Source organism: Streptomyces sp. CNT360 (assembly GCF_000424785.1).
This window is the reverse complement of the sequence record NZ_AUKO01000004.1, coordinates 461,372-517,280: the sequence shown is the minus strand read 5'-3', so window position 1 is coordinate 517,280 and position 55,909 is coordinate 461,372. Positions and strand designations below refer to the sequence as shown.

56 protein-coding genes (2 of these 56 cut by a window edge) are annotated in these 55,909 nt (G+C 72.8%); 37 read left to right on the top strand and 19 right to left on the bottom strand.

Going from position 1 to position 55,909, the window contains the following annotated elements; genetic code table 11:
- The 10 genes from H297_RS0112525 to H297_RS0112480 all read left to right on the top strand — a co-directional run.
- Window positions 1-206, top strand: partial view of a GvpL/GvpF family gas vesicle protein gene (locus H297_RS0112525; RefSeq protein ID WP_027737328.1) — the 3' portion only. The gene continues 568 nt to the left of window position 1, outside the view; the window shows 206 of its 774 coding nt (coding positions 569-774); its start codon lies beyond the left edge, outside the window; it ends in the stop codon at window positions 204-206.
- A gap of 11 nt (window positions 207-217) precedes the next feature.
- Window positions 218-454, top strand: a complete 237-nt coding sequence (locus tag H297_RS0112520) for a gas vesicle protein GvpG (protein WP_027737327.1) — start codon at window positions 218-220, stop codon at window positions 452-454.
- Window positions 451-1,266 carry a hypothetical protein gene (locus tag H297_RS0112515; RefSeq protein ID WP_051351772.1) on the top strand — a complete coding sequence of 272 codons (816 nt, stop codon included), beginning with the start codon at window positions 451-453 and terminating at the stop codon, window positions 1,264-1,266. The genes H297_RS0112520 and H297_RS0112515 overlap by 4 nt, the downstream gene beginning before the upstream one ends.
- Window positions 1,238-2,497 carry an SRPBCC family protein gene (locus tag H297_RS0112510; protein ID WP_486589489.1) on the top strand — a complete coding sequence of 420 codons (1,260 nt, stop codon included), beginning with the start codon at window positions 1,238-1,240 and terminating at the stop codon, window positions 2,495-2,497. Before H297_RS0112515 ends, H297_RS0112510 begins: the two co-directional genes overlap by 29 nt.
- Window positions 2,498-2,505: 8 nt before the next feature.
- Window positions 2,506-2,877 (top strand): gas vesicle protein, encoded by a 372-nt coding sequence (locus tag H297_RS0112505; RefSeq protein ID WP_027737324.1) that lies wholly within the window; start codon window positions 2,506-2,508, stop codon window positions 2,875-2,877.
- Window positions 2,867-3,670, top strand: coding sequence for a GvpL/GvpF family gas vesicle protein (locus H297_RS0112500; protein ID WP_027737323.1), 804 nt, complete (start codon window positions 2,867-2,869; stop codon window positions 3,668-3,670). Before H297_RS0112505 ends, H297_RS0112500 begins: the two co-directional genes overlap by 11 nt.
- Before the next feature lie 46 nt (window positions 3,671-3,716).
- Entirely contained in the window at window positions 3,717-3,902 is a 186-nt protein-coding gene (locus tag H297_RS0112495; RefSeq protein ID WP_027737322.1) for a gas vesicle protein, read from the top strand.
- On the top strand, window positions 3,899-4,177 hold the full coding sequence (locus H297_RS0112490) for a gas vesicle protein K (protein WP_027737321.1): 279 nt from the start codon (window positions 3,899-3,901) through the stop codon (window positions 4,175-4,177). Before H297_RS0112495 ends, H297_RS0112490 begins: the two co-directional genes overlap by 4 nt.
- Before the next feature lie 19 nt (window positions 4,178-4,196).
- On the top strand, window positions 4,197-4,910 hold the full coding sequence (locus H297_RS0112485; protein WP_027737320.1) for an MgtC/SapB family protein: 714 nt from the start codon (window positions 4,197-4,199) through the stop codon (window positions 4,908-4,910).
- An 87-nt stretch (window positions 4,911-4,997) separates the two neighbouring features.
- Complete coding sequence (locus H297_RS0112480) at window positions 4,998-5,372, top strand: DUF6479 family protein (RefSeq protein WP_027737319.1); 375 nt, start codon at window positions 4,998-5,000, stop codon at window positions 5,370-5,372.
- A 102-nt stretch (window positions 5,373-5,474) separates the two neighbouring features.
- On the opposite strand, the gene H297_RS0112475 is transcribed toward H297_RS0112480, so the two are convergent.
- From H297_RS0112475 to H297_RS0112460, 4 genes are all read right to left on the bottom strand, one after another.
- Window positions 5,475-6,323 carry a carbohydrate ABC transporter permease gene (locus tag H297_RS0112475; protein ID WP_106959604.1) on the bottom strand — a complete coding sequence of 283 codons (849 nt, stop codon included), beginning with the start codon at window positions 6,321-6,323 and terminating at the stop codon, window positions 5,475-5,477.
- A gap of 20 nt (window positions 6,324-6,343) precedes the next feature.
- A complete protein-coding gene (locus H297_RS0112470) occupies window positions 6,344-7,297 on the bottom strand; it encodes a carbohydrate ABC transporter permease (protein ID WP_027737317.1) in 954 nt (317 codons plus the stop codon).
- Complete coding sequence (locus H297_RS36030) at window positions 7,297-8,601, bottom strand: extracellular solute-binding protein (protein WP_051351770.1); 1,305 nt, start codon at window positions 8,599-8,601, stop codon at window positions 7,297-7,299. Before H297_RS36030 ends, H297_RS0112470 begins: the two co-directional genes overlap by 1 nt.
- A 209-nt stretch (window positions 8,602-8,810) precedes the next feature.
- A complete protein-coding gene (locus H297_RS0112460; protein WP_027737316.1) occupies window positions 8,811-9,365 on the bottom strand; it encodes a TetR family transcriptional regulator in 555 nt (184 codons plus the stop codon).
- 110 nt (window positions 9,366-9,475) lie between these two features.
- Here H297_RS0112460 and H297_RS36025 point away from each other — a divergent pair, with 110 nt between their 5' ends.
- Window positions 9,476-11,050: an MFS transporter gene (locus tag H297_RS36025; protein ID WP_051351769.1), complete on the top strand. Its 1,575-nt coding sequence runs from the start codon at window positions 9,476-9,478 to the stop codon at window positions 11,048-11,050.
- Between the two features lie 30 nt (window positions 11,051-11,080).
- Here the strand turns inward: H297_RS36025 and H297_RS0112450 are convergent, their stop codons facing one another.
- Window positions 11,081-12,802, bottom strand: a complete 1,722-nt coding sequence (locus tag H297_RS0112450; protein ID WP_027737315.1) for an MFS transporter — start codon at window positions 12,800-12,802, stop codon at window positions 11,081-11,083.
- Between the two features lie 53 nt (window positions 12,803-12,855).
- Entirely contained in the window at window positions 12,856-13,326 is a 471-nt protein-coding gene (locus tag H297_RS0112445; RefSeq protein ID WP_037793791.1) for a MarR family transcriptional regulator, read from the bottom strand.
- Between the two features lie 261 nt (window positions 13,327-13,587).
- Between H297_RS0112445 and H297_RS0112440 the strand changes: the two genes are divergently transcribed.
- A complete protein-coding gene (locus H297_RS0112440; RefSeq protein WP_064744812.1) occupies window positions 13,588-14,706 on the top strand; it encodes a M23 family metallopeptidase in 1,119 nt (372 codons plus the stop codon).
- Window positions 14,707-14,808: 102 nt separating this feature from the next.
- Here H297_RS0112440 and H297_RS0112435 read toward each other — a convergent pair whose 3' ends face one another.
- Both H297_RS0112435 and aac(3) read right to left on the bottom strand, forming a co-directional pair.
- The gene (locus H297_RS0112435) at window positions 14,809-15,474 is read right to left on the bottom strand and encodes a hypothetical protein (protein WP_027737312.1); all 666 of its coding nucleotides are present in this window, start codon (window positions 15,472-15,474) and stop codon (window positions 14,809-14,811) included.
- A 111-nt stretch (window positions 15,475-15,585) separates the two neighbouring features.
- A complete protein-coding gene (aac(3), locus tag H297_RS36020) occupies window positions 15,586-16,410 on the bottom strand; it encodes an aminoglycoside 3-N-acetyltransferase (protein ID WP_486589488.1) in 825 nt (274 codons plus the stop codon).
- Window positions 16,411-16,680: 270 nt separating this feature from the next.
- Between aac(3) and H297_RS0112425 the strand changes: the two genes are divergently transcribed.
- On the top strand, window positions 16,681-19,320 hold the full coding sequence (locus H297_RS0112425) for a glycoside hydrolase family 2 (RefSeq protein WP_027737311.1): 2,640 nt from the start codon (window positions 16,681-16,683) through the stop codon (window positions 19,318-19,320).
- A gap of 79 nt (window positions 19,321-19,399) precedes the next feature.
- Window positions 19,400-21,838, top strand: coding sequence for a beta-L-arabinofuranosidase domain-containing protein (locus H297_RS0112420; RefSeq protein WP_027737310.1), 2,439 nt, complete (start codon window positions 19,400-19,402; stop codon window positions 21,836-21,838).
- A 76-nt stretch (window positions 21,839-21,914) separates the two neighbouring features.
- Here H297_RS0112420 and H297_RS0112415 read toward each other — a convergent pair whose 3' ends face one another.
- From H297_RS0112415 to H297_RS43705, 7 genes are all read right to left on the bottom strand, one after another.
- On the bottom strand, window positions 21,915-23,180 hold the full coding sequence (locus tag H297_RS0112415; protein ID WP_199787182.1) for a glycosyltransferase: 1,266 nt from the start codon (window positions 23,178-23,180) through the stop codon (window positions 21,915-21,917).
- An 82-nt stretch (window positions 23,181-23,262) separates the two neighbouring features.
- A complete protein-coding gene (locus H297_RS0112410; RefSeq protein ID WP_027737308.1) occupies window positions 23,263-24,045 on the bottom strand; it encodes an SDR family oxidoreductase in 783 nt (260 codons plus the stop codon).
- Window positions 24,042-25,610: a SulP family inorganic anion transporter gene (locus H297_RS36015; protein WP_078513938.1), complete on the bottom strand. Its 1,569-nt coding sequence runs from the start codon at window positions 25,608-25,610 to the stop codon at window positions 24,042-24,044. The genes H297_RS0112410 and H297_RS36015 overlap by 4 nt, the downstream gene beginning before the upstream one ends.
- Before the next feature lie 11 nt (window positions 25,611-25,621).
- Window positions 25,622-26,236, bottom strand: coding sequence for a carbonic anhydrase (locus tag H297_RS0112400; protein WP_027737307.1), 615 nt, complete (start codon window positions 26,234-26,236; stop codon window positions 25,622-25,624).
- Between the two features lie 152 nt (window positions 26,237-26,388).
- Window positions 26,389-26,766, bottom strand: a complete 378-nt coding sequence (locus H297_RS0112395; protein ID WP_027737306.1) for a hypothetical protein — start codon at window positions 26,764-26,766, stop codon at window positions 26,389-26,391.
- Window positions 26,767-26,998: 232 nt separating this feature from the next.
- Window positions 26,999-27,622: a carbohydrate ABC transporter permease gene (locus tag H297_RS36010; protein WP_486589487.1), complete on the bottom strand. Its 624-nt coding sequence runs from the start codon at window positions 27,620-27,622 to the stop codon at window positions 26,999-27,001.
- Window positions 27,623-27,701: 79 nt separating this feature from the next.
- Complete coding sequence (locus H297_RS43705; protein ID WP_199787191.1) at window positions 27,702-28,202, bottom strand: hypothetical protein; 501 nt, start codon at window positions 28,200-28,202, stop codon at window positions 27,702-27,704.
- Between the two features lie 147 nt (window positions 28,203-28,349).
- Between H297_RS43705 and H297_RS0112385 the strand changes: the two genes are divergently transcribed.
- The 18 genes from H297_RS0112385 (at window position 28,350) to mmsB (ending at window position 48,124) form a co-directional block, all read left to right on the top strand.
- Window positions 28,350-28,706 carry a PRC-barrel domain-containing protein gene (locus H297_RS0112385; protein ID WP_027737305.1) on the top strand — a complete coding sequence of 119 codons (357 nt, stop codon included), beginning with the start codon at window positions 28,350-28,352 and terminating at the stop codon, window positions 28,704-28,706.
- Window positions 28,707-28,726: 20 nt separating this feature from the next.
- Window positions 28,727-28,897 (top strand): hypothetical protein, encoded by a 171-nt coding sequence (locus tag H297_RS43700; RefSeq protein ID WP_199787181.1) that lies wholly within the window; start codon window positions 28,727-28,729, stop codon window positions 28,895-28,897.
- A 276-nt stretch (window positions 28,898-29,173) separates the two neighbouring features.
- The gene (locus H297_RS0112375; protein ID WP_027737304.1) at window positions 29,174-30,577 is read left to right on the top strand and encodes an extracellular solute-binding protein; all 1,404 of its coding nucleotides are present in this window, start codon (window positions 29,174-29,176) and stop codon (window positions 30,575-30,577) included.
- Window positions 30,552-31,604, top strand: coding sequence for a carbohydrate ABC transporter permease (locus H297_RS36005; RefSeq protein WP_051351768.1), 1,053 nt, complete (start codon window positions 30,552-30,554; stop codon window positions 31,602-31,604). The genes H297_RS0112375 and H297_RS36005 overlap by 26 nt, the downstream gene beginning before the upstream one ends.
- Entirely contained in the window at window positions 31,601-32,461 is an 861-nt protein-coding gene (locus tag H297_RS0112365; RefSeq protein ID WP_051351767.1) for a carbohydrate ABC transporter permease, read from the top strand. The genes H297_RS36005 and H297_RS0112365 overlap by 4 nt, the downstream gene beginning before the upstream one ends.
- Window positions 32,461-33,576: an ABC transporter ATP-binding protein gene (locus tag H297_RS0112360; RefSeq protein ID WP_027737302.1), complete on the top strand. Its 1,116-nt coding sequence runs from the start codon at window positions 32,461-32,463 to the stop codon at window positions 33,574-33,576. Before H297_RS0112365 ends, H297_RS0112360 begins: the two co-directional genes overlap by 1 nt.
- Complete coding sequence (locus H297_RS0112355) at window positions 33,573-34,817, top strand: CehA/McbA family metallohydrolase (RefSeq protein WP_486589486.1); 1,245 nt, start codon at window positions 33,573-33,575, stop codon at window positions 34,815-34,817. The genes H297_RS0112360 and H297_RS0112355 overlap by 4 nt, the downstream gene beginning before the upstream one ends.
- A gap of 68 nt (window positions 34,818-34,885) precedes the next feature.
- Window positions 34,886-36,061 (top strand): Gfo/Idh/MocA family protein, encoded by a 1,176-nt coding sequence (locus H297_RS0112350; protein WP_027737300.1) that lies wholly within the window; start codon window positions 34,886-34,888, stop codon window positions 36,059-36,061.
- A complete protein-coding gene (locus tag H297_RS0112345; protein WP_027737299.1) occupies window positions 36,058-38,814 on the top strand; it encodes a glycoside hydrolase family 38 N-terminal domain-containing protein in 2,757 nt (918 codons plus the stop codon). The genes H297_RS0112350 and H297_RS0112345 overlap by 4 nt, the downstream gene beginning before the upstream one ends.
- Before the next feature lie 227 nt (window positions 38,815-39,041).
- Window positions 39,042-39,767: a VOC family protein gene (locus H297_RS0112340; protein ID WP_486589485.1), complete on the top strand. Its 726-nt coding sequence runs from the start codon at window positions 39,042-39,044 to the stop codon at window positions 39,765-39,767.
- 10 nt (window positions 39,768-39,777) lie between these two features.
- Complete coding sequence (locus H297_RS0112335; RefSeq protein WP_027737297.1) at window positions 39,778-40,173, top strand: DUF2795 domain-containing protein; 396 nt, start codon at window positions 39,778-39,780, stop codon at window positions 40,171-40,173.
- A gap of 140 nt (window positions 40,174-40,313) precedes the next feature.
- The gene (locus tag H297_RS0112330) at window positions 40,314-40,697 is read left to right on the top strand and encodes an FhaA domain-containing protein (protein ID WP_027737296.1); all 384 of its coding nucleotides are present in this window, start codon (window positions 40,314-40,316) and stop codon (window positions 40,695-40,697) included.
- A 238-nt stretch (window positions 40,698-40,935) separates the two neighbouring features.
- Window positions 40,936-42,102: a mandelate racemase/muconate lactonizing enzyme family protein gene (locus H297_RS0112325; protein WP_027737295.1), complete on the top strand. Its 1,167-nt coding sequence runs from the start codon at window positions 40,936-40,938 to the stop codon at window positions 42,100-42,102.
- Window positions 42,099-43,124 (top strand): alcohol dehydrogenase catalytic domain-containing protein, encoded by a 1,026-nt coding sequence (locus H297_RS0112320; RefSeq protein ID WP_037793954.1) that lies wholly within the window; start codon window positions 42,099-42,101, stop codon window positions 43,122-43,124. Before H297_RS0112325 ends, H297_RS0112320 begins: the two co-directional genes overlap by 4 nt.
- 24 nt (window positions 43,125-43,148) lie before the next feature.
- Window positions 43,149-44,162 carry a hypothetical protein gene (locus H297_RS36000; RefSeq protein WP_051351766.1) on the top strand — a complete coding sequence of 338 codons (1,014 nt, stop codon included), beginning with the start codon at window positions 43,149-43,151 and terminating at the stop codon, window positions 44,160-44,162.
- A 4-nt stretch (window positions 44,163-44,166) separates the two neighbouring features.
- Window positions 44,167-45,285: a multiple monosaccharide ABC transporter substrate-binding protein gene (gene chvE / locus H297_RS0112310; protein WP_027737293.1), complete on the top strand. Its 1,119-nt coding sequence runs from the start codon at window positions 44,167-44,169 to the stop codon at window positions 45,283-45,285.
- Window positions 45,282-46,880 (top strand): multiple monosaccharide ABC transporter ATP-binding protein, encoded by a 1,599-nt coding sequence (mmsA, locus tag H297_RS0112305; RefSeq protein ID WP_027737292.1) that lies wholly within the window; start codon window positions 45,282-45,284, stop codon window positions 46,878-46,880. The genes chvE and mmsA overlap by 4 nt, the downstream gene beginning before the upstream one ends.
- 8 nt (window positions 46,881-46,888) lie before the next feature.
- Complete coding sequence (gene mmsB / locus H297_RS0112300) at window positions 46,889-48,124, top strand: multiple monosaccharide ABC transporter permease (protein WP_027737291.1); 1,236 nt, start codon at window positions 46,889-46,891, stop codon at window positions 48,122-48,124.
- A gap of 30 nt (window positions 48,125-48,154) precedes the next feature.
- Here the strand turns inward: mmsB and H297_RS0112295 are convergent, their stop codons facing one another.
- Together H297_RS0112295 and H297_RS0112290 are read right to left on the bottom strand one after the other, a co-directional pair.
- Window positions 48,155-49,000 (bottom strand): SMP-30/gluconolactonase/LRE family protein, encoded by an 846-nt coding sequence (locus H297_RS0112295; RefSeq protein ID WP_027737290.1) that lies wholly within the window; start codon window positions 48,998-49,000, stop codon window positions 48,155-48,157.
- A complete protein-coding gene (locus H297_RS0112290) occupies window positions 49,000-49,770 on the bottom strand; it encodes an IclR family transcriptional regulator (RefSeq protein WP_027737289.1) in 771 nt (256 codons plus the stop codon). The genes H297_RS0112295 and H297_RS0112290 overlap by 1 nt, the downstream gene beginning before the upstream one ends.
- Before the next feature lie 175 nt (window positions 49,771-49,945).
- Here H297_RS0112290 and H297_RS0112285 point away from each other — a divergent pair, with 175 nt between their 5' ends.
- The gene (locus H297_RS0112285) at window positions 49,946-50,170 is read left to right on the top strand and encodes a DUF6480 family protein (protein WP_027737288.1); all 225 of its coding nucleotides are present in this window, start codon (window positions 49,946-49,948) and stop codon (window positions 50,168-50,170) included.
- 83 nt (window positions 50,171-50,253) lie between these two features.
- Here H297_RS0112285 and H297_RS0112280 read toward each other — a convergent pair whose 3' ends face one another.
- Window positions 50,254-50,934, bottom strand: coding sequence for a VOC family protein (locus tag H297_RS0112280; RefSeq protein ID WP_486589484.1), 681 nt, complete (start codon window positions 50,932-50,934; stop codon window positions 50,254-50,256).
- 345 nt (window positions 50,935-51,279) lie between these two features.
- Between H297_RS0112280 and H297_RS0112275 the strand changes: the two genes are divergently transcribed.
- The 3 genes from H297_RS0112275 (at window position 51,280) to H297_RS0112265 (ending at window position 53,901) form a co-directional block, all read left to right on the top strand.
- Complete coding sequence (locus tag H297_RS0112275; protein ID WP_027737286.1) at window positions 51,280-52,263, top strand: SigB/SigF/SigG family RNA polymerase sigma factor; 984 nt, start codon at window positions 51,280-51,282, stop codon at window positions 52,261-52,263.
- 199 nt (window positions 52,264-52,462) lie between these two features.
- Complete coding sequence (locus tag H297_RS35995) at window positions 52,463-53,092, top strand: CbrC family protein (protein ID WP_078513936.1); 630 nt, start codon at window positions 52,463-52,465, stop codon at window positions 53,090-53,092.
- A 116-nt stretch (window positions 53,093-53,208) separates the two neighbouring features.
- Window positions 53,209-53,901, top strand: coding sequence for an HAD family hydrolase (locus H297_RS0112265; RefSeq protein WP_027737285.1), 693 nt, complete (start codon window positions 53,209-53,211; stop codon window positions 53,899-53,901).
- Between the two features lie 141 nt (window positions 53,902-54,042).
- On the opposite strand, the gene H297_RS35990 is transcribed toward H297_RS0112265, so the two are convergent.
- Window positions 54,043-54,774 (bottom strand): FCD domain-containing protein, encoded by a 732-nt coding sequence (locus tag H297_RS35990; protein ID WP_037793786.1) that lies wholly within the window; start codon window positions 54,772-54,774, stop codon window positions 54,043-54,045.
- Between the two features lie 184 nt (window positions 54,775-54,958).
- Between H297_RS35990 and H297_RS0112255 the strand changes: the two genes are divergently transcribed.
- On the top strand, window positions 54,959-55,909 hold the 5' portion of the coding sequence (locus tag H297_RS0112255) for a beta-galactosidase (RefSeq protein ID WP_051351765.1). The gene runs 1,077 nt beyond the window's last position; the window shows 951 of its 2,028 coding nt (coding positions 1-951); the start codon lies at window positions 54,959-54,961; its stop codon lies beyond the right edge, outside the window.

The following is a 55,909-nucleotide window of genomic DNA, read 5'->3' as shown; positions in this document are numbered from 1 at the left end:
GCGGCGGCTGGCTGGCCAACTTCTCCGTCCTGATCGCACGGGAGCAGGCCGAGGAGCTGCTCGCGGCACTGGAGGAGCTCCAGACCGCCGCGCCTCAGCTCGACCTGAAGGTCAACGGCCCCCTGCCGCCCTACAGCTTCGTCGAGAAGACCGACGCCTCGGCCGACCCCGCCGACAGCGCGGGGACCGCGCCCGCGGTCGGCTGACGGAGGCCGTGATGGGCCTGATCAGCGAGTTGCTGCTGCTTCCCGCCGCCCCGCTGCGTGGCACCGCCTGGGTGCTGCGCCAGGTACGCGACGAGGCGGAGCGGCAGTACCGCGACCCCGCCACCGTCCAGCGCGAGCTGCGGGAACTGGAGCGGGCGCTGCTGGCCGGTGAGATCGACGAAGCCGAGTTCGACCGGCGCGAGGACGAGCTTCTCGCGCGTCTGGAGAACAGGAACCCATGGACATGAACAACAGACTGACGATGGCGCTGGCTGTCGCCGGAGGCTACGTCCTCGGGCGCACCAAGAAGGCGAAGTTCGCCTTCGGCGTCGCGACGATGGTGATGGGCAAGCGCCTCAAGCTCAACCCGCAGGCGCTGGCGACCTTCGCCAAGGACCAGCTCGCGAACAATCCGCAGTTCAAGGAGTTGGGCGACCAGCTCCGTACCGATCTGCGGGGCGCGGGCAAGGCGGCCACCGGAGCCCTGGTCAACCGCCAGGTCAACGCGCTGGCCGACCGGCTGCACGAGCGCACCCTCGGTGTGCGCGACCAGCTCGCCGGGGTCGGCGAGGGGGCCGAGGACGTGGGCGGCGCCGCCAAGGACACCGCCCAGGACACCGCGTCCACCGCGAAGAACACCGCAGGGAGGGCCGGTGGCGCCGTGGCCGGAGCCGGGCGCAAGGCCCTGTCCGGCGGCACGGAGGCCGAGGAGGAGACCGGCGGGAACGAGGAGGGCCCCGACGCCGGCAGCTCCGGCGGCGCCCGTACCTCCGGCTCCGGAAGGAAGAGCTCCGCGGGTGCGGCGAAGAACACGTCGGGCACCGCAAAGAGGGCGGGCCGCACCGCCGACCAGGGGTCCGAGACCGGCAGAGCGGCGGCCAAGCGCCCGGCCAAGAAGCAGGGTTCCGGGCGGGCCCCGGCGAAGAAGGCGGCCTCCTCCGCGAACCGCTCCTCGTCCTCCACCGCGAAGCGGACCGGCACCAGGACGACTGCGAAGTCGGCGTCCACGAGCACGAGGGCGAAGAGCAGCGGTGCGAAGGGAGGCCGGAGCCGTGACTGACACCGAGACCAGGGACAACGGCGGCGGCAAGCTGCCCGGCGGGCTGGACACCGAGGCGACGGACCGCCTCAAGTCGGTGGCACGCGACTTCGCCATGGCCGAGGGCGAGAAGCTGCTGAACGGGCTGGGCCGCAAGCTCGGGCAGACCACCAGCAAGCTCAACGACGTGGCCGAGGGCAACAGCCCCGGCCTGGGCAAGCTGGCGCTGGACACCGGCCGCAAGGTCATGGAGGGCAAGGGCCCGCTGCGCACCGCCGTGGAGGTCGGCGGCGGCCACCTCAAGGACAAGGCGGTCGAGGGGGGCAAGGGTCTCTTCGGCGGCGGCAAGCAGCGCAAGGGCAGCGGTGGTCAGAAGCCGGTGGTCATCCTGGAGTACGTGGACGTGGGTGTCCCGATCAGGGACGCCTACGACCAGTGGACGCAGCTTCAGGACTTCAGCTCCTTCGCCAAGGGCGTCAAGGACGTCACCGTCGCCGACGACACCACCTCCGACTGGAAGGCGAAGATCTTCTGGTCCAGCCGGAGTTGGAAGGCGACCACCACCGAGCAGATACCCGACCAGCGGATCGCCTGGACGTCCGAGGGCGCCAAGGGCAGCACCAAGGGCGTGGTGACGTTCCACGAGCTGACCGAGAACCTCACCCGCGTCGTCCTGCTCATCGAGTACTACCCCAAGGGCCTCTTCGAGAAGACCGGCAACATCTGGCGAGCCCAGGGCCGCCGGGCCCGTCTGGACCTCAAGCACTACGTGCGCCACATCTCGATGAAGGGCGAGGCCGACGAGGGCTGGCGCGGCGAGATCCGCGACGGCGAGGTCGTCGTCACCCACGAGGACGCGGTCGCCGAGGAGGAGAACGAGAGCGCCGAGGGCGACGCCTCCGAGGAGACCGGTCAGGACGCCGACGAGGCGGACGGTCAGGCCGAGGACGAGTACGCCGACGGCGAGTACGAGGACGCCGACGCGGAGGAGGAGCCCCGCGACGAGGCGGAGGGCATCGACGACGGGGCCGAGGGCATCGAGGACGACCCCGAGGAGCCCGAAGACTACGAGGACGCCGACGCGGAGGACGCCGGGGAGTACGAGGAGCCGGAGGCGGCCTACGAGGAGGACGACGCACCCGAGGCCGAGGAAGCCGAGGGAGCCGAGGGACTCGACGGGGAGTACGACGGAGAGGACGCCGTGCCCGAGGACGCCGAGGAGGAGTACGCCGCGGCGGGTGAGCGCCGGTGAGTACGCCGATGCCCGGGGCCGGCAGGCTGCCCGACCGGTACGAGGGCGGCAGCAGCGCCAACCTCGCCGACATCCTCGAACGGGTCCTGGACAAGGGCGTGGTGATCGCGGGTGACATCCGCATCAACCTGCTCGACATCGAGCTGCTGACCATCAAGCTCCGGCTGATCGTCGCCTCCGTCGACAAGGCGAAGGAGATGGGCATCGACTGGTGGGAGACGGACCCTGCGCTCAGCTCCCAGGCCCGTCGCGGCGAGCTGTCGCAGGAGAACGCCCGGCTGCGCGAGCGCATCGCGGAGCTGGAGGGCCGCGCTCCCGAGACCCGTCAGGCCCGGCCTGCGGAAGAGGAGAGCAGGGAGGTGGAAGGCCGTGAGCGGTGAGCTGAGGTACGTCTACGCGGTGACCGCGCCCCTTCCGGGGCCGCTCCCGCAAGACCTTCGGGGCGTCGGTGGCGCGGCCCCCTGCCTCGTCGAGCACGGCGGGCTGGTGGCCGTGGTGAGCCCCGTGTCCGAGGACGACTTCGCCGAGGAGCCGTTGCGGGCCCACCTGGAGGACCTGCGCTGGCTGGAGGAGACGGCCCGCGCCCATCAGGGTGTCGTGGACGCCCTGACCACGCTGACCTGCCCCCTCCCGCTGCGCCTGGCGACCGTCTACCACGACGACGACGGCGTCCGGCGGGCCCTGGAGGAGGGCCGGGAGGACTTCGCGGCGACGCTGGAGCGGCTGGAGGGCCGCATCGAGTGGGGCGTGAAGGTCTACGCGGAGCGCGCCGCCGAACCGGCCGCCGCGCAGGCGGCACCCACCAGCGGCCGGGACTTCCTGCGCCGCCGGCGGCAGGAGGTGACCGCCCGGGAGAACGCCCTCCAGGAGGCCGAGGAACTCGGCCGTACGCTGCACGCGGCGCTCGCGGCCGAGGCGGAGGACGTGCGGGTCCACCCGGCGCAGAACCCGCAGCTCTCCCAGGCACCGGGGCAGAACCTGCTCAACGCGGCCTACCTGGTGCCCCGTGAGCGGGCCCAGCAGTTCGTCGACCGCGTCGAGCAGCTGGGCGGGCACGATCCCGGTGTCCGTGTCGAGCTGACCGGCCCGTGGGCGCCGTACTCCTTCGCGTCCGCCCAGCAGGCCGGCGCCGCACCGCAGGGGGAGGGCCGCCGTGACGGCGCCGTCAGCTGAACCGGCCGTACCGCCGGGGTCGGCGGCCGTCGACTCGCAGCGGCCGCTGGCCCGGCGGCAGGTGGCCCTGGTGGACCTGCTGGACCGGCTGCTGGGTTCCGGCGTGGTGCTCACCGGCTCGCTCACGCTCGGTATCGCCGACGTCGACCTGGTACGGATCGATCTGCGGGCCCTCATCAGTTCGGTCAACGCACGCGTCCCCTCGCCCTGGGAGGGAGGAGAGCCCCTGTGACGGCACGCCGACTCGACTTCGACCCGGACACCGTGGAGCGCGACCTGGCGGCACTGGTGCTGACCATCGTCGAACTGCTGCGTCAGCTGGTGGAACGCCAGGCCCTGCGCCGGGTGGATGTAGGAGACCTGGACGAGGAGCAGGAGGAGCGCATCGGGATGACGCTCATGCTGCTGGAGGACCGCATGGCGCTGCTGCGGGAGCGCTTCGGTCTCACCCCCGAGGAGCTGAACCTGGACCTCGGTCCGCTGGGTCCCCTGCTGCCCACCGACTGAGACCTGTTAGACCTCCCTTATGCACGACGCCTTCTCCTCCTCCCTGGGCCAGGGCTGGCCGCAGTTCGCGGACCTGGCCCTGGCCTTCGTCCTGACCTCGCTGATCGGCCTGGAGAGGCGGGCCAAGCGCAAGAGCGCGGGGCTGCGCACCCACGCCCTGGTGGGGCTCGGCGCAGCGCTGTTCATGCTGGTCAGCAAGTACGGCTTCGCCGATCTGATGGGCACCGACGACGTCTCCTTCGACCCGTCGCGGATCGCGGCCCAGGTCGTCTCCGGGGTCGGTTTCCTCGGCGCCGGTGTGATCTTCTTCCGGCGGGACGTGGTGCGCGGCCTGACGACCGCGGCGATCGTGTGGGAGTCCGCAGCGGTCGGCATGGCCTGCGGAGCCGGGCTGCCGCTGCTGGCCCTGGTCGTGGTCGGCTTCCACTTCCTCACCGTGTGGGGCTTCACCAAGCTGGGTGAACACCTGCCCGACATAGAGCCGAGCAGGCTGCTGCTCACCTACGAGGAGGGGCGCGGGGTGCTGCGCGGCGCACTGGAGGTGTGCACGCAGCGTGGCTTCTCCATCACGGAGACGGAGGCCGCCCGGGCCGACGAGGTACACACCAGGCGCACCCGGCTGACCCTCGCCGTCACCGGACGGGGCTCCGTGCCCGAGCTGGTGGCCGCGCTGATCGAGGTGCCGGGCATGATCGCGGTGAACGGGAAGCAGCCCGGTGCCTCGTCCGAGTGAGACCGGGTGCGCACAAGCGGCAGGTTTCCCCTCGTCCCGTGCGGAAACCCCGTGTGGTGACACCGCGAGCCGAAGGGGGCTGAGCACATGAACGCGGACGTCACCCAGACGGCCATGGACCTCGCTGCCCGTGATCTTTTCGTGGGTCTCGCGCCGTTGATCATCGGAGTGCTGATCGTCTGCGCGTTGATCGGCGCGGTCTGGCTGGGTATCCGGGTGAAGAACCGCGAGCCCGAGCCGCCGGAGCCCAAGGACCAGCCGCACATGCCTCCGGAGGGTCCGACCGACGAGGTCGTCACCAACCGCGAGCCCGACGAGATGCCCCGCGACGGCGTGCGCCGGCTGCCGCACGACGGGGTGCGCGACACCGGGGACCGGGAAGGCCACCCGGGCGAGCCGCCCCGCCGTAAGAAGTGGGAGCCCGGCAAGAGCGGTTCCTTCGGCAGCGGCGGTCCCGGCTGATCGGGACCTGTGACATGGCTGGGGCGCCCCGCCCCCGCGGGGCGCCCCAGCCATGTCACAGGCGGTCTCGCGGCTGCTGCAGTGGGGCTCGGCCGGGCCGGGTCACTTGCCGATCCCCAGCGTCATCCCGGTGATGATCCGCCGTGAGAGCCAGGCGTAGAGGGTCAGCATGGGCGCCACGATCAGGCACAGGCCGGCGAACATGCCGCCCCAGTCGGCGCCCCGGTACTGCTGCTCGCCGATGAAGCGGGCCAGCACCAGCGGCAGCGTGAAGTTGTCGTTGCTCTGCATCAGGGAGAGCGCGAAGAGCGTCTCGTTCCAGTTGTTGATCACTTGCAGGACGAAGGCGGTGATCAGTCCGGACCGGGCCATCGGCAGCACGATCTGCCAGAAGGTACGGGCCGGTGAGGCACCGTCCAGCGCGGCTGCCTCCTCCAGTTCGCCGGGCAGTGAGCGCAGGAAGCCGGTCAGCAGGAAGACGGTGAAGGGCATCGCGATCCCGACGTACACCAGGAAGAGGCCGGGCAGCGTGTCCACCAGGTTCACCTTGCTGAGCATGAAGAACACCGGGATCAGCAGGACCTGCCCGGGCACCCCCAGGCCCAGCACGAACAGCATCGTCAGCGGACCGGCCAGCGAGTTGAGCCGGCGGCTGAGTGCGTAGGCCGCCGGGGCGGCCAGGACGACCGAGACCAGCGCGGCCGATCCGCTGACCAGCACGCTGTTGACCGCGGCTCGCCCGAAGCCGGAGTCGAACGCGGTCGCGTAGTTGGACAGCTTCCACGGGTCGGGCAGCGCCCAGGGGTTGTCGAAGACCGACCGCGAGTCCCGCAGCGAGGTCAGCACCATCCACAGCAGCAACAGCAGTCCGGCCGCGACGCTCAGCCAGATGAGCCCGATGCCGCACGCCCGCGCCGGGCTTCTGCGCCTGCCGCCCACAGTCAGGGCCACCGGTGCACCTCCTTGAGATCTCAGTACTCGATCGGGTCCCGGCGCATCAGCCGGCGCAGCAGGGCGGTGAAGACGGCGACCAGCACCAGGCTGGTGACCCCGGCCGCACACACCGAGCCGAACTGGGGGATGTCCGTGCCGGTGAAGGCGTTGCGGTAGATGTACAGCGCGCTCGTCCACGTCTCGATGGGCGGGGCGCTGGTGGTGAAGGTGCCGCCGAAGACGAGGACCAGCTCGAAGACCTTCACGGAGCTGATCGTCCACAGCACGGCGCACACGCTCACCACGTCCCAGCTCAGCGGGAGTGTGATGTGCCAGAACTTGCGGAAGGCGCCGGCCCCGGCCAGTTCCGCGTCCTCGTAGAGGTACGCGGGGATGTTGTCGACGGCGGCCATGATGATGGCGACGTAGAAGCCGGTGGAGGTGCACACCATCGTCGCCATGATCAGGAGGAAGACGTTGTCGCTGCCCAGCCACTTGGGCGGGTCGTCCACGCCGAGCGCGGACAGCGCGGAGTCGACCAGTCCGCCGGGGTTGAACAGGAAGCCGGCCAGTACGCCGAAGACCATGGCGTTGACGATGTGCGGGAAGAAGAGCACGGCCCGCACGAACTTCCTGCCCGCCATCTCGCGCAGGACCGTCGTCAACGCGAACGCCAGGACGAAGACGGCCACGCCGACGCACACCAGGATCTTGAAGGTGTTCAGCATCGAGGTGCGGAAGAACGGGTCGTCGAGCAGCGCCCGGTAACTGCCCAGCCCGTTCCACTCCATCGGGGTGTAGCCGTCCCAGGTGTGGAAGCTGGTCCAGAATCCGAACAGCAGCGGACCGATGTAGAAGACGGCCAGGAACGCCAGCGCCGGGACGACGAAGGGCCAGAACAGCTTCCGCCGCCTGACCGCCAGCGGTGTCCCGCGGCTCGCTGCCGCCGGCGGCCGGTCGGCCTGCTTGCGGCCCGCCGTCGAAACCGCCATCAGCCCTTGGCCTTGTGGTACGAGACGTGCAGCTTCTTCATCTTCGCGACGAACGCGTCGGCGCCGATGTCACCGGAGAACAGGTCCTTGTACGCCGGGTAGAGGGCCTTGTCGGTGTAGGAGGTCACCGAACCGGGCAGCTGTTCGCGCGAGGGCGTGGACTCCATCTGTTCCTTCGCGTCCCTGAGTAGCGGCGGCGCCGCGATGTCCGGGCGCGGGGCGATGTTGCCCGCCTTGGACGCGATGCCCGCCAGCCGCTTCCTGGCCAGGAAGTAGGAGATGAACTTCTCCGCCGCCGCACCGTTCTTCGCCTGCTCGGGCACCGCGAAACCGAACAGCCGCACGTCCGTGGCGTCGCGTCTGCCGCCCTTGTCCGCGACCGCGGAGGGGAAGGGCGCGGAGCGGAAGTCGAAGCCCTTCGCGGCGAACTTCCCCGTCTCGGTGGGCAGCCAGCTCCCGTTCAGCATGAAGGCCGCCTTTCCCTGCGCCCAGCGGTTCTGCTGCTCGGGATACTTGCTCGCGTCGTACCCCTTGAGCAGGTACCCCTTGTCCGCCAGCTCGCGGACCTTCTCTGCGGCCTCCGCGACCGCCGGATCGTCCCAGCCCTTCCCGGACTTGTCGGTGATGGCCTTCTTCATGACGCCGTCGCCGCCGATCCGGTCCGCGAGATAGTCCAGCCACCACAGGATGTAGACGGGCTGGTCGCCGTCGGCCGCGATGCAGGCCCGGCCCTTGTCCTTGAGCTGCGCGCAGATGTCCAGCAGTTCGTCCCAGGTCCGCGGCGCCTTGACGGGCTCGTCCCGGTCGGCCGCGTTGTACCAGAGGTTGACGGAGGTGACCTCGTAGGGGACCAGCCACTTGTTGCCGCCGCTGTCGGGCAGCCCGCGCAGATAGTCCAGGTAGCTCATCTTCAGCGCCTTGTTCAGCGGCTTGGTCTCACCCGTCGCGGGGCGCTCGAAGACGCCGGAAAGGTCCTTGGCGCGGCCCGTCTGCACCAGCGTCGGATACAGCTTGTCGTCGGACTGGTCGACCAGGTCGGGCACCTTGCCCGAGGTCAGCGTCGGGGCGAGCTTCTCCATGACCGTGCGGCCCTGCCACTGCACGTTCACCTTGATGCCGGTGTCCTGGGTGAAATCCTTGATCGCCGACTTCAGGACGGCGGCCTGCGGCTCGTTCTCCGTCCACATCGACCAGTACGTCAGGCTCTTGCCGTCACCGCCGCCCGAGCCGCACCCCGTCAGCGAACCGAGAACGGCCACGGCCGCCACCGCGGCGGCGGCCGTGCGGGTTCGGGTGTGGGTCATGGGTCCTCCCGGCGACGGGCCGCGCGGTTCCGGCGCGGGCGGTCCTGCCCCCGGGATGCGCGGAGTTGAAGCGGACAGAGCAATTGATCCCGCGCGCGCAGGCCACGGTCAAGATGCGTGCGCAGAAGTCCACTTGTGCACGCCACTTGTCCAAGCCCGCCCGCGCTGGTCGTCCGCGCCCGCCCGTACCGGGGGCCCGGCGGGGCCGGTCAGGGCGTGAGCAGGGCGGCGAGGGGGGAGGTGATGTCGGCCCTGGTGGGAGGGGTGGCGGCGGCGAGCGACTGGAGGAGGAGGCCGTCCAGCACCCGGGAGAGGGCGCGGGCGGTCTGCTCGTCCGTGTGCGCGCCGAGCACCTCCCGTTCGGTCTCCGCGTACAGCAGCGCCGACTCGCGCAGCTCCGGGCGGCGCATCGCCGCGGTGGACAGCTCGAAGGAGAGCACCAGCTCGGCGCGGTTGTCGCGCAACTGGGTCACGACCAGGTCGGCCAGCGCCTCGACCAGCTCGGCCGGGGAGGGCGCACCCAGCCCGTCGCCCCACTCGTGCAGGGCCTGTGCGTAGCGCTCGCTGAGCCGGCGGATGGCCGCGTCCAGCAGGTCGTCGAGGGTGGCGAAGTAGTAGGTGGTCGAGCCGAGCGGTACGTCCGCCTCGCGGGCGACCGCCCGGTGGCTGAGGCCGGCGATGCCGTGCTCCAGCAGGATCCGCTCCGTGGCGGCCATGATCCGCTCCCGGCGCCCCGGGTCGGCCGGTCCGCGCTTGGCTGCCATGGGTGCTGCCCGCCTCTCTCCGTTCCGGGCGCCGTTTTTGTGTACCGTAGTACACAGACTTATGTACGCCCGTACACAAAAACGGGTTGACAGAACGGAGACACTCACCCATGGCGCACGACGCGACCGGGAAGGCCGGACCACGAGAGTGGGCAGGGCTGGTCGTCCTCACGCTGCCCGTGCTGCTGATCGCGATCGACCTCACCGTCCTCGGCTTCGCCGTGCCCGCCCTCAGCGAGGACCTGGCCCCCTCCAGCACCCAACTGCTGTGGCTGGTGGACATCTACTCCTTCGTCCTCGCCGGGATGCTGGTCACCATGGGCACCCTGGGGGACCGCATCGGCCGGCGCAAGCTGCTGGTGGCGGGCTGCGCCGGCTTCGGGGCCGCCTCCGCACTCGCCGCCTACGCCCCCAGTGCGGCCGCCCTGATCGGGGCCCGGGTCCTGCTGGGCATCGCCGGCGCCACCCTGATGCCCTCCACCCTCTCGCTGCTGCGCAACATGTTCCGCGACCAGCGCCAGCGCCTTCTGGCCATCGCTGCATGGGGTTCCGCCTTCAGCGCGGGATCGGCCCTCGGCCCGGTGGTCGGCGGCGTCCTGCTGGCGCACTTCTGGTGGGGCTCGGTCTTCCTGATCAACCTGCCTCTGGTCGTGCTGGCCCTGATCGGGCTGCCGTTGCTGGTGCCCGAGACCAAGGACCCGGCGCCGGGCCGCTTCGACCTGCCGAGCGCCGCGCTCACGCTGCTGACCGTGCTGCCCGTCGTCTACGCCGTCAAGAGCTTCGCCCACGGCGACGAGCTGATCTCGCTGCCGTTCCTCGTCGTCGGACTCGCCTTCGGAGCCGTGTTCGTCCGCCGGCAGCGCGCCCTGTCCGACCCGCTGATCGACATCTCGCTCTTCCGCATCCGCCGCTTCTCCACCGCCGTCGTCACCAACGTGCTGGTCGTCTTCGTGCTGGCCGGGTCCCTCTTCTTCATCCCGCAGTACCTCCAACTGTCCGAGGGGCTCTCGCCCCTGCGTGGCGGACTGCTCCTGCTGCCGGGCGCCGCCCTGTCCGTGGCCTCCGGATTCTTCGCGGCCGCCGCCGCGCGGCGCACCGGACTGCGGCAGCTCATCGCCGCCGGACTGGCGACGGCCGCACTCGGCTTCGCGGCCATGACGGCCCTTCCGCCGGGGCACGGCGTGCTCGTCGTCGTGCTCGCCTTCTGCCTGGTCAGCCTGGGCGTGGGCACGGTGATGACGCTGACCAACGACATGGTGCTCTCCACCGTGCCGCCCGAGCGGGCCGGTGCGGCCTCGGCCGTCTCGGAGACCGGCATCGAACTGGGCGGGGCGCTCGGGGTCGCCGTCCTGGGCAGCGTGCTGTCCTCGGCGTACCGGATGGGACTCGACCCGGTCGACGGCGTCCCCTCGCGGGCGCTGGACGCGGCCCGCGAAACGCTGGGCAGCGCGCTGGCGGCCGCGGCCCGGCTGGGTGGCGCACCCGGCAGAGCGCTGGCCGGTGAGGCGCGGGACGCCTTCTGCGACGGCATCCGGTTCACCGGGCTCGCCGGTGCGTGCCTGCTCGCGGCCGCCGCCGCCCTGGCCTGGTCGCTGCTGCGCCCGCGGCCGGGCGAGAGCGCCACCTACAGCGAGAGCAGCCCTGCGCACCCCGAACCGGACACCGCCCCCTCCCCGGGGGCGTGAGATCCCGGGAAGGGGGCGGCGCCCCGTGGTTCACGCTGCTCCGCTGCGCAGCTCCGCCAGGGTGTGAGCGGTCAACGGCCGCGGTGCGGTGTCGGGGTCGACGAGGAGGACGTCGCAGCCCGCGGCATGGGCGAGGGCGGTGGTGAAGCTGCCGTCCGCGAACTGCGCCAGGGCGCCGCGGGGTGAGCGGCCGACCGTCACGGCGCGGGCCGAGACCTCGGCGGCGTGCCGGGCCAGGGCGCGTCCGGCCGCGGCGTGGTCACCGACGCTGGTGAGGACCTGTCCGCCGGCGGGGATGCCCTCGCCGGCGAGCCGGTCCAGGTGCGCCGTCACCGCGGCCCGTGCCTGCTCCGCGTCCTCCGTGTCGACGACCTGTTCCTCGACGACCGCGGCCTGCCGGACGTGGACGACCTCCAGCGGGCTGCCGGAGAGGCGGGCGAAGCGCGCCGCGGTGTCCACGATGGTGGCGGCCCGTTCATGGGCGCCGACGGCCACGATGACCGGCCGCTCGCCGGCCGCCGCCGTTCCGCCGACGGGGGTGAGCGCCGGGGTGACCGGCTCCGCCTCCTCGGGCTGCGCCTCCGCCTGCTTGAGCAGCCCATGGCCGCTGGCCAGCACCGGAATGGCCAGCAGGAAGGTGGCGGCGCCCAGGTAGAAGGGGACGCTGAGGTCGGCGGCGTCGGCCAGCTTGCCCGCCACGTACGGGGCCAGGCCGCCGCCGATGAAGCGCAGGAAGCCGTAGGCGGAGGAGGCCACCGGGCGCTCGACGGGGGAGACGAGCATGACGGCCTGGGTGGTGAGCGTGTTGTTGATGCCGATGAAGGCGCCGCTGAGGATGACCGCCACGATCACCACGGTCGGCGTGCTGACCCCGGCGGCGATGACGGCCATCACCACGCCGAGCCCCAGGAGGTTGGCGTACAGCACCGGCGCGGTGCCCCAACGGGCCTGCAGGCGCGGGGCGAAGAAGACGCTGAAGGCGGCCACCAGCAGGCCCCAGCCGGTGAAGACCAGGCCGAGCTCGTGGGCTTCCAGCTCCATGGGGTACGGCGCGTAGCCGAGCATGGTGAAGAAGCCCCAGTTGTAGAGCAGGGCCATGCTGCCCATGGTCAGCAGGCCGCGGTGGCGCAGCGCCTTGAGCGGGGCGAGGGCGGAGGTGGGGCGCGCGGGTTTCGGCAGGTTCGGCACGAACGCGATGGTCGCGGCGAGTGCGACGGCCATGAGGACGGCGACGCCGAAGAACGGGCCGCGCCAGGATATGGCTCCCAACTCCCCGCCCAGCAACGGGCCGACAGCGATGCCGAGTCCCAGGGCGGTCTCGTACAGGATGATGGCGCCGCCGAAGCCGCCGCTGGCCGAGGCGACGATCACGGCCAGCGAGGTGGCGATGAACAGGGCGTTGCCCAGCCCCCAGCCGGCCCGGAAGCCGACGATGCCGTTGATGGAACCGGAGGCTCCGGCCAGCGCCGCGAAGGCGACGATGATCACCAGGCCTATGACGAGGGTGCGTTTGGCGCCGAAGCGGCTGGAGAACCAGCCGACGATCAGCATCGCCACCGCGGTGACGATCAGATAGCTGCTGAAGAGCAGGGAGACCTGGCTGGGCGAGGCCTTCAGGCTCTCGGCCAGGGCGGGCAGGATCGGATCCACCAGGCCGATGCCCATGAACGAGATCACGCACGCGAACGCGACGGCCCAGACGGCCTTCGGCTGCTTGAACGGGCTCGCGGCCTTTCCTTGCGGTGCACTCATGTGTGCTTCTCTTCCGGAAAGTCGACGGACGAGGGGACGGTTGCAGGGCGGGGTCAGGAGCGGGCGGGTGGGCCCTGGCGGGCCCGGATGGCGCGGGCCAGGGCCGGCAGGGCGAGGCGGACGGCCTCCTGCTCGGGCTTGTCCAGCTCCGCCACCAGCTCTCCCAGGGCCTCGGCGCGCTCGGCACGCCGCCGGCGGAAGAGCTCCAGGCCCGCGTCGGTTGCCTCCACCAGGACGCCGCGGCCGTCGCTGCGGTCCGCGGTGCGCCGTACCAGGGCGGCCCGCTCCAGCCGGGTGACGAGCTGGGTCATGTTCGGCTGGGAGACGCCTTCGGCCCGGGCCAGTTCGGTCAGCCGCTGCGGACCCTCGCGGCCCAGGCGGGCCAGCGTCTGGGAGGCCGCGGTGCTCAGCCCGCCCGCGGTGGCGCTGCGGCGTACGTAGCCGACCATCTGCTCGACCGCGATGATCAGGTCCTCCGGTGGGGCCTGGTGGGGGTCCGCGCTCTCCGTCACCCGCTTCTGCATAAGTGCATTATGCATTTCTGTGTAGGTAGAAACAAATGGAGGTCGGCCGGCGGTCCGCGCGCCGACAGGGACCCACCGCCGGCGGGACCGGCCACCGGGGGCGCGCGGCGGACGTCCGTGCGCCGGGGGTCCGGAGCTCTACCGGCGGAGCCGGAAATGCACCCGTCCCGGGGACACGCGACTGCGTCGAACGGCCCAAGCCGCCCGCGTGCCGCGCCCGCGCGGCCGGTCCGACGCGGTGCGCGGACGCACGATCGTGCCATGACTCAGGCCGTACGAAAGAGACGGGCGGCGGCCCCGCTGGCCGCGCTGCTGTGCGCCGTGGCGCTCGCCGGCGGCGCTCCGCACGCCGCCGGAGCCGCCCCGGCGCAGCAGACGTCCGAGACGGTGCAGCCGCTCTCCGACCGGATCGCCGCCCTCTACCGCGAGGCCACCGCGGCCTCCGCGCGGTTCGAGGCCGCCCAGCGCAAGGCCACCGCGCAGCGCACCGCCGCCCGGCGTGCCACCCGTGCCGTCCACCGCGGCGAGCGGCGGCTGCACACCCTGCACCGGCAGCTCGGCGCCGTGGCCCGGCAGCAGTACCAGCAGGGCAGTTGGGCCCCCGGTACCCGGCTGCTGACCACCTCGTCCCCCGAGACGCTGCTGGACAAGCTGCGTTCGCAGCGCCAGGGCGACCACGCCTTCCGGCGGCTGCTGTTCAGCACCAAGGCCACTCAGCGGCAGCTGGTCCGCGACCGGGCGCACGAACGGGCGGTGCTCGGCAGGCTGAAGGCGGACGCCGCCCAGCAGCGGCGCGCCAAGCGCGCGGTGGAGCAGCGGCTCGCGCAGGCCAGGGTGCGGATGCGTCAGGAGCGCGCGGCCCGGGCCGCGCGGGCGGCCGGCCCGGTCTCCCGGGCGGCGCTCCAGGCCGTGCCCGTCAGCGCCTCCGGCGGATGCGCCTACAGCCCGCCGCCGAAGGGGCGGGCGCACAGCGACGCGACGTGGGTGAAGCCGGTCAAGGGCTACACGCTCTCCGCCGGTTTCGCCTCCTCCGGCAAGCGCTGGGGACACAACCACACCGGGCAGGACTTCGCCGTGGGGACCGGTACCCCGGTGCGTGCCGTGGGTGCGGGCACCGTCGTCAAGACGGCGTGCGGCGGCCCGTTCGGCAACCACATCGTCATCCGGCACGCCAACGGCTACTACACGCAGTACGCGCACCTCTCGCGGATCCAGACCAAGCAGGGTGCGCACGTGCGGGCGGGGGAGCGCATCGGGCTGTCCGGCAGCACGGGCAACTCCACCGGTCCGCACCTGCACTTCGAGGTGCGGGTCACGCCCGAGTACGGCTCGGCCGTCAACCCCGTGCCATGGCTGCGCAACCGGGGTGTGGACGTGTGACGGTGCCGCCGTCGGGGTGCGAACAGGGGGTCCGGGGCGCCGTCGTCCCGGACCCTCCGACGCTGCGGACGGGCACGGGCCCCGAGCCGTGGCGCGGCGAGCTCACTTGTCCGCTGCTGTGATCTTGGCGAGCTGGAGCTCCGCGGCCTTCTGCACGGCCTTGAGGCCCTTCAGGTCTTTCGCGTCGTCCGCCCTGACCTCCACGTCGGCCATGTACGAGCCCTGCTGAACGATCACCGAGTAGCCCTTCAGGCTGCCGCCCGGGCCCATCTCGAAGCCCTTCGCGCTCTCCGCTCCCTCGACCGGGATCTTCCGGGGCCGCAGGGCGTCCCGCTCCTCGTCGGAGTGGTTGTAGGCGACGTACCGCTGCTGCGCACTCCGGGCCGCGCCGCGGCTCGGATATCCGTAGATCTCGAACTGCGTCTGCCTGGTGGAGATCTCCTTGTCCTTGTAGTCGCCCACGCCGAAGGCGACCAGTGACGTGCATACGTCGTCCGCGTAGTCGCAGATGGCCGGTGGTGTCCCCTCGTCGTCTCCCGGCCTGGCCCAGAGGCGGGCCTTCTTCGGCGTACCGAGCCGCGCCGCGTCCCGCTGCGTCGGTGTGGCCGCCCTGACGCTGTGCAGCGTGGCCGGAGACGCCTTGCGGAGCACCTTGCCCGACTCTCCACCGGCGGCCGTGTTCCCGCCTCCGGAGTCCTCGTCACCGCACCCGGTCAAAGACATTGCCCCGACGGCCAGTACGGCCACAGGGAAGAGCGCACGCCTCATACGATCCGTTCCTTTTCTCGCACCATGCACGGGGGTATACCTGGTGATCACGACGGGTGCTGCTCGCTGCTGGTTCCGCCCGTACCCGGACCGGGCGGCACGGCCCACGGTTCAGCGGCCACCGAAGCGGTGGGTCATCCAGGTCGCGGCGTGCTGGACGAAAGGCGCTGCGGGGATCAGATGGCAGGCCGCGTCCCCGATGCGTGCGGTGCGCCCCAGGCCGGTCGCGAGGGCGCTGCGGGTGAGGACGGCGAACGGGTCGTCGTCCAGCGGCAGGGTCTCGTACGGGAAGGCGCCGAGCGAGCTGTCGAGTTCCCGGATCCGTCGCCATGTCCGCCGGCCGTCGACGAGCACCGGCATCTCGTACTCCACCCACCGCTTGTTGCCGGCTTCGGCGAGATACTCCGCGTAGTGCAGCACCGTCATGGTCTCCGGCGGCGCACCCAGGGAGAGGACCGATCCGCCTGTCTCCACCAGCCGGTGCACCGGCGACCCGGGGCCGTACCCCTCGTCCAGGGACTGCCCGGACACCAGCCACTCGGCCTCGGCGCCCACGGCCGCGAACGCGGCGACGGGATGCCGGCTGTACGCCGCGTCCGGTCGGCAGCGCACTGCTTCGGCCACCCGGCCGTTCCCGCGCTCGGCGTGGGCGAAGCGGGGATCGAAGGCGGGGCATGCGGCGCGGTAGCAGGCGCGTTCGGCCTCGTCCCAGCCGTCCTGGTGGTAGGGCGGGCGATCCTGCCAGCCGGTGAGCACCAGCACCGTGCCGCGCGGCCCGAGCACCTGGCACAGCGCGTCCACCACCACCGGCGCGCCGCCCACGATGCGGCCCAGTGCGGACATGCGGGTGTGCACCAGCACGGTCGTCCCGGACTCCACGCCCAACCGCTCCAGGTCCTCGACGAGTTGAGTCCGCGTCAGCAGCGAGTCGCGCATACGCGCCATTATGGCGGGGCTCCCGGCGGGGGAGCGGTGCCGCGGCTCTGGACAGCACATGACGCCGCGTGCTCTTATGCGAACCAAGCGTGTTCCCACATTTTCCGACACTGTGCGACAGAGTCGCACTGCGACAACGCCGACAACGCCGACAACGCTGTCAGGTCCTCGAACCCGCCCTCGACGTCAGTCCGGCTGCCCACCCGACCGGCACCCGGACCCGGAGCGCACCACCGCACGGAGCACCCACCGCACCGATCCGGAGGTACCGTGAGACGCGCACTCCCCTGGCCCGCGGCGTGCACCGCCGCCCTCGCCCTGCTCGCCCTGCTGGCTGCCGCCCTCGGCTCCTCGCCGCCCGCCGCGGCCGCCACCCCCCGGCCGCCCGCCGTCCACGGCCTCAAGGGCGAGTACTGGACCCAGTCGGCCCCCGGCGCCCACGACTTCGGCACCCTTCGGGCCACCGCGTTCGACCCCGCGCTCGACTTCGCCGACCTCGAACCGAGGCTGACCGAGCGGACCGGGGAGGCCGACCACACCGCCGTCCGCTGGACCGGTGCGCTCACCCCGGAGCGGACCGGCGACCACACCTTCCACATCACCGGCGACAACGGCTTCCGCATGTGGGTCGACGGCGAGCTGGTGATCGACCACTGGGTCGCCGACTGGGACAAGGAGATCAGCTCCGAGCCCGTCGCGCTCAAGGCCGGTACCGCCTCCGACATCAAGGTCGAGTACTTCGAGGAGGACGGCGGCTCCAACCTCCACGTGCGCTGGACCCCGCCGGGCGGGGAGAAGGGAGCCGTCCCGCAGTCCGCGTTCACCCCGCCCGACGACTTCGCCTACGACGGACCGGCCGAGGTGCACGTCCTGCCCTCCGGCCGCACCCTTCAACTCCGCTTCCCGCAGCGGCTCCAGAAGCCGCCCGCCCCCTTGCGCGACCACCTCACGGCCGTCATCGGCGGGGCCGAGTGGCCGCTGGGCGCCGTCCGCCTCGACGCGAAGGACCCGTACGGGCTGTCCGTGTCGCTCACCGAGCCGGTCGTCGGGCAGGGCGGCACCGCAGACATCCGCTACGACGGGAAGGGCGGACTGTCCGACTCCGACGGCGCCCCGGTCGGTGCCTTCTGGACCAGCGGCGACAACCGCTCCGAACACCAGCTCTCCACCCGGTGGGCGAAGGATGTGGAACCCGGCAACGCGCTGCCCGAGTACCCGCGGCCCCAGCTGAAGCGCACGCAGTGGCAGAACCTCAACGGCACCTGGCAGTTCGCCCGGGCCGCGGAGGGCGAGGCCCCGCCTGTCGGGCAGGGCCGGAAGCTGGACGAGAAGATCCTGGTGCCCTACCCGGTGGAGTCGCAGCTCTCCGGCGTCACCCGGCACGAGGAACGGATGTGGTACAAGCGCACGTTCACCGTCCCCGCAGACTGGAACGTCGGCTCCGGCAGCTCCGGCAGCTCCGGCAGGCGGCTGCACCTCAACTTCGACGCCGTCGACTGGCAGGCCACCGTCTACGTCAACGGCAAGCGCGTGGCCGCGCACCAGGGCGGCTACGACCGGTTCACCGCCGATGTGACCGACGCGCTGGTGCCCGGCAGCCGGCAGGAGCTGGTCGTCGGCGTGTGGGACCCGACCGACTCCGCCGACGGCCCCAACCCACCCGTCGGCAAGCAGCGGCTGAGCCCCGAGGGCATCTGGTACACGCCCTCGTCGGGGATCTGGCAGACGGTGTGGATGGAGCCGGTGGCCGCCGCGCACACCACCGGCGTGCACACGAACCCCGACCTGGACGGCGAGAAGGTCGCGGTCACCGCGCGCGGCGTAGGCGACGGCGTACCGGTCACGGCCGTGGCCTACGACGGCACCGAGGAGGTCGGCCGGGCCACCGGCAGCGGCAGCACGCCCTTCGACGTGCCCGTACCCGACCCGCACCTGTGGTCACCCGACGACCCGCACCTCTACACCCTGAAGGTACGCGTCGGTGAGGGCGCGTCCGCCGACGCGGTCGAGAGCTACTTCGGCATGCGGGAGATCGCCGTCACCACGGTCGACGGCAGCCAGCGCATGGTCCTCAACGGACAGCCCGTCTTCTCCATGGCCACTCTCGACCAGGGCTTCTGGCCCGACGGCCTGTACACGGCACCCACCGACGAGGCGCTCCGCTTCGACCTGCGGCAGCACAAGCAGATGGGCTTCAACTCGGTACGCAAGCACATCAAGGTCGAGCCGGACCGCTGGTTCTACCACGCCGACAAGCTGGGCCTGCTGGTGTGGCAGGACATGCCGTCCATGCGCTCGGACCGCACCCCGGACACCGCAGCCCGCGCGCAGTACGAGCACGAGATGAAGGAGATGGTCCGGCAGCACGACAGCCACCCCTCGGTGATCATGTGGGTCACCTTCAACGAGGGCTGGGGCCAGTACGACCAGGCCCGCGTGGCCGACTACGCCAAGGGCCTCGACCCCAGCCGGCTGGTGAACAACATGAGCGGCCACAACTGCTGCGGAGCCGTGGACGGCGGCAACGGAGACGTCTCCGACGCACACGGCTACCCCGGTGCCCAACTGCCCGCAGCAGACGGGAAACGGGCGCTGGTGAGCGGTGAGTACGGCGGCCTCGGGCTCGCCGTCCCCGGCCACGCCTGGCCGGTGCGCCACACCTACGTCGGGGTGGAGCAGGAGAAGTACACCGACGAGTACCTGGCCAAGCTGGCGGAGGTCGAACAGTTCGCGGCGTGCGACGGCAGCAGCGGCGCGGTCTACACCCAGATCACCGACCTGGAGGGCGAACTCAACGGCCTGCTCACCTACGACCGGAAGGTCGTCAAGGCCGACACGGACCGGCTGCGGGCGGCCCACCGCGAGCTGACCGAGGGCGTCGCGGACTCCTCCCTCACCTGCGACCGGTAACCACCCGCCCACAGGCCCGGCCCCCCCGCCTCCGCTCCGGGGCGGCCGGGCCCCGTACCCACCCACGAGGTGACCGCACATGCCTCTCACCCGACGCCAGGCGGTCAAGGCGGCGGCCGCAGCGAGCGCGACCACCGGCGCCCTCGCCGCGAGCGAACCGGCCGCGGCGGCATCCCCCGCGGCGGCGCCCGCACACCAGGGCGCCCTCGCCGACCCCGCCTTCACGCGGCTGCCCCCGGGCAGTGTCAGACCGCGCGGCTGGCTGGCCCACCAGCTCGGGCTCCAACTCGACGGCCTCAGCGGCAGGTATTACGAGAAGTCACACTTCCTGGACTTCGCGAACACGGGCTGGACCCACCCGGACAAGGACGGCTGGGAGGAGGTCACCTACTGGCTGCGCGGGTACATCCCGCTCGCCGTGGTCACCGGCGACCGCGGCGCGCTGAGAAGGGTCCGCCGCTGGGTCGACGCCATCCTCGCCACCCAGCAACCGGACGGCTTCTTCGGCCCCGAGGCGCTGCGCACCCAGTTGGAGGGCGCCCCGGACTTGTGGCCGTACCTCCCGCTGCTGATGGCGCTGCGCACCTGGGAGGAGTACGACGGCGATGCGCGCCTCGTCCCGTTCATGCTCCGCTTCACCCGCTTCATGGCCGCGCAGGACCAGGGGGCCTTCGACCGGAGCTGGGTCTCCTACCGGTGGGGCGACGGGCTCGACCTGGCGATGTGGCTGTACGACCGCACGGGCGAGGGCCACCTGCTCGACCTGTGCGACACGATGCACGAGTACGGCGCCGACTGGACCGCCGAGAGGCTGCCCACCGAGCACAACGTCAACATCGCCCAGGGCTTCCGGGAGCCCGCGCAGTACGCGCGCCGCTCCGGCGACGCCGCGCTGACCCGCGCGACCTACCGCGCCTACGAGCGACTGCTGGGCGAGTACGGGCAGTTCCCCGGCGGCGGATTCGCGGGGGACGAGAACCGGCGGCCCGGCTTCGCAGACCCGCGGCAGGGGTTCGAGACCTGCGGCATCGTCGAGTTCATGGCCAGCCACCAGGTGCTGACCCGGATCACCGGCGACCCGGTGTGGGCGGACCGCTGCGAGGAGCTGGCCTTCAACATGCTGCCCGCCGCCCTCGATCCGCAGGGCAAGGCGATCCACTACATCACCGCCGCCAACAGCGTGGATCTCGGCAACGACGTCAAGACGCAGGGCCAGTTCCAGAACGGTTTCGCCATGCTGGCCTATCACCCGGGCGTCGACAGCTACCGGTGCTGCCCGCACAACTACGGCATGGGCTGGCCGTATCTGGCCGAGGAGCTGTGGCTGGGCACCCCCGGCGGCGGGCTCGCGGCGGCGATGTACGCGCCGAGCGAGGTGACCGCACGGGTGGCGGACGGTACCGAGGTGACCGTCGCCCAGGAGACCGACTACCCCTTCGGGGAGACCGTGACGCTGCGGCTGTCCCTGCCCGCGCCGGCCGCCTTCCCGCTGCGGCTGCGCATCCCCGGCTGGTGCCGCGGCCCGGAGCTGGCGGTGAACGGCGAGCCCCACCGGGCCGACGACGGACCCGCCTTCGCCACCGTGCGGCGCACCTGGCGGGACGGCGACACCGTCGCGCTCCGGCTGCCGCAGCGCACCACCGTGCGGACCTGGCAGCACAACGGCGGCGCGGTGAGCGTCGACCACGGGCCGCTGACGTACTCGCTGCGCATCGAGGAGACCTACGAGCGCTACGGCGGTGACGCGGCCTTCCCCGAGTACGCCGTGCACGCCGCCTCCCGGTGGAACTACGGTCTCGACCTCGATCCCGACCACCCCGAGGAGGACTTGCAGGTGCGCCGCGCTCCCGGGCCGCTGTCCGGCAACCCCTTCACCCACGCGGGCACACCGCTGCGGGTGACCGCCCCCGCCCGGCGGATCACCGCGTGGACGGCCGACAGCGAGCAGGTCGTCGACCCGCTGCAGGCGGGACCGGCGCGCGCCGAGGGGAAGCGGGAGCGGATCACGCTGATCCCGATGGGCGCCGCCCGACTGCGGATCACCGCCTTTCCCCGCGTCGCCGCCGACGGCCGGCCCTGGCACCAGGAGGCGCCCTACCACCGGGTCGAGAACAAGCACAGCGGCAAGGTGCTGGCGGTGGACGGGATGGGGCTGGAGGCGGGCGGCCGGGTCGTGCAGTTCGACGACTCGGGCACCGGAGACCACGCCTGGCAGTTCCTTCCGCGCGGCCAGGGCCGCTACCTGGTGCGCAACGGCTACAGCGGCAAGGTCCTGGGGGTCGAGGACGACTCCGGCGCGAACAGCGCCCGCATCGTCCAGTACGCCGCGGACGAGTCGGAAGGCGGGCTGCTGTGGCGGCTGGTGGCGGACGAGAACGGTGCAGCCGGGTGGCACCGGATCGCCAACGTACGCACCGGCAAGGTGCTCGGCGTCGCGGACATGTCGACCGCGGACAGCGCGCAGATCGTCCAGTACGACGACAACGGCACCCCCGACCACCTGTGGCGGCTGCGGTGACGGTGGACCACGGCGCGGGTGCGCAGGCGGCCGCCGCGTCCGTACCGGCACCGGCCACCGGCGTGCGGTGGCCGGTTCACGGCCGCCGACCCGTGAGCCGGTCGAGGGCGGCGACCATGGCGCCCGTTCCGTCCTCGGCACGCACCCGCGCGCAGACCCCCCGGGCGTGGCGGGCGTACGAGGGAGCGCGGACGGCCGCGGAGAGGGCGGCGGCCAGCCGGCCGGCGGTCACCTGGCGCAGCGGCACCACGCACGGTGCCACGCCCAGTTCCACCAGGCGGGCCGCCCAGAACGCCGCGTCGAACTGCACGGGCACCGGCACCACGGGCACGCCCGCGCGCAGGCCGGCGCCGGTGGTGCCCGCGCCGCAGTGGTGCACGACGGCGGCCATCCGTGGGAACAGCAGCGACTGCGGCACCTCGTCGACGGTGAGCAGGTCGTTCCCGTCGTCGGCCCGCAGCCCGGCCCAGCCGCGCTGGACCACACCGCGCAGCCCGGCCGCGCGCAGTGCCCGTACCACCGTGCCGCTGGTCTCCTCCGGTGCCGGGACCGTGGCGCTGCCCAGCCCCACGAAGACGGGCGGTGCACCGTCCGCGAGGAACTTCTCGACGTGGCGCGGGAGTCGTGCCCCGGCCGGGTCGTGCGGCCACCAGTAGCCGCTCACCTCCAGTCCGGGCCGCCAGTCGTGCGGCCGGGGCACCACCGCGGGGCTGAACCCGTGCTGGACCGGCCGGCGCCGCCGCTCCCGCATCCGGTGCCCGGCGCGGCGGGCGGTGCCCGGCGCCGTGCCGGGCAGGTCGCGCAGGGTGGTGCGGACCGCGTCGGCGAAGACCCGGTCCACGGCGACGTTCGCCAGCTGCCCGGCCAGCCGGTTGCCCCAGGGGCCGTAGGAGCGTGCGCCGAGCACCGAGGGAGCGAACGCCCTGGTGGGGTGCAACGGTTGGAGGAAGGCGCCGATGCTCGGCACCTCCAGCGCCTCACCCAGCGCGTGGCCGAGCGGCGCCAGCCAGCTGGAGAGCACCAGGGCGTCGCTGTCGCGGGCGAGCGCGGCCAGTGGCGGTGCCATGTCGCCCACCAGCGCCCTGGCCATGGACACCAGGCGCAGTATCCTGCCGGCCTCCGTGGTGCTGTGGTGCAGGGCCCGGCCGCGGTCCGACTCCAGTTCGGCTCGCGGGTCGACGGGCAGCGGGCACATCCGCACGCCCGCCGCCTCCACCAGCGGGGCGAACGAGGCGTGGGTGGCCACCGTGACGTGGTGCCCCGCGCGGGACAGCCCGTGCGCGAGCCCCGTGCAGGGCGCGATGTCGCCCCGCGAGCCCGCCGTCATCACCGCAACGCGCATGGCCCCAGTATTGCCAACAGCCGCCCGGCCCACCGCAGGCCGATGCGGTCCGGGCGCCCCCAAAACGAACGGGCCGCGCCCGTCAGGGCTGCGCCATGGTGCGGTTCATGGCCAGGTTGGAGACCAGCAGCCCGCCGTCGACGGGGAGGGCGACCCCGGTGATCCAGGCCGCGTCCTGCGAGGCCAGGAACGCGACGGCCGCCGCGATGTCGGACGGCTCGCCCACGCGGTCGAGGGGGTAGTGCCCGGAGAGCTCCTCCAGCATCGCGGCCCGCCCCTGCCACACGTCGGTACGTACCGTGCCCGGCTCGACGATGTTGACCCGCACCCCGCGCGGGGCCGACTCGACGGCGAGGGTGCGGGTCAGCGAGGAGAGCCCGGCCTTGGCGGCGCTGTAGGCGTGGTCGCCGAAGTGCTGCTCGGCGTTGACGGAGCCGACGTTCACGACCGCACCCCGGCCGCCGGCCCCGGCCAGCAGCGGCAGCGCGGCCCGCGTGCAGCGGGCCGCGCCGTGCAGGGTCACCTCGAAGTCCTCGTACCAGGCCCACTCCTGCCACTCCTCGAACCGGTCCGGGTCGCGGTGGCAGGAGTAGGCGTTGTTGACCAGGACGTCGAGGCCGCCGAAGGTCTCGGCAGCGTGGGCGACGGCGCCCTCGACCGCTGCCGCGTCGGTCACGTCGCAGCCGCGTGCCTCGGCAACGGCGCCGTCCGCGCGAAGTTCCGCCGCCACCTTCCCGGCGCGCCCCGCGTCCCGGTCGGTGACCAGGACGCGGGCGCCTTCCGTGGCGAGGCGGCGGGCGACGGCCGCCCCGATGCCCTGTCCGGCGCCGGTCACCAGCGCCGCGTACCCGTCGAATCGCGTCATCCGGTCAGGGTAGAAGCGCCCTTCTCCAGGTGACCAGAGTCCGTAGGCGCCGCCGCCCGGTTGTGCTGCCGCTCCCACTGGGAGAGGGCCAGCCCGCACGCGTGGTCCATGTGCCGCAGCCTGTCCAGGTCCAGTTCGACCCGGCGGTCGGCCGGCAGGGCCTCCAACTGGTCCTGGAGCCTGGGCAGTCGCAGGAAGGTGGCGTTGCCCAGCACCGTCACCCGCAGCGGCTGCCCGTGGCCCGGGTCCTCGGTCTCCACGTGCACGTGGGAGGTCTCCCACGCGGCCTTCACCACGGCCATCAGCAGCCCCAGCAGGACACCCTGGAACATGTCGGTCAGCACGATGGCCAGCGCGGTGACCGCCAGGACCACGGCCTCGGCCCGGTGGTCCCGCCACATCGGCCCCAGTTCCCTGACCGGGATCAGCTTCCAGCCCGCATGCAGCAGCACCCCGGCCAGGGCGCTGAGCGGGATCAGGCCCAGGGCGGCGGGGAAGGCCGCGGCGAACAGCAGCAGCCAGACGCCGTGCAGTACGCGGGAGGCCTTTGTGCGGGCGCCGGCGGACACGTTCGCCGAGCTGCGGACGATGACCGCTGTCATCGGCAGGGCGCCGAGCACGCCGCAGACGGCGTTTCCGGCGCCCTGGGCCATCAGCTCCTGGTCGTACCGGGTACGCGGGCCGTGGTGCAATCGGTCGACGGCGGCGGCGGAGAACAGCGACTCGGCGGAGGCGATGAGGGTGAACGCCAGGACGGTGGTGACCGCGCCGAGCGAGACCAGACCGCCGAGGTCGTCGAGTCCGGGCGGCCGGACCGCGTCGAGGAGACCCTGTACCTCGACGCGGGCCACGGGCAGGTCGAGGCCCGCCGTCGCGGCCGTGGCCGCCAGGACGGCGACCAGCGGTGCGGGGACCAGCTTGGCCGCGGCCCGCCACCTGGGCCACACCAGCAGCACCGCGACGGTGGCGGTACCGAGCGCGACGGCGACCAGCGCCTCGTTGTCGGCTGCCGTCTCCCGCACCAGCCCGGCCAGGCCCAGCAGTTTGCCGGGCCCGCTGCCGGGTGCCTCGGCGTCGGCGAGGGCGTAGAGCTGACCGGCGATCAGCACCAGTCCGATGCCGGCCAGCATGCCCTGGACGACGGAGACGGAGATGGCGCGGAACCAGCGGCCCAGCCGCAGCACACCCATGAGCAGTTGCAGCAGCCCGGCCGCGAGGACCAGCACGCCGAGCCCGCTGAGGCCGTAGGTCTGTACGGCCTCGTAGACCAGTACCGTCAGCCCGGCGGCCGGGCCGCTGACCTGCAGGCTGCTGCCCGGCAGGAAGCCGGTGACCAGTCCGCCCACGATGCCGGTGACCAGCCCCAGTTCGGCCGGGACACCGGAGGCGACGGCGATGCCGACACACAGCGGCAGCGCGACGAGGAAGACGACGAGCGAGGCGGTGATGTCGGCCCGCAGGCTGCCACGGCTGCGGAAGGGGTTGAGGCGGGCGGCCGGCGAGGCGTCCGCGGTGCCGGTGGTGGCCCCGGTGTGCGGGGCGTGCTCGGAGTTCGTCCGTGTCATGGCGGGGCCCCTCACAGCGGGAGGAACGCGTCGGTGCGCGCGTCCAGTTCGGACACCTGGCCGGTGTCGACGGCGTAGAACCATCCGCGCAGCGTGAGCCGCCCCGCGGCGAGCCGCTCGGCGACGCACGGGTAGCCGCGCAGCCGCGCCAACTGGACGCGCACGTGGCGCTGTACGGCGACGGTCAGGTCGGCAGCGGCGCGGTCGTCGTCGGCGGCGAGTTCGGCGGCGGGGGCGAGCTGGGCTGCCAGCCAGCGGTCGACGGCGGGAGCGGCCGCCAGATCGTCGCCGCGCACCCGGGCGCCGACCGCCCCGCAGTGCGAGTGCCCGCACACCACGATCTCGGGTACGTGCAGCACCCGGACCGCGTACTCGATCGTGGCCGCCTCGCCGGTGGCGTGTTCGGCCGTGCAGGGGGGAACGGCGTTGCCCGCGGTACGCAGTTCGAACAACTGCCCGGGACGGGCCCCGGTGAAGACGGCGGGCTGCACCCGCGAGTCGGAGCAGGTGACGAAGAGCGCCTCGGGGGACTGGCCCTGTGCCAGCCTCCCGTAGCTGACGGCCTCGTCGGCGTGGTCACGGACGCGTGCGGCGAAGGCACGGGTGTGCGGAATGAGAGAGCGCATGTTGATGACCTTGCGTTCCGGTGGGACAGCGATGAGTGAGCTGTGGACGGCAGCCGGAAGCAGCCGGTCAGGACGCCGGTCACCGCCCTGAGGGAAACGACGGAAACAGGGCGTGCAGGGGCGTCACCGGGCGGCGGCGGCCGTGGTGCGTCTCAGTGCCGGAACACCTGGTGCAGGACGGGGACCTCGACAGATCTGCTCCACGGTATGCCCGCGCTTCCCGTGGCGGGCAGTGTGCACGGGTGGCCGGCCGCGAGCGAGTGGGCCCGGCGGCAGGCGGCGTGGTGCGGGCGCTCCCCGGGGTTCGGCGGCCCGGTGGGAGCGCGGACGGTGCGGCGCGCCTCCTGCTGGGCGGTCTCGTGCTCGACCTCGCCGGGCGCCGAGAGGCCGGTGGCCTGCGCGGCGGCGGAGGAGGTGCGCTCGGATCCGGGGGGAGCGAGCGTGCTCGCTCCCTGGGCGGCCAGCAGCAGGGCGATCAGCAGAGCGAAGGCGTGGACGCACGCCCGTACGGTGGTCACGCTGCGCCGCATCGTCCCTCCTCCCGGTCACCGGTCACGCCTGGGGGATCTCCATCGTCACTCACCGAGTGTGTCGGATTCCAGGCAGTTCGGTGAACACTGGGTGAACTCGGCCGGGTGAAACGGAGGCTTTCGCTCCCGCCCGCTCTTTTCGGCCGCAACGGCCGGAAGGAAGTGCGCCGCGGCGCCGAGTGGCTGCGCAGGAGCGACCGGTACTCGAACATCAGTGCCGTGACCGGCCGGTTCAGCCCTTGAAGGCGCCCTGCAACAGGCCCGCGACGAAGCTCCGCTGGAACAGCACGTACACGATCGTGATGGACAGCATCACCAGGACGGTGCCCGCCGCCGGCATCGGCACATCCGTGTTGTTCTGCCCCACGAAGAAGCCGAGCCCCGCCGGCGCGGTGCGCTTGGTCGCGTCCTGGATCAGCACCAGTACGAGCAGGAACTGGTTCCTCGACCACATGAACACCAGCAGGCCCAGCGTGGTCAGCGCGGGCCGCGCCGGTGGCAGCAGCACCCGCACCGGCACCGTCCACGTGGAGGCCCCGTCCATCCGCGCCGCCTCCACCAGCTCGGGCGGCGTGGTGCGGAAGTGGGTACGCATCCAGAAGACGCTGAACGGCAGGAACAGTGCGGTCTCCACCTGGAGCACACCGAGGGAGGAGTCGGTCAGACCGACACCGCGCAGGTCGAACCAGAGCGGCACCACGATGAGTTCGACGGGGATCGTCAGCCCCGCCACGAACAGGGCGGCCACCCCGTCGCCGCCCGGCAGCCGCATCGTCCCCAGCGCGTACCCGGCCAGCCCGGACAGCACCAGCGAGGCGGGCACCACGCCGACGGCGATGATCAGATCGGAACGCATCAGTGCGGATCGGCCAGGGTGCGCGGCGGACCGGTGATGCCGGCCTTCCTGGCCGGCGCCTTGTTGTCGTAGATGCCCGTCATCGACAGTCCGGCCGGCACTCGTACAGGTGGTTGCCCAGGGCGGCGCGTGCCCCCGAGCCGGTGAGCTGGTCGAGCGAGGCGGCGGGGAACTCCGCCCGCCAGCGGTACGCGTCCCGGTACGGGCCCAGGTCCAGGATGTCGCCGCGGGCCGCGATGTCGTCCATGCCGACGGCGAACTGGGTGCAGCGCGGCTCGATGGTGAGGTTCGGGTGCCGCTTGTGGGAGGCCGCGGCCAGCGCGTCCACCGTCGCGGGGGCGTCGGCGAAGGCGAGCGTGAGGGTGACGTCCCCCTTCGGGACGGCCGTGGCGGACGGTACCGTCGTGCGCCGGTCCGGATCGGGGGCGCTCCCCGGGGCCAGGGCGGCACAGGCCGTGACCGAGCAGACGAGCACCGCCGTGAGCAGTGCCCGGAGCCCCCACGCTCCCGCCGGCCCCCGCGATCCGACAAGCCCCTGGCACGCGGGGAGCCGGCCCGGCCTGCCGCCGTGCTTCTCCATACGCCCCCCGCCTGTGCGGAGCCGTGCGGAGCCTGGCTGTGAGCGGTTCAGGACCGTACCAGCGGCGCACCCGCCCGGTCAGACCACCAGGTGCCGTGCGGGATCCGGTGCCACTATGGAAACAGGCCCCCGTACGTGGAGGATGCGATGTTCGAACCGGACGACATCCGGGAGTGGCGCGGGCACGACGTGGTCGACAAGAGCGGGAGCCGGATCGGCACGCTGGAGTCGGTGTACGTGGACACGGCCACCGACCAGCCCTCCTTCGCCACCGTGACCGTGGGGATGCCCACGCGTCACCGCCTGGTCTTCGTACCGCTGGCCGGTGCCACCGTCGGCCCCCGGTACCTCAAGGTCACCTACCCGAAGAGCCAGGTGAAGGACGCGCCGTCCCTCGGGACCGACGACGTGCTGCCCGCCGAGGACGAGGGAGCCGTCTTCGCGCACTACGAGCTGGAGTACACCCCGGGCGCGGGCGGCGAACGCCGCCTGGCGCGCCGCTGAGCCGAGGAGGTGAGGGAGACATGGCGCTGTTCTTGTTCCTGGTCCTGGTGGCGATCGCGCTGGGGATCCTCGGCGCGCTGCTCAAGGGCCTCTTCTACCTGCTGATCATCGGGATCTTCGTCGCGCTGATCGCCTTTCTGTGGGCGGCGTACCGCATCACCGCCCGCGCCACCAGGGGACGCGTGCGCTGACGCGGCGGCCCCGGCCCGCCGGCCGGGCGCCCGTGAGCCCCAGGATCCCATCGCGAGCCCCACGCCCCGCCCGGGGCGTGGGGCTCGCGATGTGAGGGGCAGCGTCCTGCCGGGGGCGTCGAGGCGCCGGGACGGGGCGGTGACGCCTCCGGGGCGGCGAGCGGAGCCCGGGGAGGGCCGTGACGAAGATGTAAGGACAACAGCTCTTTACGTCATCCGGGCCCCGTGCCAGCCTGCAACCTTCCGGCACGATCTCTGGCGCAAGGAGGGGACCGGATGGGAGCCATCGCGCGGCGGACCGCCCTGCGAGCCGCCGTCCTCGGGGCGGGCTCGGCGGCGCTCGCGGGCTGCGGGAGCGCGCTCGATCCACGCGGGGAAGCGGGCGGGAGCGGCCTGGCGCTCACCGTCGCCACCAACGCCGTCTCCGGCGGCAAGAACGCCGACGAGGCGGACTGGATCACCAAGTGGGTCATCCCCCGGTTCGTCGCCCGGCAGAAGGCCGAGGGCACCGACGTCCGCGTCGAGTTCCTGCCCAGCGGCGTCGACGACGAGCAGTACAAGACCAAGCTCGCACTCGATCTGAAGGCCCATGCGGGCCCCGACGTCATGGGGATCGACGGCATCTGGGTGGGCGAGTTCGCGCAGGCACGGTACATCGAGCCGCTGCGGGACGTGGCGGGAGCGGGCGCGGCGGACTGGGAGGGCTGGCCGCAGATCAGCCCCGACGTGCGCTCACTGGCCCGGTTCGAGGGCCGGCTGCACGGGATACCCGCCGGTACCGACGCACGGGTCCTCTACTTCCACAAGCCGCTCTTCCGCCGGGCCGGGCTGCCCACCGACTGGCGGCCGGACAGCTGGCGGGACATCCTGGAGGCCGCCCGCAAGCTGAGGCGGCTCAAGGGCGTGACCCCGCTCCAGATCAACGCCGGTACGGCCATGGGCGAGGCGACCACCATGCAGGGCGTCCTGCCGCTGCTGGCCGGGGCGGGCGGGTGGATCGCCAAGGGGGACCGCTGGTACGGCGACACCCCGCAACTCCGTGCGGTGCTGGGCTTCTACCGGGACGTGTACGGCGGCAGCGGTCTGGGGGACCCGAAGCTCCAGCAGGAGGCGAAGGGGCGCGACAAGTCCTTCGAACGGTTCGCCGAGGGCCGGCTCGGCATCCTCGCCGAGGGCGACTACTTCTGGCGGGACGTCGTCGCGCCCAGGACCGGGACCGCCGCCATGAAGAACCGCGACAACGATGTCGGGTATGCGCTCGTTCCGGCGCGTGCCCCCGGGGCGGGGCTCGGCGGCCGCGACCACGTCAGCCTCTCCGGCGGCTCCGTCCACGTCCTCAACCCGCACACCCGCCACCCCCGCCAGGCCTTCGCACTGCTGACCGCGCTGCACTCCGCCGCCGCGCTCCGGGCCCGGCTCGGCGACAGCGCCATGATCACCGAACGGGACGACGTCAACGACGCGGTGCTCGACCACGACCCCATGCTCCGTTTCTGTGCCGACAAGGCGCTCCCCGTCACCACCTTCCGGCCCCCGCTCGCCGCCTACACCGCCGTCTCCCTGGCGCTGCAGGAGGCCACCGCGCAGGTCGTGTCCGGCAAGGACCCCGCCCACGCCGCACGGGCGTACCGCAAGGAGTTGGAGGAGGTCCTCGGTGGCAGCGACCGCATCATCCGCTGAGCCCGACGGGCAGGGAGCCGACCGTCCCCGGGGCGGCGCACGCGGCGGCCCGGACGGCGCACGCGGCGGTACCGACCGTGCGCGAAGCACGGCCGAACAGGACGCCGCCGGGCTCGGAAAGCGGCGCGCCGCCGCCTTCGTGGCGCCCGCCCTCGTCCTGATCGCCCTCTTCCTCGTGCTGCCCGCCGTCTGGACGCTCTACCTGGGCGCCACCGACTACCGGCTCACCGGCATCCCCGCCGTCGACCCCTCCTTCGTCGGACTCGACAACGTCACCACGGCGCTCGGCGACGCCGACTTCCTCCACTCCCTGTGGCTGACCCTGCTGTTCGTCCTGGGCTCCGCCGTCATCGGCCAGGCAGGTCTCGGGTTCGCCCTCGCCTGGTGGATGCGCGAGCGCACCGGCTGGCTCAAGACCACTCTCGAAGCACTGGTCATGCTCGCGTGGATCCTGCCGAGTTCCGTCGTGGCGTACCTGTGGATCGCCTTCCTCGACCGCGACGGCGGCACCCTCAACACCCTGCTGCACACCCCGGGTACGGCGTGGCTGCTGGACCACCCGATGCTGTCGATCACCGTCTACAACATCTGGCGCGGCAGCGCCTTCTCGATGATGCTCTACAGCGCTGCCCTCGGGAACGTGCCCGCCTCCCACCTGGAGACCGCCCGGCTGGCCGGGGCGAGCGGAGGGCAGCAACTGCGCGACGTCGTCTTCCCCCGCATCCGCGGCCACATCCTGACCAACCTGCTGCTGATCAGCCTGTGGACGTTCAACGACTTCACACCCTTCCTCATCACCGCCGGGGGACCCGACAAGGCGAGCGAGACGCTGCCCGTCCACATCTACAAGACGGCACTGGGCAGCGGGGAACTCGGCTACGGCGCGGCGCTCTCGTTCCTGATGCTGCTGATCAACCTCGTCGTCGCCGTGGTCTATCTGCGGCTGCTGGGGCAGAAGAACAAGAGCCGCAAGGAGCCGGCCGCCCCGGTCACGGGCGCGCCGGCCGCGAAGGAGGGGACCGTATGAGCGCCCACCGGCCCCGGGCGGCGGCCACCGGTCACGGCCCCGTCGGCGCACTGCTGCGCGGGGTGGGCGCCTACCTCCTGGTCGCGCTCGCCCTGGCGTTCTTCGCACTGCCGATGCTCTGGCTGGCCAGCGCGCCCTTCGACCGGCACCCGGGCGTCACCGCGTCCCTGCCCGACTTCACCCTCGCCAACTTCCGGCGGCTGTGGCACAACCCGAACGCCGTCGACTCGCTGGCCAGTTCGCTGATCCTGGCGGTGGGCAGCGCCGTGCTCGTCGTCGGCCTCTCCGCGCTGGCCGCCTACGCGCTCAGCCGCGTCCCCCTCCGCGGCCGCGACGGACTGCTGTACGCGTTGCTGCTGCTCTCCTCCATCGTCACCGGCACCGCCGCCATGGTGCCGATCTTCCTGCTGGCGGCCGAACTCGACCTGGTCGACAGCTACCTGGGCGTCGTCCTCGTGCTGACCGGCGGCCTGCTGCCCGCCGCCATCTTCATCCTGAAGGACTTCATGGACACCACGCCGCGCTCCTACGAGGAGTCGGCGCGGGTCTTCGGCGCCTCGCCGCTGCGCGTGCTGCGGGACGTCGTTGTCCCGGTGGTCCGTCCCGGGCTGGCGACCGTCGGCGTGTGGGCCGTCGCCCAGGTGTGGGGCAACTTCCTCATCCCGTTCCTGCTGCTGCGCTCGCCCGGCAAGTCGCCCGCCGCAGTGGTCATGTACACCTTCTACACCGAGGGCGGCCAGCCCGATCTGGCCCTCATCTCCACCTTCTCGCTGCTGTACTCCCTGCCGGTCGTGCTGATGTTCCTCTTCGTCAGCCGCCGCTACGGATTCCGTTTCCACGGAGGGATCAAGGCCTGATGGCAGACATCACGCTCAACCGGCTCGCCAAGGTCTACCCCGGCGGCGTACAGGCGCTCAGCGGCCTCGACCTGACCGTCCGCGACGGCGAGTTCTTCGCCCTGCTCGGCCCCTCCGGATGCGGCAAGTCCACGCTGCTGCGCACCATCGCCGGGCTGGAGGACGCCACCGGCGGCAGCGTCCACCTCGGTGGGCGGGACGTGACCGCGCTGCCGCCCGGCGACCGGGACGTCGCCATGGTCTTCCAGGACTACGCCCTCTTCCCGCACATGACCGTGGCCGAGAACATCGCCTACCCCCTGAAGATCAAGAAGGTGGGCAGGGCCGACCGCGTCGCCAAGGCCCGCGAGACGGCCGGGGAACTGGGTCTGGGCCATCTGACGGACCGCCGGCCCGGTCAGCTCTCCGGCGGTCAGCAGCAACGTGCCGCCCTCGCCCGCGCGATGGCCTGCCACCCCGAGGTCTTCCTCTTCGACGAGCCGCTGTCCAACCTCGACGCCCGGATGCGTCTGGAGGCCCGCACCTTCTTGAAGAAGCTCCAGCGGGAACTGGGCGTGACCACCGTCTTCGTCACCCATGACCAGGCGGAGGCGCTGGCCTTGGCCGACCGTATCGCCGTGATGGAGAGCGGCGAGCTGCGCCAGGTCGGCACCCCCACCGAGATCTTCCGCCGCCCCGCCGGCACCTTCGTCGCCTCCTTCATCGGCTCGACCCCGATGAACCTGCTCGACGGCGAGGTCTTTGACGGCGGCGGTGCGGTCCGCGTCGCCGGCCGGAGACTCCCGGTGCCCGACGGCGCCGCCCACCTCGTCGAGGGGGGTGAGAAGGTCGTCTACGGGATCCGCCCCGAGTACCTGCGGTGGTCGGACGAGCCGGTCGAGGGGGCGCTGGAGGGCACCGTCTCCGTCGTGGAGAACCTGGGCAGCGCGCAGTTGGTCACCCTGGAGTGCGACGGCGGCAGCAGCGCACAGGTCGTCGTCCCGGAGGAGCACGAGCCCGTCACCGGCGTCCGAAGCTGGGCCGTGCCCCGCGCCGACCGGGCCCTCCTCTACCGTGACGGCACTCTCCTGGCCGCCGCCCCGGCCGCCCCCGGCGCCGCTCAGGTGCCCGCTTGAGGGCCGGTGGCGAGCAGGTGCACCGCGGCACCTGGACGATGGAGGACCGCGCCCGGGACGTGCTGCGCGCCCTGCCGGTACAGCTCGCGGACGGCGCCGGCGCCCTGACGGTCACCCTGACGTACCCGCGCGCGGCGGGCGTCCTCGATCTCGGACTCCTCGGCCCCGACGGCGGCTTCCGCGGCTGGTCCGGCGGCGCCCGCGACACCTTCACCGTGACCCCGGCCTGGGCCACCCCCGGCTACCTGCCGGGACCGCTGACGGGCGGCACCTGGCATGTGCTGCTCCGGCTGCACCGGGTGCCGCCCGCGGGCCTGCCCTACGAGGTACGGGCACGGGCGGTGCGACGGGCCCCTGCCGCGCCCGAGGTGCGGTACCCGCCGCCGCTGCCCGCGGGGGAGCGGCGGCCACGGCGGACCGTACCGGCAGCGGACGGCGCCACCTGGCTGGCCGGGGACCTGCACGCCCACACCCTGCACAGCGACGGGGCCCTCACCGTCGACGAGCTGGCGCGGTGCGCGGCCGCCGAGGGGCTGGACTTCCTCGCGGTCACCGACCACAACACCGTCAGCCACCACCCGCACCTGGCGGCGGCCGGATCCCGCCAGGGGATCGCCCTGCTGCCCGGCCAGGAGGTCACCACCGACCTCGGGCACGCCAACGTGTTCGGCGACACCGGCTGGATCGACTTCCGCCGCCCCGCCGACGCGTGGCTCACCCAGGCGGAGAACGGCGGCGGCCTGCTGTCCGTCAACCACCCGCTGGCCGACGACTGCGCCTGGGAACTGCCCTTCACCGCGCGGCGGCCCCGCCACGCCGAGGTGTGGCACCACACCTGGACCGACCGGCGGCACGGCGCCCCGCTGGCCTGGGCCCGCGCCTGGGGGGAGCAGACCGTACCCCTCGGCGGCAGCGACTTCCACCGCCCCGACGAGGGCCGTCCCCTCGGCGCGCCCACCACCTGGGTGCTGTGCGAGCCCGGCCGGGGCCGTGGTCCGGACGCCGTCCTGGCCGGGCTCGCCGCCGGACACACCGCCGTTTCCGCCGCACCGGACGCGCCCGTCCTGCTGCGGTACGGCGACGAACTGCTCGCCCTGGACGCCGACGGCACCGTGCTGGTGCGGCCCGACGGGAGCCGCGCCGTCGTCCGGGGCGGCTCCGTGCGCCTGCCGGCCGGTCAGGGGGCGGGCATCCACCGGCTGGAGACCTTCACATGCGAGGTGATCGCGCTGTGCACCTGAAGTGGGCCGTCCTCCCGAAGCGGGCTGTGCGCCTGGCGGAGTCCAGGTGCCGGAAAGGCCGGTGACCGATGACCACCGTTTCCCCGCCGTCCCGACTGCGGGTCGCCGTCGCCGGGCTGGGCGCCATCGCCCGGACAGCGCACCTGCCGCTGCTGGAGCGGCGCAGCGACCTGTTCCGGATCACCGCGCTGTGCGACCTGTCGCCGGGCGCCCTCGCCGAGTCGGGCACCCGGTACGGCGTACCGCCCCGGGACCGGCATCCGCACATCGAAGGGCTGCTGGACAGGGGCGGCTTCGACGCCGTGCTCCTGCTCACGTCCGGATCGCACGGGCCCGCTGCCGAGGCGGCGCTGCGCGCCGGGTACGCGGCGCTGTGCGAGAAGCCGCTGGCCTTCACCCGCGCCGAGGCCGCCCGGATCGAGGAGGCGGAGGAGGCCGGGCGGCGCGGGCCGCGGCTGATGGTCGGCTACATGAAGCAGTACGATCCCGCGGCCCGGCGCCTGGCCGCGCTCCTCGACCAGGCCGGCGGCCCCGCCGCCGTCCGCTCCGCCGAGGTGTGCGTCCTGCACCCCACCGGCGGTGACCAACTGGCCTTCGCCCGCCTGCCCGCCCCCGCCGCCGACCTGGACGCCGACGTCCTCGCGGCCCTCCGGGCGAGGGGTGCGGCGCTGACCGACGCGGCGCTCGGCAGCGGCGCCACCGCGGCGATGCGCTCCCTCTACCACGTCGTCATCGGCTCCATCAGCCACGACCTGTCCCTGCTGCGGATGACGACAGGCGGACCCGAAAGCGTCGAACTGGCCGCCACCTGGGGCGCGTCGGCGGCGGGCCCCGGCTCGGTGGAGCTGTCGGGCGGCCTGCCCGGCGGTGCCCGGTACGCCGTCCGCTGGCACTTCCTGCCCGGACACGCCGCCTACCGGGAGACCTTCGCAGTCCACCACGAGAGCGGCACACTCGAAGCCGCCTTCCCCTCCCCGTACCTGATGAACGCGCCCACCGTGCTCACCGAGACGGCTGTCGGGCCCGGCGAGGGGCCGCACACCGAGCGGCGTGCCGAGTACCGCTCGGTCACCGAGGCGTTCGAGGAGGAGCTCGTCGCCTTCCACTCCATGGTCACCGACGGCACGCCGCCCGCCACCGGCGTGGCCGGCGCCGCCGAGGACCTGCGTACCGCCCAGCGGGCCGTCGCCGCGTACGCGGCCCGCCACCGGCTCCCCTGCGAAGGAGAGGCAGCATCCGCATGACCGGCACCGCAGCGATCCCCGACGAGCTCGTCATCGTTCCGCACACCCACTGGGACCGGGAGTGGTATCTGCCCTTCCAGCAGTTCCGCCTGCAGCTGGTCGGGCTGCTGGACACGGTGCTGGAGCGGATGGCGGACGATTCGCGGCAGCGCTTCACCCTCGACGGGCAGGCCGTCGCGGTCGACGACTACCTCGAGGTGCGCCCCGAACAGCGCGAGCGGCTGACGTCGCTCGTCGAGGAGGGGCGGCTGGCGGTGGGGCCCTGGCAGATCCTGCTGGACGAGTTCCTGTGTTCGGGGGAGAACATCGTCCGCAACCTGGAACTGGGGCTGCGGCGCAGCGAGGAGACGGGTGCGGCGATGCCCGTCGGCTACCTGCCCGACATGTTCGGGCACTGTGCGCAGATGCCGCAGATCCTGCGCGGCGCCGGCCTCGAACACGCCTGCGTGTGGCGGGGCGTGCCCGCCGCCGTGGACAGCCACGTCTTCGCCTGGACCGCACCCGACGGCAGCGCCATCCGCACCGAGTACCTGGCCGCGGGCGGCTACGGGAGCGCCGCCGGACTCTTCGACGACCCCGCCAAGGTCGCCGAGCGGGCCCGCGCCGTCGCCGCCAAACTGCGGCCCTGGCGCCCGGACGGCTCGCCGATCCTGGCCATGTACGGCTCCGACCACACCGCACCCGCCGCCGACCTCGCCGATCTGCTGGAGCGGCACAACGCGGCAGACGAGGGGGTGCGGCTCCGACTGGCCACCCTGGCCGAGTACTTCGCGGCCCAGCCCACCGGCGTGGCGGGGCTGCGCGCGGTCCACGGCGAGCTGCGCAGCCACGCGCGGGCCAACATCCTGCCCGGCGTCTTGTCCGTCCGCGCCCCGCTCAAGCAGGCCATGGGGCGGGCCGAGCGCGCCGTCGAACGCTACGCCGAGCCACTGGCAGCGCTCTGGTTCGACGGCGCCGCCGAGCGCTTCCTGGACATGGCCTGGGACCGGCTGGTCGAGGTGTCCTGCCACGACTCGGTCACCGGCTGCGGCTGCGACGAGACGGCACAGCAGGTCGCCGCCCGCATCGCCGAGGCGGAACAGCTCGGCCTGGCCGTACGGGACATGGCCGGGGCGCCCCTGGCCACCCGCGTCCCGCACGACGGCCACCTGCTGCTCAACCCGACGCCCGCCCGCCGCACCGACGTGGTGGAGCTGGACGTGGCCGGGGAAGGGCCCGTCCACCTCGTCGGCGCGGACGGCACCGTGCACCCCGCGCAGCACCTCGCGGCGGCCCCCGTGCTGCTGGCGGACGACACGGTGCCCGCCGAGCGGCTGCCGACCGTGCTCGCCCGGGTGCACGGCAGCGAACTGTACGGGCAGGAGATCACCGCCTGGCGGGTGGTGCCCGAGCAGCGGCTGCTGCACTTCACCGTGGCCCGCAGGAGCGCGCTCCCCTTCGACGTCGCCGAGGTGCGCGCCGCGCTCGACGGCGCCAGGGCCGCGGAGGCATGGCGGGTCGTCATCGAGGCGGAGCCCCGGCAGCGGGTCGCAGCGCCGGTGACGGCACCGGCGCTCGGCCACACCGCGCTCCGCGCGGTCCCCGGCTCCGCTCCCGCCCCGGCGCACCCCGTGCGGGCCGAGGACTCCGCCCTGACCAACGGCCTGCTGCGGGTGGAGATCGCCGAGGACGGCACCTTCACCGCCCTTACGGACGAGGGTGTCTCCCTCGCCGGCGCCGGGCGGGTGGTGGACGGCGGCGACCTGGGCGACACCTACAACTACGCGCCGCCCGCCCACGACCTGCTGGTCGCCCTGCCCGAGCAGGTCACCGTCCACCGGTCCGCCGCCGGGCCGCTGACCGGCGCCTTCGAGATCACCCGCCGCTACGCCTGGCCCGCGGCCGGGGACTTCGCCGCGGACGGCCGGAGCTCCGCCACCGAACCCACCACCGTGACGACCCGCGTCGAACTCCGTGCGGGCGAACGTTTCGTGCGGCTGGCCCTCGCGTTCGACAACCGCAGTGAAGACCACCGCGTCCGCCTGCACGTACCTCTGCCGCGCCGCGCCGAGACGTCGTACGGGGAGGGCCAGTTCGCCGTCGTGCCGCGCGGGCTCACGGCGGAGGGCGGCTTCGGGGAGGAGCCCCTGCCGACGTTCCCCGCCTCCGCGTTCGTCGCGGCGGGCGGCGCGGCGGTGCTGTTGGAGCACGCCACCGAGTACGAACTCGTCGACGGCGGCACCGAACTGGCGCTGACCCTGCTGCGGTCGACCGGACAGATGTCCCGCAACCGGCACGTGTGGCGCGACGAACCGGCCGGGGGCCAGTTCCCCACTCCGCAGGCCCAGTGCCGCGGACAGCGCACGGTCACCTTCGGCCTGCTGCCGTACGCCGGGGAGTGGCACGAGGCGGACGTCCACGCCGCCGCCGAGGCCTTCCGGCATCCGCTGACGGCCCTGCACGGCACCGCGCCCGCCGCGACGGAGCTGCCCGCCCCCGCGGAAGGGCTGCGTGTGACGGGCGACGGCGTCGTGCTCACCTCGCTGCGGGAGCGTGCGGAGGGCCGGCTCCAGGCGCGGGTCGTCGCACAGACCCCGCATCCGGTGACGGCGCGGCTCTCCTTGCCGGGCCTGCGGGCCGTGGAACGGTGCGACCTGCTGGGCCGCGCCACGGCGCCCGGGCAGACGACCGGTGAGGGCCTCGACCGCGATGGCGACAGCGCGACCGTGCGGCTGCGGCCCTGGGAGATCGCCACCTTCCGGCTGGAGCGCTGAGCCCTCCTTCGAGGGGGCGTCTGCCCTGGGCGGACGCCCCCTCGGGCGGTGGGTAGCGCGCCGTGACCGTACGCGTCGCTCTGTACCGCGTTCTGCCCGTTATGCCCTTCTTGCGCCGATAGGTACCCTGAGTGGAGCACCCCGGCATGCCCCATGCAGAGGGAAGCACGCAGCAGGAAGGCGGACACATGGCTTCGGTCGGCGGAGTGCCCTGTTGGGTGAGTCTGATGACCCCCGATCAACGGGCCGCCGAAGAGTTCTACGGACCCGTGCTGAGCTGGAAGTTCCAGGGATGGGACGACGGCCCCGACTCGCGCATCGCCACGGTGGACGGACAGCCCGTGGCCGGCTTCAACCAGCTCGCCGAGGACGCCGGTCCCGAGGCCGAGCGCTGGTCGGTGTACTTCCAGGTGGCCGACGCCGACCTGGTCGCCGAGCGCATCGCCGAGCGCGGCGCCACCGTCGCCGTCGGCCCCCTGCGCAAAGGCGGCGGCCGTGCCGTCATCGCGGCGGACCAGTGGGGCGCGCCCTTCGGGCTCTGGCAGGGGGACGGGCCCGCCTCCTGGCACGTGGGCGCGGGCCCGGCGCCCGCCTGGCTCCAGCTCCACACCCGGGACGCCTTCGCCGCTGCCGTCTTCTACGGGGAGATCTTCGACTGGATGGACGATCCCAGCCACGGCGTCACCTACGAGGAGCAGTACGACGAGATCGTCGTACGGTTGGCCGGGCAGCCGGTGGCCGGGTTGCGCGGTGGCGCGCTGGAGTCGCCGCCCGATCCGCGCATCCGGACGCGATGGGAGCCGTACTTCCGGGTACCCGGCCTCGACGCGGCGGTCGACGCCGCAGAACGGGAGGGTGGCGAGGTCGTCACCCCGCCCCGGGACGGACCTCTGGGGCGGACGGTGACCCTCCGTGACCCCAAGGGCGCCTCCTTCTGTCTGCTCAGCACGTAAGGAGCACACCATGCAGGAGAACGACAAGAACGGTCCGATCCGGGACGACGAGGCCAAGAAGCGGCTTCAGGGCGACCTGCGGTCCAACCGGGAGGAAGCGCGCGAGATGGAGCCCTCGGCCGAGGACCAGCCCGAGGCCGAACGCGATCCCCGCGCCCTGCGCACCGGCGGCACCCCGGACGGGATGAGCCCCCGCGACGTGGAACTGCGCTCCGAGATGGCGCAGTACCTGGGCCGTCACCTCTACCCCACCGGACGCGAGGAGGTCCTGGACGCGCTGCGGTCCGAGCACGCGCCCGACCGGCTCGTGGACCTGGTGGCCGGGCTCCCGGCGGACGGCCGGTACCGCAATGTGCAGGAACTGGCCCAGGCCCTGGGTCTGCACACCGAGGCCCACCGGAGCTGAGGCCCGCAGCCCGCGTGGCCCGGTTGTCCCCGCGCCCCCGGATCGGCGCCGCCTTCACCCGGGGCGCCGTCGACCTCGGACGGGAGACACCACCCGTTCGGGGGGACATAGCGGGGCGCGGGAGCGGGCAACCGGGAGCGATGGGCTTCTTGCACGACGTCGAGAACAGGATGGAACGGATCTCCTCCTCCCTGTGGGGGCTGCTGCGCCGCGGGCGTGAGGAGGAGTCCGTCGAGGTGGTGGGGGTGCTGCGGCGCGAGTGCGACACGCATGCCGTGATCGTGGGCCGGGGTCGCACCGTGGTGCCCAACTCCTTCGTGCTGGAGCTCCCCGCCGACAGCTACGCGCGGCTGGCGGACGACGCCTCGGCCGTGGGCGAGCGGCTCGCCTCCGAGGTGCGACGGCACGCCGCCCAGCGCCACTTCAGCTTCGCGGGCCCGGTCGCCGTCCGGCTGCGTCCCCCGCGCGACGGCCAGGAGCCGAGCCGGTACCGCCTCCACAGCAGCATCACTCCCCGTCCCTGACGCGCCCCGGGTGCCACCGGTACCCGGGGCACACGTCTGTCGGACGCGAGCCCGGGCGCGGCACCTCGACATGAGCGCCGACCCGGGTGCGGTCGCGCACGCGCCAACGGGACCGCACACAAAGACGCGTCCCGGCCATTGACACCCCCTATGGCCCTCCCTACTGTCACCCACGCGATTTCGAACGTCTGACGAAATTTCGAACACACCGTGGCAGTGGGCGACAGGAGCGGCTCTCGTGCGTATCACCGGCATCAGCACCCATGTGGTCGGAACCCCGTGGCGGAACCTGACCTACGTCCGGGTCCACACCGACGAGGGCCTCACGGGCGTGGGGGAGACGCGGATGCTGGGCCATACCGACGCGTTGCTCGGCTACCTGCGCGAGGCCGAGGTCAACCACATCGCCGGCTCGGACCCGTTCCGTACCGAGGACCTGGTGCGCCGCATGAAGTACGGCGACTACGGGCGGGCCGGCGAGATCGTGATGTCGGGCATCGCCTGTGTGGAGACGGCCTGCTGGGACATCAAGGGCAAGGCACTGGGCGTGCCCGTCTGGCAGTTGCTGGGCGGCAACGTCACCGACCAGGTGCCGGCGTACGCCAACGGCTGGTACACCACCGAGCGCACCCCCGAGGCCTACCACCAGGCGGCCAAGGCGGTCATGGCCCGCGGCTACCGCGCCCTGAAGATCGACCCGTTCGGCACCGGCCACCTCGAACTCTCCTACCAGGAGACCCGGGAGGCGGTCTCGCTCATCGAGGCGGTCCGCGACGCGATCGGGCCGCAGGCCGAGCTGATGCTGGAGATGCACGGCCGGTTCGCCCCCGCCACCGCCATGCGGCTGGCCCGCGAGATGGCGCCCTTCCGGCCCGCCTGGCTGGAGGAGCCGGTGCCGCCGGAGAACCTCAAGGCGCTGGCCAAGGTCGCCGAGAAGGTGGAGGCACCGGTGGCGACCGGGGAGCGCATCCACGACCGGGCCGAGTTCCGGGAGCTGCTGGAGAGCCAGGCGGCCGACATCCTTCAGCCCGACCTGGGCCACCTCGGCGGCATCGCCGAGACCCGCAAGCTGGCCGCCACCGCCGAGACCCACTACATGCTTGTGGCCCCGCACAACGTCGGCGGCCCCGTGCTGACCGCCGCCAGTCTCCAGGTCGGCTTCAGCACCCCGAACTTCAAAGTCCTGGAGCACTTCAACGACTTCGCCGACTCCCAGATCCACGAGGTCGTCAAGGGCGGGCCGCAGGTCGACCCCGAGACCGGCTGTTTCGCCCTCTCGCACGCGCCCGGCCTCGGAGTGGAGCTGGACGTCGACGCGGCGGCCGAGTTCCCCCAGCAGCGGGCCCACTTCGACCTGTGGGCCGAGGGCTGGGAGACCCGCACCCCCGCGGGCGGCGGCCGGTGACGGGGACAACGGGTGACGGTCCCGCCGTGGTGCTCCAGGCGCCGGGCACCGTCCGTCTCGTCCCGCACACCCCGCGCCCGCCCGGGCCCGGCGAGGCCCAGGTCCGCATCCACGCGGTCGGCGTCTGCGGCAGCGACCGCGAGCTGTTCCAGGGCAACCGTCCTGCCCCGTACGCCCGGTACCCCGTCACTCCGGGTCACGAGTGGTCGGGCACCATCGCCTGCGTCGGCGCGGGGGTGCCCCGGAGCCTGGCGGGCCGCAAGGTGGTGGGGGAGGGGTTCCGCAACTGCCAGGTGTGCGAGCGCTGCCACACGGGCGAGACCACGCTGTGCACCGCCGGGTACGCCGAGACCGGCTTCACCGAGCCCGGCGCCATGGCCCCCACGGTCACCCTCCCGGCGAGGCTGCTGCATGCGCTGCCCCAGGAGGCGGACCTGGACGCGGCGGCGCTGCTGGAGCCCGCCGCGTGTGTGGCCGCCGCCGCGCTGCGGGCCCGGGTTCGCCCGGGGGACCGGGTGGCCGTCGTCGGTGACGGCACGCTCGGCATGCTCGCGGCCCGGCTGCTGGCCGCGAGCTCACCCGCCGAGCTGCTGATGGTGGGGGCCCGCCCGGAGCGTGCCCGGCTCGCGGAGTCCTTCGGCGTCACGGTCCACCGCCACCACCGGGAGACGCCCGCTTCCGGCGGGTTCGACACCGTCGTCGAGGCGGCCGGGGCGCCCGGCGCCGCCGGGCAGGCCGCCGGGCTGCTGCGGCGCGGTGGGCGGCTCGTGCTGACCGGCCTGCCGCCCGCCGACGACACCGGGCTCGATCCGGCCGCGCTCGTGTTGGGCCAGGTGGAGGTCCACACCGTCTTCGGCGCCCCGCCTGCGGCCTGGGCGTACGCCGTGCGCGCGTTCGCCTGCCGACTGCTCGATCCGCTGCCGCTGGTGACCCACCGGCTGCCGCTGCGCGAGGCCGAGCGCGCCGTCGCGCTGACGGGCGGCGGCGACCCTGCCGTCGGCAAGGTCCTGCTCCACCCCTGACAGCCCCGCAACCGAAGGAGCTTCGTGACCACCACTGTCCGCCCTCCCGGCGAACCCGCTCTCACCGCCCTCGGGCTGCCCACGCCGACGCCCGAGCCCGGTGACTCCTCCCCGCACGCCTTCCCCGACGGGGGCCTGTGGCGCACCGAAGTGCCGTCCTGCGAGGGACCCGAGGCGCTGGCTGTCGTACTGCAGGAGTCCGCGCGGCTCGACGTACCGCTGCACCGCATCAGCCAGGGCAGCGGCATCTGGATGCTCACCGACGCCGAGATCACCGAGATGGTCGAGGCGTGTGCCGCGCGCCAGGTGGAGCTGTGCCTGTTCACCGGCCCGCGCGGCAGTTGGGACACCGGCGCCGCCACCCGCACCGACTCCGGCGGCGCCGGGCCGCGGGCGCGCGGGCACAGCGCGCTGGCCGGCTGCGTCGAGGACGCGGTGCGCGCCACCGAACTGGGCGTGCGCTGCCTGCTGGTCGCCGACGAGGGTGTGCTGTGGACACTGCACCGCGCCCGCGCCGCCGGGGTGCTGCCGGCCGGGACGACGCTGAAGGTCTCCGCGCTGATCGGCCCGGTCAACCCCGCCTCGTACGCCGTCCACGAGCGGCTGGGCGCCGACTCGCTCAACGTGCCCAGCGATCTGACCCTCGCCCACCTCACGGAGATCCGCCGGGTGAGCGCCGCCCCCCTGGACATGTACATCGAGGCCCCCGACGATCTCGGCGGCTACGTGCGGATGTACGAGCTCTCCGAGCTGATCCGGCGCGGGGCGCCGCTCTACCTGAAGTTCGGGCTGGCCAAGGCGCCCGGCATCTACCCCTCCGGCCACCATCTGCGCCAGGCCGTGCTGGAGACGGCACGCGAGCGGGTACGCCGGGGCCGGCTCGCCCTCGACCTGCTGGCCCGGCACGGTGCCGACGGCCGGATGTCGCCGCTCGGTTCGCGGGCGCCGGGCACGCTGTGCCGCTTCCCGCACGACGACGCCGGGCGGGCCCCGGCCTCGACCCCGACCCCGCACGCCGCGTCCCACGAAGGGAACTGACCCCATGCCTACCCGCAGACGCCGCGTCGCGGCTGCCGCGCTGCTGGCGGCGGCGCTCGTCGCCGGGCTGACCTCCTGCGGCCAGGAAGCCCGCGGCGGCAGCCGCTACCAGCCCGACAAGGGCAAGGGCGGCACCGTCGGCATCGCCATGCCCACCAAGTCCTCCGAGCGCTGGATAGCCGACGGCAAGAACATGGCGAAGCAGTTCCGCAGCGCCGGGTACCAGGCCGATCTCCAGTACGGGGACGACAAGGTCGAGAACCAGGTCGCCCAGCTGGAGAACATGATCACCAAGGGGCACCGGCTGCTGGTGGTCGCCGCCATCGACGGGTCCGCCCTCACCGACGTGCTCTCCCGGGCGGCCGAGGCGCACATCCCGGTGATCTCCTACGACCGGCTGATCCTCGGGACGAAGAACGTCGACTACTACGCCTCGTTCGACAACGAGCGCGTCGGCGAGCTCCAGGGCCAGTACATCCTCGACCGCCTCGGGCTGAAGAAGCCCGCAGAGGGAAGCGACGAGCACCACACCATCGAGTTGTTCGCCGGTTCGCCCGACGACAACAACACCAAGTTCTTCTGGACCGGCGCGATGAAGAAGCTGAAGCCCTACCTGGCGACGGGCCAGCTCGTGGTGCGCAGCAAGCAGACGCGGATGAACCAGGCCACCACCCTGCGCTGGGACGGCGGTACCGCCCAGAAGCGCATGGACGACCTGATCAGCAAGAACTACGGCAACGCCGACGTGGACGCGGTGCTCTCCCCCTACGACGGCATCTCCATCGGCGTCCTGTCCGCCCTCAAGAGCGCCGGTTACGGCACCAAGCGCCATCCGCTGCCCGTCGTCACCGGGCAGGACGCCGAGCTGGCCTCCGTGAAGTCCATCGTGGCGGGGGAGCAGACGCAGACCGTCTTCAAGGACACCCGCAAACTCGCCAAGCAGGCGGTCCAGATGGGCGACGCGGTCCTCACCGGGAAGAAACCGCAGGTCAACAACGTCACCGACTACGACAACGGCAAGAAGACCGTGCCCGCCTACCTGCTCAAGCCGGTCTCCGTCGACCGGAAGAACACCCAGCTCCTCGTCGACGAGGGCTACTTCACCAAGGAGCAGCTCCGGTGAGCGCCGACGGCACCCGCCCCGTCCTCACCATGCGGGGCATCACCAAGACCTTCCCCGGCGTCACCGCGCTGTCCGGCGTCGACCTGACCGTGCGCCCCGGTGAGATCCACGCGGTCTGCGGCGAGAACGGTGCGGGCAAGTCGACGCTGATGAAGGTGGTCAGCGGCGTCCACCCGCACGGCAGCTACGAGGGCGAGATCCGTTTCCGGGACGAGCCGGTCGCCTTCAAGGACATCCGGGCGAGCGAGGCCCGCGGCATCGTCATCATCCATCAGGAGTTGGCGCTCGTACCGTTCCTGTCCGTCGCCGAGAACATCTTCCTCGGCAACGAGCAGCGTGCCGGCCGCCGCGGCGTCGTGGACTGGAACGCCACCCTCAGCCGGGCGACCGAGCTGCTGCGGCGGGTGGGGCTGCGCGAGAACCCGCAGACCGCGGTCGCCGACCTGGGCGTGGGCAAGCAGCAGTTGGTGGAGATCGCCAAGGCGCTGTCGAAGGAGGTGCGGCTGCTCATCCTGGACGAGCCGACCGCGGCCCTCAACGACGAGGACAGCGCGAGCCTGCTGGAACTGATCCTGCAGCTGCGCGAACAGGGCATCGCCAGCATCGTCATCTCCCACAAGCTGGGCGAGATCCGCCGCATCGCCGACACCGTCACCATCCTGCGCGACGGCCGCACCATCGAGACGCTGACCGTGAGGGAGCGGCCCGGCGACCCGCCCGAGCTGTCGGAGGACCGCATCATCCGCGGCATGGTCGGCCGCGACCTCGACCACCGTTTCCCCGACCGCACCCGGTACGAGGGCGAGGCGGCCACCGCGCTGCAGATCGAGGGCTGGACGGTACGGCACCCCGTCGACCATCAGCGCAAGGTCGTCGACGACGCGTCGCTGACCGTGCACCGGGGCGAGATCGTCGGCATCGCGGGGCTGATGGGAGCCGGCCGTACCGAACTGGCCATGTCCGTCTTCGGCCGCTCCTACGGGCGCTACGAGTCCGGCACCGTGCGGGTCGCCGGGCGCGAGGTGCGGACCAGGACGGTGCCCGCGGCGATCGAGGCGGGCATCGCGTACGTCACCGAGGACCGCAAGCGCTACGGCCTCAACCTGATCGACACCATCAACCGCAACATCTCGCTCGCGTCCCTGAGCGGCATGGCCCGGCGGGGCGTCGTGGACGAGCACCAGGAACGAGCGGTGGCCGAACGCTACCGCGGCTCCATGAACATCAAGGCGCCGACCGTGCACGAGCAGACCGGCCGGCTCTCCGGCGGCAACCAGCAGAAGGTCGTGCTCAGCAAGTGGATCCACGCCGATCCGCAGGTGCTGATCCTCGACGAGCCGACCCGCGGCATCGACGTGGGCGCCAAGTACGAGATCTACACCGTCATCGACCAGCTCGCCGCCCAGGGGAAGGCCGTGCTGTTCATCTCCTCCGAACTGCCCGAACTGCTGGGCATGTGCGACCGCATCTACACGATGGCCGAGGGCCGCCTGACCGCCGAATTCGCACGGGCCGACGCAGGCCAGGAAGTCCTCATGCGCCACATGACCCGCGACCGGGCGGCCACCGGCGCCCGGCCCGACGACAGAGACTGAGGCCCGCCATGACCACCACCACCCAGCCCCCGCAGTCCGACCTGCCCCCGCACCTGCCGCCCGCCGTCCGCTCGGCCGGGGCCGTGCTGCTGGACAACGTGCGCGGCCACATGCGTCAGTACGGCATGCTCACGGCGCTCGTCCTGATCGCCGTGCTCTTCCAGATCTGGACCGACGGCACGCTGCTGCTGCCCAACAACGTCTCCAACCTCATCCAGCAGAACGGCTACATCCTCATCCTGGCCATGGGCATGATGATCGTCATCATCGCCGGGCACATCGACCTGTCCGTCGGCTCGCTGGTGGCCTTCGTCGGCGCCATGGCCGCCGTCATGATGGTCAAGGGCGGCATGCCCTGGGGGCTCGCGCTGGCCCTCTGCCTGCTGATCGGCGCGGTCGCCGGAGCCTGGCAGGGCTTCTTCATCGCCTACGTCGGCATCCCGTCCTTCATCGTGACGCTGGCCGGGATGCTGCTCTTCCGCGGGCTCACCCAGATCGTGCTGGAGGGCCGCTCGCTCTCGCCCTTCCCCGGCGGCTTCCAGAACCTCGCCAAGGGCTTCATCCCCGAGATGGGCCCCTACACCCAGTACCACAACCCCACCCTGGTGCTCGGACTGCTCGCCCTGGTACTGCTCCTGCTGCGCGAACGCCGCGACCGCAGACGGCAGACGGCCTACGAACTGGAGGCACTGCCGCGCGGCCTGTGGATCGCCAAGTGCGTCGCCCTGGCCGCCGCCGTCGTCGCCTTCACCCTCACCCTGGCCAGCTTCCACGGGGTGCCCGTCGTGATGCTGGTGATGGGCGCGCTGCTGATCGGCCTGGGCTACGTGATGCGCAACGCCGTGGTGGGGCGGCACGTGTACGCACTGGGCGGCAACAAGGCAGCCGCCAAACTGTCGGGCGTCAAGGACCGGCGGGTCACCTTCCTCGTCTTCGTCAACATGGGTGTGCTGGCCGCCCTCGCCGGATGCGTCTACGCGGCCCGCCTCAACGCCGGCACCCCGCAGGCCGGGCTCAACTTCGAACTGGAGGCCATCGCCGCCTCCTTCATCGGCGGCGCCTCCATGAGCGGCGGCGTCGGCACGGTGATGGGCGCCGTCATCGGCGGACTCGTGCTGGGCGTGCTGAACAACGGCATGTCGCTGGTCGGCATCGGCACCGACTACCAGCAGGTGATCAAGGGCCTGGTGCTGCTGGCCGCCGTCGGCTTCGACGTCTGGAACAAGCGCAAGGCCGGCCGCTGACCGTCCCGTGCCGCCGGCGGCGGGGCGGGCTCAGCCCGCGAAGGCGGGTTGTGCCTGCCCCGTGCCCGCGTCCGGCAGGACGAACAGCGAACCGTCCAGCGGTGAGGGGGCGGCCAGGCCCGCCCGGGCCGAGGTGACGTAGAGGTCGCCGAGCCCGGCGCCGCCGAACGCACAGGCGGTGGGCCGCGCGACCGGCAGCTCGACCACCCGCTCCAGCGCCCCCTGCGGGGTGTAGCGCCGCAGCGCGGCGCCGTCCCACAGCGCCACCCACACGCACCCGTCCGCGTCCACGGTCAGCCCGTCGGGGAAGCCGGCGCCCTCCTCGACCTCGGCCAGCGGGCGGCGGCCGCCGACCAGCCCGTCGTCCCGCACGTCGAAGACGTCGATGCGGCGGGTGGGGGTGTCCACGTAGTACAGCAGGCTCCCGTCCGGACTCCAGCCGATGCCGTTGGAGACGGTCACCTCGGGCAGCACCGTCGTCACCGTGCCGTCCCCCGCGAGCCGCGCCAGGCTGCCGCCGCCGGGGGTCTCGTCGTAGCACATCGTCCCCGCCCACAGGGCGCCGTCGGGAGCGACGGCGGCGTCGTTGCCGCGGCGCCCGGGCACGGGGTCGTGCAGCAGCCAGGCGAAGGCCCCGTCCGCGCCGTAGGCGCCCACCCCGTCCCGCAGGTTGACCACCAGCCCGCCGTCCGCACGCGGCTTGGCCGCGCCCACGTGCTGTTCCGTGGCCAGTACGGTACGGCGGCCGCTCGCGGGGTCGAAGGTGTGGACACGGGCGCCGAGGATGTCCACCCACACCAGCCGTTCGCGCGCCGCGTCCCAGGTCGGCCCCTCACCGAGCCCGGCCCGGGCCCGCATCACCGTCTCCACACCCATCACAGCCCCCTGTGTCCCAGCCGCTCCGACAGTCGGGTGGCGCCGCGCCGCGCCAACTCCTCAAGCTCGGCGCGGCGTTCGGCGGTCCACCTGACCAACGGTACGGAGATGGACAGCGCCGCCACCACCCGCCCCGAACGGTCCCGTACCGGGGCGGCCACACAGCTGACGTCCGGGTTGGACTCGCTCTCCTCCACCGCGGTGCCGCGCGCAGCGATCCGCCCCAACTGATCGCGCAGCGCCGCCGGTCCGGTGACGCTGCGGGGCGTCATGCCCGGCAGCTCGGCCCCGTCCGGGATCCGGGCGGCCAGCTCGTCGGCCGGCAGGGAGGCCAGCAGCATCTTGCCGACGGCCGTGCAGTGCGCGGGCAGCCGACGGCCCGCCGCGGAGACCATCCGCACCGCCTGCGTGGAGTCGACCTTGGCGATGTAGATGACGTCGGCGTCCTCCAGGATCGCCACGTGCACCGTCTCCTCGCAGGTCTCCGCCACCGAGCGCGCCACCTGCTGTCCCTCGGCGGCCAGATCCAGCTGCTCGGCATACCGGCTGCCAAGCTGGTAGGGCCGTACACCCAGCCGGTAGTGGCCCGGCCTGCCCGGTACCGGCACCAGGTAGGAGCGGGCGGTGAGCGTACCGAGCAGCTCGTGCACCGTGGTGCGCGGCAGTTGCAGTCTGCGCACGATGTCCGGCGCGGTCAGTATGCCGTCCCCCTCCAGGAACAGCTCCAGAATGTCCAGCGCCCGGGACACAGCGGGCACGAGCCGTCCCATGAGGCCTCCTGTTCGAGATTTCAACATCTGGCCGATTCCCCGAACAGTCTAGCGAGGCGCCTCGGGTGGGGGAGGGGGCCCGCATCGCCGCCGGGCGCCGGAACTTCACCCTCGGCGCGCCGGATACCGGGCCTGCCGAGGTGTACGGACGGCGCTCCCGGCCCACCCGGGGTTCATGAGTGCCAACCCGGACCCGGATCCGTCCCACACCCCCGGCCTGGAACGCGGCGGACAGGTACCGCCCGGCGAGACCCCGCCCGCAGAAGGCAGCACGTCCGAGGCGGGCCCGCGCGAGACCCACAACCCCACGAAGGGCTGGAGCAAGGGCCCGGTCATCCTGATCGCCCTGGTGGTCGCGGTCTTCCTCGTCTTCTTCATCGGCTACCTGATCGGGCTGTAGCGGTCAGGGCCCGAGCCGGTACACAAAAGATCCGCCCCCGAGCCGGTACACAAAAGATCCGGCGGGGCGGTGCGCCGTACGCCTCAGCGGCGCGCCACGGTGAACAGCGCTCCGTGGGGATCGCGCACGGTGACGCGGCGCTCGCCGTCGATGTCCTCGGGCGGCGCCGGCACTGTTCCGCCGTGCTGTTCGGCGGCGGTCGCTGCCCGGTCGGGGTCCGCCGCGGGGAAGGTGACCACCCAGCGTGGTCGGGCGTTCGGGTCCGGGTCACCGGTCCGTGCGTCCGCCCGCAGACAGGGATGCGGCCACCGCTCACCTTCGGAGGGCCAGCCCAGAACGGCGCTGTAGAAGGAGAGTACGGCGTCCGGGTCTGCGGTGCGCAGGCAGAGCTGCGCGGGTGCCGCACCGGCACCCACGTCCCATGACGAGGGTGCTGTGCCCTGCCAGAGTCCGAACGCGGCACCGCAGGGGTCGGCGGCCAGCACGGTGCGGCCGCTGCCGAAGTCCACCGGCCCCACCGCCACCGTGCCGCCGCGCTCGGCGATCAGCTCGGCCGCCTTGTCCGCGTCCTCGACCAGGAAGAACACCGTCCACCGTGCCGGCAGGCCGCGCGCGGCTGCGGCCTCGTTCACGCCTGCGACCGGCTGCCCCTCCCAGGTCGCGACCCGGGCCTCGGGAGCGAGCGTGCCGGTCTCGAACGACCAGCCGAGGACGGCGCTGTAGAACGCCTCCGTGGCCCGCCGGTCGTCCGTCGTCACACTCACCCAGCACGCTGTCCCGGACCGTTCCGCCATCTCGTCCTCCCGGCTCCCTGGCCACACCTGGCGGCGGCGGCCTCCGGGCCGCCGCGTGAGCGGAGCGGGTGCCCGGTCCGCACGGGAGGCAAACGCCCGTTCGTGCTCACCGTGCGTAAGAGGTCACCCCACCGGGTGCAACCCACGGGGCCGCGCTGACCTGCGAAGATGCCATGCGGCGTGGTGTGTGTCACGGTGAAATAGGCCGCTGCTGATCCGGCGGCGGCCGACCTCGAACCTGTCCGGAAGCGGACTGGGGGATCGCTTCTCGCCTGTCTTGCACAGCATCCTTGTGCGACGTGGAGTGAGCAGCCCATGAACACCACACGGTTCCGCACCACCGAGGACCGCACCGCACCGCACGAAGGGACGGGCGGCGCCGAGACAGCCACCACGCGGCCCGATGCCGGGCCCGCCGGTGAGGCCGGGCCCGAACCCCGGGCCGGGTCCGATACCGCCGCGCCCTCCAACCCCCGTCGTACCCATCACGACGCTCCCGACACGGACGGCGACTTCGCCGAACTGGTCCGCCTGCCCGACGGGCCCGAGCGCCGGCGGCTCCAGGACTGCGTGGTCACCGCCTGGCTGCCGATGGCCCACCGGCTGGCCCGCAAGTTCCGCAACCGCGGCGAATCCCTGGAAGACCTCGAACAGGTCGCCGCCCTCGCCCTGGTCAAGTCCGTCGAACGGTACGACCCGGCTCGGGGCAACGCCTTCGAGACGTTCGCCATCCCCACCATCTACGGCGAACTCAAGCGGCACTTCCGCGACAACATGTGGGAGATCCACGTGCCACGGCGTGTCCAGGACCTGCGCAACCGGGTCCGCGCCAGCCTGCGGGAGCTGGAGCTGACCTCCTCCGGACGGTCGCCCACCGTCGCCGAGCTGGCTGCCCACGCCGGGCTCTCCGAGGAGGACACCCTCGCCGGCATGGAGGCCCTCCAGTGCTTCAACTCCCTCTCGCTCGACGCCCCCGTCTCCGCGGAGGCGTCCGGGGGCGGGGACGCGCCGGGCGACGGGGCGATCTGCCTGATGGACACCCTCAGCTCCGACGAGAGCGGCTACGACCACGTCGTCGACCGTGAGGCGGTCCGCTCCTGCCTGTGCCGGCTCCCCGAACGGGAGCAGCGCCTGCTGTATCTGCGCTTCTTCCGGGAGCTGACCCAGTCCCAGATCGCCCGCCGCCTGGGTGTCTCCCAGATGCACGTCTCGCGGCTGCTGGCCGCCGCGTGCCGCCGGGTCCGCGAGGAGATCGAGGAGGAGGAGCAGAACGCCGGCCCACCCCGCGCCGCAGCCTGATCCCCCGCACCAGGCTGCGCCCTTGAGATGTGGGCCTTGCAGCTCGGCTCCTTGCGGCTTACGACCGTGCGGCTTGCGGCTTGCGGCTTGCGGCTTGCGGCTTGCGAGCTTGTGGCCTGATGCCGCGGGCGGGCGGCTGGTGACGGACGACGGGCCGCACCGGCCCGGGGGCCGTCCGTGCGCCGTACCATTCGCCGATGTGACCACCGAGCCCTTCCGGCCCACCGAGCCCTCCCGGCCCACCGAGCCCTCCCGGCCCACCGGGCTTTCCGCGGCCTCCTCGCCCCCGGAACCTGCCGAGCCGCTCCCGGACTTCCCCTACCATCCCGATCCCGTGGCCACCGGCTCCCTCGCCAGGTCGGGCGCCGCATGCCTGTGCTGCGGCCGGTCACGGAGCGGGGTCTACACCGGCCCCGTGTTCGCGGAGGCGGACCTGCACGGGCGCCTGTGTCCCTGGTGCCTGGCCGACGGCACCGCGGCGCGGCGTTTCGAGGCGCACTTCATCGGCGACGCGATCGGCGAGGACGTGCCCTTGGCCGTACTGGTCGCGGTGGACAGCCGCACGCCCGGATTCTCCGCGTGGCAGGACCCGCGCTGGTACTTCCACTGCGGCGACGGCGCCGTCTTCCTCGGCCGGATCGGCGCGGCCGACCTGGCAGGGCACCCCGAGGCCGAGCGGGCCCTGCGCGCGGAGCTGGAGAGCTGGGGGTGGCCGGGGCCGCAGATCGAGGATCACCTGCGGGGGCTGGACCGCGACGGCGAGCCGACCGGATACCTGTTCCGCTGCCGCGGCTGCCGCCGCTACCTGGCGTACTCCGACCTGGCCTGAGCGCGCATCCCGGCGGCTCGCGGCCCGCAAGAGGCGCACCGCGCAGGGCACGCCGGACGTCTCGGCGGGGTACCCGTGGGGTGCAGCCACCGGACCCGGCGGTGAGGAGACCGCGTATGCGCACCGCAGCCAGACGCCCGCAGGCCGTCGTCTTCGACGTACTGGAGACGCTCATGCGGCTCGACCCGCTCGCCGCCCGCTTCGAGGAGGCCGGTCAGCCGGCCGCCGCGCTGCACCCCTGGTTCCTGCGCGTCCAACGCGACTGCATGGCACTGGCCCTCAGCGGCGAGGTGGCCGGCTTCCTCGACGCCGCCCGCGCGGCCCTGCGGGTGGAGAGCGGCCAGACGCTCACCGAGGAGCAGATCGGCCACATCCTGGACGGCTTCCCCGGGCTGCCCGCCCACCCGGACGCCCTGCCGGCTGTGCGTACCCTGCACGAGGGCGGCGTGCGGGTGGGGGCGCTGACGGTGGGCGACGCGGCGGTGACCCGCACGTTCCTGGAGCGCAACGGGCTCACCCCGTACGTCGAGGAGGTCGTCACCGCGGCCGAGGCCGGTGCCTGGAAGCCCGCCCCCGCCGTCTACCACGCGGCCGCCGCCCGCATGGGCGCCCCGCCTGCCGCCACCGCGCTGGTCGCCGTGCACGCCTGGGACTGCCACGGCGCCGCCCTCGCGGGCTGCCTCAGCGGCTGGTGCGCCCGTCTCGAAGGACGGCACAGCGACCTGTTCAGCCCGCCCCACGTGACCGGCGGAGACTTGACGGAAGTCGCCGGGAGGCTGCTGGCCCTGCCGGTCGCAGGCGCCAACTGAACCTCGTCGAAAGGCCCGAGCCGCACGAGGCGGGCCCCTGGCTGGTCCACCAGGCGCTCTCACCCGGTGAACCCGAGCGGACGGGGAAGGAGGCATCTGCCGACGCCCTTCCCCGTGGCTGCCGGGGGCACCCGTGTGTGGTCAGTCCCCGGGCGACTGCTCGCGCAGCAGGGCCACATCGTGTGCGGCCTGTGCCAGCAGGGCGCGCATCGCCTCCTGGGCGGCGTCGCCGTCCCGCTCCCGTACGGCCTCCAGGACCGCACGGTGGCTGGGCACCGGGTCGCGGGGCCGGTGTCCGGGCCCGTGGACGAGGCGGTCGCGGGCGGCCCGCGCGGTGGAGACCACCCGTTCCATCCGCTCCAGCAGTTCGTTGTGGGAGGCGGCCAGCAGCGCGCGGTGGAAGGCGAGGTCCGCCTCGACCGCCTCCGGCGCCGCGCCGCGGGCCTGCCGCATGGCGTCCAGGGCCGCGTCCAGCGCGGCCAGATCGGCGGCCGTACGGCGCTGCGCGGCGAGCCGCACCGCCGCGGGCTCGACGATGCCGCGCACCTCGTCCAGATCGTGCAGCAGCGTGGGCACGGCCGCCGGCCCTCCCGCGCCCGCGGTCTGGAACTGCCAGCGCAGCACGTCCGCGTCCAGCAGATTCCAGTCCGCGCGGGGGCGCACGAAGGTGCCGCGCTTCTGCCGGGCGTCGACCATGCCCTTGGCCGCCAGCACCTTCAGCGACTCGCGCAGCGCGGTGAGGCTGACCCCCAACTCCTCCTGGAGCGCCACCAGGTCCAGGGTCGCCCCCTCGCCGAGCGCACCGCTCAGCACCCGGTGTGCCAGCTCCTCCACCGTCTGACCGTGCACCCCGCGGCGCGCGTAGCCCGGCATGGGCACCTCCCCTTTTGTGCTGGTCCGCTGCTGTGCTGCCGCTCGTGGGCGGGTCCGCCGTACGGCACCCGAGCCTGAGCGCCGAAAGAACTGTCGTCAACAACTATTCATAAATAACGAATTCTTGTAGCGTGCGGCGTCGTCACTCTCCCCGTCGTCCGACTCGTCCCGAGAGGCAGCGCACATGACGGCAGTGGACACCACCACCCGCGTCCCCTACGCACCCGGCCGCCTCCACTTCGGCGCCGACTACAACCCCGAGCACTGGCCCGAGGAGGTCAGGGCCGAGGACCTCCGCCTGATGGAGGAGGCGGGGGTCACCATGGTCACGGCCGGGATCTTCTCCTGGGGGCTGGTCGAACAGCGCCCCGGGCACTACGACTTCGGCTGGTTCGACCGTGTCCTGGACGACCTCGCCGAGACGGGCATCGCGGTGTGCCTGGCCACCATGACGGCCTCCCCGCCGCCCTGGCTGAGCGAACTCCACCCGGAGATCCTGCCGGTCACGGCCGACGGCGTCCGCAGGTGGCCCGGCTCCCGGCAGCACTACTGCCCCTCCAGCCCCGTCTACCGCGAGCACGCCGTCCGCCTCGTCGAGCAGCTCGCCACCCGCTACGCGGCGCACCCCGCGGTGGCGATGTGGCACATCGGCAACGAGTACGGCTGCTCCAACCCGGTCTGCTACTGCGACGTGTCCGCCGCCGACTTCCGCCGCTGGCTGCGCGAGCGGTACGGCAGCGTCGAGGCCCTCAACGCGGCGTGGTCCACCACCTTCTGGTCCCAGCACTACACCTCCTTCGAGCAGGTGCTGCCGCCCCGCGCCACTCCGACGCACCCCAACCCCGCCCAGCAGCTCGACTACGCCCGCTTCAGCGACGACGCGCTGCTGACCTGCTACCTCGCCGAGAAGCAGGTCCTGCGCCGGCTCACCCCCCAGGTGCCGGTCACCACCAACCACATGCCGCACCACAAGCCCGTCGACCCCTACCGGTGGGCCCCGCACGAGGACGTCCAGGCGCTGGACTACTACCAGGAGCCCTACGACCCGCGCGCCCACCTCGACGCGGCCGCCGCCTTCGACATCGTGCGCTGCGCCGGCCGGGGGCGGCCCTGGATGCTGATGGAGCAGGCACCG

What these genes read in the sequence shown, in the direction of transcription:
- H297_RS0112520 (WP_027737327.1), top strand. Translation starts at nt 218, where the DNA reads ATGGGCCTGATCAGCGAGTTGCTGCTGCTTCCCGCCGCCCCGCTGCGT.
- H297_RS0112515 (WP_051351772.1), top strand. Translation starts at nt 451, where the DNA reads ATGAACAACAGACTGACGATGGCGCTGGCTGTCGCCGGAGGCTACGTC.
- H297_RS0112505 (WP_027737324.1), top strand. Translation starts at nt 2,506, where the DNA reads ATGCCCGGGGCCGGCAGGCTGCCCGACCGGTACGAGGGCGGCAGCAGC.
- H297_RS0112485 (WP_027737320.1), top strand. Translation starts at nt 4,197, where the DNA reads ATGCACGACGCCTTCTCCTCCTCCCTGGGCCAGGGCTGGCCGCAGTTC.
- H297_RS0112480 (WP_027737319.1), top strand. Translation starts at nt 4,998, where the DNA reads ATGAACGCGGACGTCACCCAGACGGCCATGGACCTCGCTGCCCGTGAT.
- H297_RS0112470 (WP_027737317.1), bottom strand. Translation starts at nt 7,297, where the DNA reads ATGGCGGTTTCGACGGCGGGCCGCAAGCAGGCCGACCGGCCGCCGGCG.
- H297_RS36030 (WP_051351770.1), bottom strand. Translation starts at nt 8,601, where the DNA reads ATGACCCACACCCGAACCCGCACGGCCGCCGCCGCGGTGGCGGCCGTG.
- H297_RS0112460 (WP_027737316.1), bottom strand. Translation starts at nt 9,365, where the DNA reads ATGGCAGCCAAGCGCGGACCGGCCGACCCGGGGCGCCGGGAGCGGATC.
- H297_RS36025 (WP_051351769.1), top strand. Translation starts at nt 9,476, where the DNA reads ATGGCGCACGACGCGACCGGGAAGGCCGGACCACGAGAGTGGGCAGGG.
- H297_RS0112450 (WP_027737315.1), bottom strand. Translation starts at nt 12,802, where the DNA reads ATGAGTGCACCGCAAGGAAAGGCCGCGAGCCCGTTCAAGCAGCCGAAG.
- H297_RS0112445 (WP_037793791.1), bottom strand. Translation starts at nt 13,326, where the DNA reads ATGCAGAAGCGGGTGACGGAGAGCGCGGACCCCCACCAGGCCCCACCG.
- H297_RS0112440 (WP_064744812.1), top strand. Translation starts at nt 13,588, where the DNA reads ATGACTCAGGCCGTACGAAAGAGACGGGCGGCGGCCCCGCTGGCCGCG.
- H297_RS0112435 (WP_027737312.1), bottom strand. Translation starts at nt 15,474, where the DNA reads ATGAGGCGTGCGCTCTTCCCTGTGGCCGTACTGGCCGTCGGGGCAATG.
- H297_RS0112420 (WP_027737310.1), top strand. Translation starts at nt 19,400, where the DNA reads ATGCCTCTCACCCGACGCCAGGCGGTCAAGGCGGCGGCCGCAGCGAGC.
- H297_RS0112415 (WP_199787182.1), bottom strand. Translation starts at nt 23,180, where the DNA reads ATGCGCGTTGCGGTGATGACGGCGGGCTCGCGGGGCGACATCGCGCCC.
- H297_RS0112410 (WP_027737308.1), bottom strand. Translation starts at nt 24,045, where the DNA reads ATGACGCGATTCGACGGGTACGCGGCGCTGGTGACCGGCGCCGGACAG.
- H297_RS36015 (WP_078513938.1), bottom strand. Translation starts at nt 25,610, where the DNA reads ATGACACGGACGAACTCCGAGCACGCCCCGCACACCGGGGCCACCACC.
- H297_RS0112400 (WP_027737307.1), bottom strand. Translation starts at nt 26,236, where the DNA reads ATGCGCTCTCTCATTCCGCACACCCGTGCCTTCGCCGCACGCGTCCGT.
- H297_RS0112395 (WP_027737306.1), bottom strand. Translation starts at nt 26,766, where the DNA reads ATGCGGCGCAGCGTGACCACCGTACGGGCGTGCGTCCACGCCTTCGCT.
- H297_RS36010 (WP_486589487.1), bottom strand. Translation starts at nt 27,622, where the DNA reads ATGCGTTCCGATCTGATCATCGCCGTCGGCGTGGTGCCCGCCTCGCTG.
- H297_RS43705 (WP_199787191.1), bottom strand. Translation starts at nt 28,202, where the DNA reads ATGGAGAAGCACGGCGGCAGGCCGGGCCGGCTCCCCGCGTGCCAGGGG.
- H297_RS0112385 (WP_027737305.1), top strand. Translation starts at nt 28,350, where the DNA reads ATGTTCGAACCGGACGACATCCGGGAGTGGCGCGGGCACGACGTGGTC.
- H297_RS43700 (WP_199787181.1), top strand. Translation starts at nt 28,727, where the DNA reads ATGGCGCTGTTCTTGTTCCTGGTCCTGGTGGCGATCGCGCTGGGGATC.
- H297_RS0112375 (WP_027737304.1), top strand. Translation starts at nt 29,174, where the DNA reads ATGGGAGCCATCGCGCGGCGGACCGCCCTGCGAGCCGCCGTCCTCGGG.
- H297_RS0112365 (WP_051351767.1), top strand. Translation starts at nt 31,601, where the DNA reads ATGAGCGCCCACCGGCCCCGGGCGGCGGCCACCGGTCACGGCCCCGTC.
- H297_RS0112360 (WP_027737302.1), top strand. Translation starts at nt 32,461, where the DNA reads ATGGCAGACATCACGCTCAACCGGCTCGCCAAGGTCTACCCCGGCGGC.
- H297_RS0112350 (WP_027737300.1), top strand. Translation starts at nt 34,886, where the DNA reads ATGACCACCGTTTCCCCGCCGTCCCGACTGCGGGTCGCCGTCGCCGGG.
- H297_RS0112345 (WP_027737299.1), top strand. Translation starts at nt 36,058, where the DNA reads ATGACCGGCACCGCAGCGATCCCCGACGAGCTCGTCATCGTTCCGCAC.
- H297_RS0112340 (WP_486589485.1), top strand. Translation starts at nt 39,042, where the DNA reads ATGACCCCCGATCAACGGGCCGCCGAAGAGTTCTACGGACCCGTGCTG.
- H297_RS0112335 (WP_027737297.1), top strand. Translation starts at nt 39,778, where the DNA reads ATGCAGGAGAACGACAAGAACGGTCCGATCCGGGACGACGAGGCCAAG.
- H297_RS0112330 (WP_027737296.1), top strand. Translation starts at nt 40,314, where the DNA reads ATGGGCTTCTTGCACGACGTCGAGAACAGGATGGAACGGATCTCCTCC.
- chvE (WP_027737293.1), top strand. Translation starts at nt 44,167, where the DNA reads ATGCCTACCCGCAGACGCCGCGTCGCGGCTGCCGCGCTGCTGGCGGCG.
- mmsB (WP_027737291.1), top strand. Translation starts at nt 46,889, where the DNA reads ATGACCACCACCACCCAGCCCCCGCAGTCCGACCTGCCCCCGCACCTG.
- H297_RS0112295 (WP_027737290.1), bottom strand. Translation starts at nt 49,000, where the DNA reads ATGGGTGTGGAGACGGTGATGCGGGCCCGGGCCGGGCTCGGTGAGGGG.
- H297_RS0112290 (WP_027737289.1), bottom strand. Translation starts at nt 49,770, where the DNA reads ATGGGACGGCTCGTGCCCGCTGTGTCCCGGGCGCTGGACATTCTGGAG.
- H297_RS0112285 (WP_027737288.1), top strand. Translation starts at nt 49,946, where the DNA reads ATGAGTGCCAACCCGGACCCGGATCCGTCCCACACCCCCGGCCTGGAA.
- H297_RS0112275 (WP_027737286.1), top strand. Translation starts at nt 51,280, where the DNA reads ATGAACACCACACGGTTCCGCACCACCGAGGACCGCACCGCACCGCAC.
- H297_RS0112265 (WP_027737285.1), top strand. Translation starts at nt 53,209, where the DNA reads ATGCGCACCGCAGCCAGACGCCCGCAGGCCGTCGTCTTCGACGTACTG.
- H297_RS35990 (WP_037793786.1), bottom strand. Translation starts at nt 54,774, where the DNA reads ATGCCGGGCTACGCGCGCCGCGGGGTGCACGGTCAGACGGTGGAGGAG.